Consider the following 56,167-nt stretch of genomic DNA (forward strand, 5'->3'; position numbering starts at 1 on the left):
CGACGGTCCCGAGGACGTCAAGGCCGCCTGGGACTACGCGATGGCCGGTGGCCGCGTGAGCCACGGGCGCATCATCGTCGAGGGCTTCATCGACTTCGACTACGAGATCACCTTGCTGACCGTGCGCGCACGCGGCGCCGACGCGCAAGTCGAGACGCATTTCTGCGCGCCGATCGGCCACAAGCAGGTGAGCGGCGATTACGTGGAGAGCTGGCAGCCGCACCCGATGTCGTCGGTCGCCCTCGAACGCGCGCGCGTGATCGCGCGCGAGGTCACGAACAACCTCGGCGGGCAGGGCATCTTCGGTGTGGAACTGTTCGTGAAGGGCGACGACGTGTGGTTCAGCGAAGTCAGCCCGCGTCCGCACGATACCGGCATGGTGACGATGATCACGCAATGGCAGAACGAGTTCGAGTTGCATGCGCGCGCCATCCTCGGTTTGCCGGTCAATACCACGCTCAAGACGCCGGGCGCGAGCGCGGTCATCTACGGTGGCGTGGACGCGAAGGGCATCGTCTTCGACGACGTCGAGCGCGCATTGCAGGTGCCGCGGACCGACCTCCGTCTGTTCGGCAAGCCGGAGAGCTTCGTCAAGCGCCGCATGGGCGTGGCGCTCGCGTATGACGACGATCTGGACGTGGCGCGCCGCAACGCGCTCGAAGCCGCCAGCCGCGTGAAGCCGCGCGCGGTCTGATCGGATCGGACAGGGCGTCGCGGGGGCAATCGCTCGCGACGCTTTTTTTTATTTTTTTAAGTTGTACATTGCAACCATTAAGTTGTAACGTACAACTATGTGAAGTGAGGAGCCTGCGCCCGTGAATATCGATTCGTCCTTGGTGGAAGCGATTCGCGCCGTCTCGCGCGAAATGGTGCGTGAGTTGGGGTTCATGGGCGGAGCGTTCGCCGGCACCGACCTGTCGCCGTCCGCGGTGCATGCGTTGATCGAGATCGAGAAGGGCGGCGAGCGAGAGGAGGGCGGCATGACCGCACGTGACCTGGGTACGTTGTTGCGGTTGGAGAAGTCGAGCGTGAGTCGCATGCTGCGCAAGCTCGTGGCGTCGGGCGACGTGAAGGAGACCGCCGCCGAGCACGACGGCCGCATCAAGCTCCTGTCGCTGACCGCGGCCGGCCGCAAGCGGGTGAGCGCCATCCATGCGTATGCGCGGGCGCAGGTGGTCGAGGCGCTGGGGCGTTTGAAGCGCGACCAAGGGCGGACGGTCCTCGAAGGCATGACGCTGTACACGCGTGCGCTGGCCGTCTCGCACGACGGGGAGGCGCCGGAGATGTCTGCCGCGCACATCGAACTCGTGCGCGGTTATTGCCCGGGCCTCATCGCTCGCATCACGGAAATGCACGCGCGCTATTACGCGCGGGAGGCGGGCTTCGGTCAACGTTTCGAGTCGGTCGTGGCGAGCGGCCTCGCGGAGTTCTGCAATCGGCTGGCGCATCCTGGGAACGCGATCTGGACGGCGCGGCGCGCGGGCGGGATCGTCGGCTCGGTGGCCATCGACGGCGAAGATCTCGGCAAGAACGTTGCACACTTGCGCTGGTTCATCCTCGACGACGGCGTGCGCGGTGGCGGCCTCGGACAGAAACTGCTCGACGCTGCGATGGCGTTCGTCGACGAGAGAGGATTTGCCGAAACGCACCTCTGGACGTTTTCCGGACTGCGTGCGGCGCGTCATCTCTACGAGACGCGGGGCTTCGTGCTCGCCGAAGAAAGGCGTGGCGAGCAATGGGGCAAGGAAGTGTTGGAGCAACGCTTTGTGAGGAGTCGGCCATGATCGATACGCCATCGCTTGCCGAGCTCGCCGGCCCGGTGCCCGTGCATGTCCCCGCGGAGCGGCTCGCGGGGCGCGTCTGCCTCGTCATGGGTGCGACGAGCGGCATCGGTCGCGCAACGGCGCTGCGCATGGCGCGTGAGGGGGCGCGCGCCGTCGTCGTCACCGGTAGACGGCAGGCACTCGGCGACGCGCTCGCGCACGAGATTCGGGCGCTGGGGGCGCAAAGCCTGTTCGTCGCGGCCGATGTGACGCGGGAGGTCGACGTCGCGAACGTGGTCGAGCAGACGATGGCGTGCTTCGGGCGGTTGGATGCCGTCTTCAACAACGCCGGCTATCAGGAGCCGCGTGCGCGACTGGCGGCGCAGACCGACGCGGTGTACGCGCAGGTGTTCGACACGAACGTGCGCGCCGTCTTCCATGCCATGCGTCACGAGATTCCCGCGCTGCTCGCGTCGGGGGGCGGCACGCTCGTCAACAACACGAGCGTGAGCGGTATCCGCAATCCCAATCCCGGTCTGTCGCTCTACGGCGCTTCGAAGGCAGCGCTCAACGCCATGACGCGCGCCGCCGCGATGGAGTATGCGTCGCAAGGGGTTCGCGTCAATGCCGTGGCGCCGGGGCGCGTGGTGACCGACATGATGCTCGGTTCGGGCATCGCGGACATGCGCAGCGTGGCGGCAGGACTGCCGCTCGGTCGCATGGGACATCCCGAGGAGGTGGCGGCTGCCATCGTGTGGCTGAGCGCTCCAGAGTCGGGTTACGTCGTCGGCCATATTCTCGCGGCTGACGGCGGCTTTCTCTCGGCATAGTGTGGTGCGTCGTGACGGCGCCCGCACGTCGGATGTGGCCCGCCGCGCGCGCCCGCGCAGGCCGGCCTACGGGCGCTCCATGGTGATCATCTGGGTACGGCCATGGGGGGCGTCGAAATCCTGTAGCGGTCCCATCGGCACGATGCCGGTCGGGTTGATCGCACGGTGGCTTTGGTAGTAGTGGCTCTTGATGTGCTGGAAGTTCACCGTGTCGGCGATGCCGGGTTGCTGATAGATGTCGCGCGTGTACGCCGATAGATTCGGATAGTCGCCGATCCGCCGCAAATTGCACTTGAAGTGGCCGACATAGACGGCGTCGAAACGGATCAGCGTGGTGAACAGCCGGATGTCCGCTTCGGTCATGCGCTCGCCAACGAGAAAGCGGCGTGTGGCGAGGTGCGCGTCGAGCCAGTCGAGCGTCTCGAACAGCGGCGTGACGGCCTCCTCGTAGGCGATTTGCGTCGTGGCGAAACCGGCCTTGTAGACGCCGTTGTTGACCGTGTCGTAGATGCGCGCGTTCAGACGATCGATCTCCTCGCGCAAGGCGAGCGGGTAGTAGTCGCCCGGGGTGGCGCCGAGACCGTCGAAGGCGCTGTTGAACATCCGCAGAATCTCGGACGACTCGTTGCTCACGATCGTGCCGCTTTGCGTGTCCCATAGCAGCGGAACTGTCACGCGCCCGGTGAACCGCGAATCGGCGGCGAGGTAGACGTCGCGCAGAAACGGGACCTGCTGCACCGGATCCCCGGTGACGCCGGGGCCGGGTTCGAACGTCCAGCCGTCGTCGAGCATCAGCCAGTTCACGACAGCGACCGGCACCATGTCCTGCAGCCCCTTGAGCGCGCGCATGATCAGGGTGCGATGCGCCCACGGGCACGCGTAGCTGACATAAAGCAGGTATCGGTTGCGTTCCGCGGGAAAGCCGACGTCGCCGTCGGGGCCAGGCGAGCCGTCCGCAGTGACCCAGCGCCGGAAGGTTGCCGGGCGGCGCTCGAAGCGTCCGCCTGTGCTGCGCGTATCGTACCCGTCGGTGTGCCACTGTCCGTCTACCAACAAACCCATTGCTTACCTCCGAATGGCTGCACGGGAAGGGAAAGGTCAGCATACCCGTAAACGAAAAAACCCCGCCTGAGCGGGGTTTTCAGTCCGGACATGCCAGAGGCGCTGTCCGAGGCGCGTCGGTCGCAAGCGCGACCGCTCAGCCGATCATCCGACGCTTACAGCGGCTGGATGTTGCCGGCTTGACGGCCCTTCGGTCCGTTCTTCACTTCGAAGCTGACCTTCTGGTTTTCCTGCAGCGTCTTGAAGCCCTTTGCCTGGATTTCCGAGAAGTGTGCGAAGAGATCTTCACCACCTTCGTCCGGCGTAATAAAACCAAAACCCTTGGCGTCGTTAAACCACTTGACGGTACCAGTTGCCATTTCTTAAATCCTTAAAGTTTTCAAATGAGCGAGCGAGAAGCTCAGCGAGCGCATGACATTAAAGCTGATCAGGTACAACCGAGGTGACGCAGAGGGCGACATTAGATGAACACAAGACTCGCCATACAACGTTCATGCACACCCATTTTTTACGGGAAAGGTGGGAAGGTGTCAAGCAGGGAAACTTTTGGATTGTTGATCCACGCCAGTTTCCAGCCATTTTTCGCTGCGATGCGACATTCGTATGGCATGGCCGGACGACCGGTCTTGTGGACATCGAAATGTCATGCATGACCTTCAAGCGGCGCGCGTCCTCTCGCGTCGTCCCGAACGTTGCGGGCCTTGCGAATCGCTGTCCGTTGCGTTGCATCCCGGCGCTCAGGCCGCCAGACATAGCGAAGCGCGGGGACTTCGATGCCCGGCGATATGGCGATGGGGTGCACCGTCCCCGCCACGCCGCCCAGCCGCTCGTAAAAGCGCCGTGCCTTGACGTTCTGCGCGAGCGTCCACAGGTAAAGCGCCGCATTCGAATCGAGCACCCTGGCCCAGTCCCTGGCGCGTGCAAACAACGCGCGCCCAATGCCTCGACCTTGCCACGCCGGCGCCACGTGCAGGTTATCGAGCAGGATGCCGTCGGCTCCCGAGAGCGCGCACACGAACCCGGCCAGTGGCCCATCGGTCGCGTCGGGGCATGCTTTCCATATACGCAGTGCGGGATCGTCGGCGCGCATGAGGCGATCTCGCCACAGCTTCACGTGGGCTTCGACGAGGTGGCTGCGCACATCGCCGATGGGCAGCACGTGTGCGTAGATCGCTTGCCAACTGTGGTCGTGAAGCGCGGCGATCTGCGCGGCGTCTTGCAACGTGGCAGGTTGCACGACGAGGGGGCGATTCATGATGCGTTTCCCATAGATCGGGAAGCGTACCTGGCTCGATGAGAAACTGCACCGCCGCAAGGCGGCACCGGAGACATGGCGTCGTGTCGCGCACGCACAACGCGAACGCCGACTTGCCGGATTTTCATGGATGTGTCACCGCGTTATGCGGTCGGTAGCAAATAAGAGGGCGGCGTCGCCACGCGGCGAATCGCCACCCTGTGTTCACTATAGCGCGGCCGCGGATTTCATGCGTGCGGACGAGCGTGCCGCTGGTTGGCGACGGTTGACCGCGATCGATGTGGGGTCTTCTGCGGCAGCGTATGGCGGGTTTTCCGGACAGATTCGTGGTGACGTTTGCCGCTTGCTCGCGCCATCTTGGGCGCACCGGCGGCATGCGAAGCACGCGTCGGCTTCGCGGGACGATGCGCGAGCGCCTTCGAACGGTGGCTTTGGGTTGCATTTACCCGTTTCGCCGCCTTTGTCGTCTTCGGGGCCGGGGCATGCTTTGCATGGACAGCGCGGCGCTTCGTGGCCGAAGACGCCTTTGTCCCGGCGCTCGGACGATGGTGCTTCGGGGATGCTGCGCCGTGCGCAGAATGCGTCTGTGCTGAGTGGGACGGGCGAGCGTGTCAGGGATGAGCGGCGAATGCCGATACTGCAAACGCACCGAGCAGGAGGGTGGCGCACATGGCGCGCACGGCGCGCGGGTAGAGCTTGGACAACAGTGTCTCCGTGGGAATGAAGTTTGACGATGCCGGGCACCGGTTCATGCCGGCGAATTGCACTGGCCCGCATCGGCCCGCACCGTAGGACGTCGCTGTCAGCGTGCGAGGGCGGCCGCGATTGTAGGGCGAAGCCATCGCCATGTCGAGGCGGTCGGCCGACCGTCCGGAACGCGGTGCGCGTCCTGCGGCCCGACGGCGAAACAATTTGTGCGCTGCGTCAAGTCATTCATGAGGCATACACGCAACGTAAGTATTTTCCCTAGGAACGTAGAAAAACCGCGCCACGATTTGATTTCGGGGCGGCAAAATTCTCACTTGCGACCCTTAAATTCGGTGAGCCGGTGCCGTTAACGGCCTCATGGCTTCATCTCGGGCGGGAGCGCACGCATCGCGTGTCTTCCGGCCCGGTGCATGCGATCCGGCGCATTGCCGGGCGTAAAGGCACGATGCCGGGCAAGCACGCGATGCGGCCGCGAAGTGCCGCGCGTCTTCCGAGACCTTCCGTGGCAACCAACCAGGCACCGACGCTCGACTCTCTGCAATCGCTGCTGGCGACGGTCCAGCGCAACGAGCGTTCGCTGAAACGTTTTCAGGACATCGAGCTGGCGCTGATGGGGGCGCCGGATTTTGGCCAGTTCCTGGAAGTGGTGCTCAATCGCTTGCGTCACGACTTCGATCTTCTGGGGGTACGGCTGATGCTGGCCGAAGTCGACGACACGCTACGGGACCTCATCGACACCGCCGAAGGCATTCGCGCACTCGAAGCCGGTCTTTGCATTGCCCAGGATCCCGGCACGTTCCTCGCCGTCTGCGGCGATGGGCAACTGTGGATCGGCGCGCCCCGCGAGCGCCACGCGGCCTTGTTCGGGCCTCGTCCGCCGGCCAGCGCGGTGGTCATGCCGCTCACCCGCAACGGTCGATGCATCGGCGTGATCGCCCTGGGCAGTCGCGACGCAGGCCGCTTCGCTCCCGATATGGCGACCGACTTTCTCGAGCGCTTCGGAGCGGTCGTGGCGGTGTGCCTGGAGAACATGTGGAATCGAGAACGCCTGAAGCGCATCGGGCTGACGGACCCGCTCACCGGCCTGTCGAACCGCCGCTATTTCGACCAGCGATTGCGTGAGGAGGTGGTGCGCGGTGCGCGCTACGGGGCGCCGCTGGCGTGCCTGCTCATCGACATCGACCACTTCAAGCGCGTCAACGACAGCCACGGCCACGCGACGGGCGACCGCGCGTTGCGCGCGGCGAGTGTCTGCATGCGGGCGCAACTGCGCGTGACCGACACGCTCGCCCGTTACGGCGGCGAAGAGTTCGCCGCGCTACTCGTGCAGACGGAGCAGAACTGGGCGGGGACGGTGGCCGAGCGCGTGCGTCGGGCGGTGAAGCGTCTCGAAGTGCCGGGCGACGATGGCACGCTCGTGCCGCTCACGATTTCCATCGGTCTGGCGAGTGTCGACCCGCGCGACACCGCCGATCCCGAGACACTCCCCGTGCGCCTGCTCGGCGCTGCCGACGCGGCCCTTTACGCGGCCAAACGTGCGGGCCGCGACCGGGTTGTCGTCGCATCGGCGGCGAGCTTGCATTGAGCGCGTCGTTCACGTCGCCCGTTCCCGGGGGGGGCATGGCGCGACATGTGTCGTCGCCTTATCGACACTTTCCCCATCTTCAGCATCACCCCGGCGCATCGCTATCGGGTGCTGAACCATCCGATCAGCAACGACACCGTCACGACTGAGAGCACTGTCGAGACCAGGATGGCACGCGAAGCCACGGCCGCCTCGCGTCCGTACAGTTGCGCAAGCATGAAAGGCCCCGTGCCGATAGGCAGCGCGGCGAGCAGCAGTGCGCTGTGCGCCCATACGGCCGGGAGATCGAACACTCGAAACGCGAGGAAGGCCGTAATCGCGGGCTGGAAAAGGAGCTTCAGACCCACGAGCCGCCCGACGGCGCGCGCGATGCGCGGCTGCCGGGCCGCGCCGCTGCTTTGCGCCAGAAACATGCCGATCGCCACGAGGGCGCAGGGACTGGCCGCGCCGCCGAGTAGCGTCGTGAAGTGGGCGACCGAGTCCGGCAGCGTAATGCCGACGGCCGCCACCGCCATGCCGACGAACGGCGACACCACGAGCGGATTGCGGATCAACGCGCGCGCGACGAAACCGGCCGTGCGACGCCAGCTCGGCGTGGCCTGCAGATCCGTTTCGATGATCGCAATGGAAATGGCGAAGAGCACTGTCGCGGTGAGCAGCATGGCGACCACGACCGCCGGGACACTGGCCGGACCGAATGCCACGAGACACAGCGGCAGCCCCATGAAGCCGGCATTCGGATAGGCGGCGCCCATGCCCTCGATGCTGGCGTCCGTCAGCCGTCCGCGCACGGTGCGGTCGAGCAGGAACGAGAGTGCGAAGGTCGCCGCCATGCCGCCGCCGAACGCGCCGAGAAAGCCCGGGTTCACGAGTTCGGCCCACGTGATCCGCGCCATCGACTGAAACAGCACGGCGGGCAGGGCGAGGTAGACGACGAAACGGTTGAGGGCGTCCAGGGCAGTGTCGCCGAGCCAAGCGCGCTTTGCGCACAGAAAGCCCAGGAAGATGAGCCCGAAGACGGGAAGGGCGGCGGAGACGACGGCTTGCATGTCAGCGTGTCTCCGCCAGACGAACGAGCCATTCGCGGCGCGCGTTGCCACCGTCGGCCTCGGTGTGTTCGCGTGCGGCGGTCTCGGCGCCTGGTGCGTCGCCTGCCGCGATGCGCGCGACGATCTCGCCGTGCTCATGCCAGACGACCTCCTGCATCGGCATGGCGTCGAGCGTGGCGGCCATGGCACGCATGATGTGCGGCCATTGCGGCGCGAGCGTCTGGGCGATCAACGGATTGCCCGAGGCGTCGTGCAGCGCGGTGTGGAACGCGACTTCCACGCGGACCTGGTTGGCGATCGGCGTGCCTCGTGTCATGGCCATGCCAGCAGCGACGGCCTCACGCAAGCGAGCGAGTTCGGCCTCGCCGAGCGTGCCGTTCGCCATGCGTGTGGCGGCCAGCCGTGCGGCCAGCCCGTCGAGCGCCGTGCGAACCTGGTAGAGCGAGCGCAGATGATCGGTGTCGATGGGCGCTACCTCCAGACCCTGGCGGCCGCTGTCGCAGACCAGACCGTCGCGCTTGAGCAGTTGCAGCGCATGACTCACCGGCTGGCGCGAGACGCCCAGCGAATCGGCCAGCTCGGCCTGCCGAATGCGTTCACCTGGGGGCAGGGTGAGATCGGCAATGGCGTCTCGCAAACGCGAGTAGACCTGATCGATCAGGACCGGCGTGCTCGCCAGCGGCGCGAGGGGCGCCAAAGGCTCGGAAGCCACCGGCGACGCGGTGGAAAGGTCGGGGGACGCGGCGCTCGACATGGTTAGCCGGCGGGGCGCCGGTTTTCGTGATATCTGGAATTCCGAATTCTACGCCGACGGGTGGATGCCAGGGAGGTTTTTCCTGGAAGGCAATGAAATAGCGGGGGCGGGATTACTCGCTCGGGTCGAGCTCTGGTGGCGAAACCGAGGCGGCGCGTGCTGGCATTTGGAGCAGGGCCTGCACGGTCGTGCGAGTGCGTTGCAGGCGGCGCGCGAGCGCCCAGGCGTCGGCCTCGCGCTCGAACAGGCCGACGAGCAGATGACCCTCGCCGGCGAAGCCGTCGGAGAACAGGCCGATATTCTTGGCGATCATCTCGCTCGCGCGCTCGACCGACACGGTGTACTGGCGCGGTGAGCGGTACTGATTGATGACGACGGCGAAGGCGCGGGAGAACGCGTCGGACATGCGGGAGCCTCCTCTGACGGCATTTACATGGCGTTGCACTTCCGGTGATTGTAGGCGATGCACAAGCGCATGTCGGGACAAAACGATGACGGTCCGCGCGCGGCCCGCACGTGCATAAAAAAGCCGCCGAGCGGGTCGGCGGCGCAACAGAGAGGGTGACAGCGCAACCGGAGTTGCCGTAAATCAGCTTAGGCCCAGGCGATGACAGTGGCATGACCGTCGTGCGCAGCGATGGCGTCATCTGCCAGCGTTTTTCGGGATGGTTCAGACAATCGTCGGCGACCGAAACGATCGATCGTGTCGGTCCGCAGGTATTTCGCAGGAATTTTTCGGAAAAGCCACCCATGGCGCGCAACGCGCGCCGGCGGCCATTCCGTTGTTCGACGTGCTCTGGAGCGCGTGCCGGCTATACGAGCACGGGCAACGCCTCCACGACAAGCAGCGCGACGAGCGCTCCGACCATCGCCCCGACGGCACGCAGGCTGTAGCGCGTGGCGCGGGTGGTGACCGGGATACCGCCGACCAGTAGCGCACCGGCCACCGCCATCGGCAGGAACAACGTCAGGTCGTAAAGATTGAAGTGGAATGTGGGCATCTTTCTTGTCTCCTCGCCTGAATTGCCCTTCCACTATAGGACGGCGGCGAAGGATGCCCAAATTTGGTGCTCTGCAGCATGTTGCGGCACGACCAACCGTGCGTCAGTCCTCCTGCCGCACGGCGTGCATCTTGCGCCGGGCATTCCACATGGCCATGTCCTTGCGCGTTGGTGTGCGACTGTTCGCGCTGATGCCTGCAGGCTGCGCATGGACCGACGTGGCGGCGGTGCCGGTGGCTTCGCTGCGCGCCTGCACCATCATGACGAGCGTAAACAGCGAGGCGGCAAGCGCCAGCAGAATCAGCTTCATAAAAAGGCCCCCGGGTGAATCTCTGGTATCTGATCGATGTTATGCGTCGTCATCGTCCTGGCCGGTCTCGAAACGTCGACCGTGTCGGCGATGGCGCGATGCTTGTGTATTGCACTGCCGTTGGGACTGCACTACGTGTTGCGGGACTGTCTGGCCGGGCGGAGGTTCGCGCAGGCCCTCATGCGCGACGCATCATAGCCAGCGATTGTGACAACGCTGGGGTAAAAAGCACACGATGCGATGGCCGCAACCCGTCCTGTAACGTATAGCGACGCGCTGCGCGAAAAGTTTAGAAATCGTGACAATTTTTTTGCATTTTGGCCGGCGGGGCGGCGCTGATACGCCTTCGCATCAGGCGGTCACGAGATCGGTGGGCCGCGGGCCGCCTGCCCGAAGCATCGGAAAGGCGGCCTGTCCCTGGGGCAGGGCCGGATCAAGGCTGAGTCAGGGCTGAGGGGAGGCGTCGTCGGCGCTGGCGTTGGTGACGCGCCGCCGGGCGTTCTCCGGCAGCGCGATGGCCGCCAGCGAGGCCAGTGCCGCACCGATCTGCGCGATCTCGTGCATCATGTCCGGCGCCGTGCCGAGCGCGACGGCCAGTCCGGTGATGCCCGCCCACGTCGACGGCTCGAGCAGGCGCGAGAGGAGAAAGCTCATGATGCATCCCCCGGCGCCGTGTCGAGCGTGGTGCTGCCGCTGAAATAGAAGCCCGACATATCGATGTTGGAGACGCTCGCGCGTTGTCCCAGTCCTTCGTGCGCCGCGTTGGCGAGCATCCCGTTGTCCTGGTCGATCGTCCAGGTGAACAGGCCGCCCAGGCCGTTGCGACGGACGTACTCCCCCTTCGCGCGCACGGTGCGCGGTGTGTCCAGCGACATGAACAGGCCGCTCGACGGCTGGTACAGGAAGTCGGCGTCCGCGATCGGGTCAGTGTACAGAACGAAGCCGTTGCGCGTCGCACCGCCTTCCAGGTCGAGGTAGTTGCACAGGACGTCGTAGTACTCCGTGCAGCCCGACTCGAAGGTGCCGGCCGTGATGCCGTCCCCCGGGGCGTACGTGCCGGCGAGCGGCGACACCCGCGCGATCTGCGCCTGGCAGGCGTTGCGCGAGTACGCCGCATATCCGATATGCACCTTGGCGAGCGGCACGCCAGCCTGGCGCAGCCAGTTGACTGCACGATCGATGGAGAAGCCGCCCGCCGCGGTCGGATCAGTGTCGTGCAGATTGGTGTGATGGCCGAGCGCCGGCGCCCACGGTGTGCCGAAGAAGTCGTAGGTCATCAGATTGATGCGCGAAACGCCTGCCGCAAGCAGTCCCGGCAAGTTCGCTTTCTCCATGGCGGCGACACTTGCCGGCGCCGCAATCGAGATCTCGACGTCCTTGCGGCCAGCCGCAGCGAGCGCCTTCTTCAGATTGCCCACGAGCGCCGCGTAGTTCGGACCGTCCGAGTCGTCGTAGACGTTCCCGGTGTCGCCGGGCGAACCCGGGTATTCCCAGTCGAGGTTGACTTCGCGGAACATGGGGAAGCGCTTGAACAGGTCGACGACGCTCGCACAGAATGTCCTGCGCCGCGAGGCGCTTGCCGCCATGTCGTGGAACGCTTGACTCATCGTCCATCCGCCAATGGAGAGCGCGAGCTTGAGCGCCGGATTCTTCGCGTGCAGCAGCCGCAGCCCGCCGAGCACGCCTTGCGCACGCGACTGCTGGAACATCGGCAGCACGTCGTTGCTGACCCAGCCGGAAAAGCCGCAGTTGCGATACGAGAGCACATCCCCCCAACTGTCGACGAAGGTCGCCTGATCGGCATGGCGGGAAAAATCGGCGGCGGCGCGCGCGATCGTCTGCGCCTTCTCGCCCTGATCGCCGACGATGCCCGCAAAGCCGACGATCAGCCGGTCGTACGCGAACGGGTCGAGCAACATGAGATCGACGCCGCGTCCTGCGTCGTCGTTGTTGAAGTCACCGTCGAGCCGTCCGTCGTATTGCGACCAGTCGGTGTAATAGCCGGAGACCTCGAAGGCGTTCTTTGCGTAGCGGTTATAGACACGGCGCGCCATGCGGGCGGATGTGTACGAGAGTTGCGTCGTGCTAGTGGCGGGATCGAAGCCGTTTTGCGCGTATGTCGTCTGGGTGGCGCCGTCTTGGGGATCGACGGAATAAACGAGCTCGCTCTGCGCGGTGGTGTCGGTGAGGGTAGCCGCGTTCGGGCGGCCGGACATCGTGGTGTCGGACATGGCATGACTCCTGAAAGTGAGTGGATCGTCGCCGTTGCGGCATCGGGACGGATGCGGCTTCGGCACGATCAGCGTCGCGGCCCTTCAACGCGCCCACCAGCGCAAACGACGTGTCAGGGACGTCAGCCACGCCATCGGTGCGAACCGGCGAGCGCGCAGCCAGACGACGGTGGATGGCATGCGCGTGGCAGCGGCGGGCGCGTCGTCACAGGGTGCGAAGCGGTAGCCGCGGCGAGGCGCCGTGACGATGTGGCGGTGCAGGCCGAGCGGGATCAGCTTGCGGCGCAGGCGCGACACGACCTGCATGAGGTTCGTATCGTCCTGGTCGGGGCGATCGGGCCACAGCAGGGCGATAAGCGTACGTTTGTCATGCACCACACCCGGCGGCGAGTGCAGCGCACACCACAATCGATACTCGATCTGCGGGATATGCACGGTAATGCCGTGACGGCGCACCTCGCCGTGACCGTCGCGCGCCACGCGATGCTGCAACGCGTGGTCGTGCGAAGCGGTTGCGATGGCGCTGCCGTCGCTCAAGTCGTCGTGCGAGCCTTTGCGCAAGCCGTCGCCCGACGGTGCGGCCCACGGGGAGCGTCCTGCGGAGGGCGCCGAAGGTGACGAGTCTGGCAAAGGTGTCGATGACGCCGGCGGTCGTTCATCGTCCGTCGGTGCGTCGAAGCGGTAGCCGACGCGCGCGACGGTCACGATGGCGCGCTGCAAGCCAAGCGGCGCAAGCGAGCGGCGCAGGCGCGAAACGAGTTGCACGAGCGCGGCGTCCTCCATCCATTGCGCGCGGCGTCCCCAGAGCGCCTCCATCAGCGCGCGCTTGTCGAGTGCGGTGCCGGCGCGCGCCCAGAGCAGCATCAGCAGACGCTTTTCCTGTTCCGACAGCCGTGCGGCGACGCCGTCGCGTTGCACGAGATTGGTGACTTCGTCGAGATCGAACGGTGACATCGGCATGACGCGCTCCTTGTAGCGAATGCGGGACGCCCACCGTAGCCACGCGTGTTGGCCTGTCACAAGGCGACAAGCGCGCCAAAGGTGCCTGCGTGCCGTGGCGCCTTCGCCGGGCGCCGTGGACGTCCGGATGGCATGCGTCAGTGCGTTGTGTGCATCGAGTGCCTAGGCGATGTCACGCGCCGTCGTGCGAGGTAAGATAGGCGCCATATACCGCCATCTGCCGCCAACGTAGGTTGCGGCAAGGCACTGACGCCTGACCTCTCGAACCCTCCCGGATTTCGTCATGCTCGAACTCATTTCCGAACACCGCTGTTTCGGCGGTGCGCAACGTTTCTATCGTCACGATTCGACGGCCATCGGCCTGCCGATGCGCTTCTCGGTGTTCCTTCCCCCGCAGGCGCGCGACGGACGTGCGGTGCCCGCGCTGTTCTATCTCGCCGGGCTCACGTGTACGGAAGAGACGTTCATGATCAAGGGCGGCGCGCAGTGGCTGGCCGCCGAACATGGCGTGGCGCTGATCACGCCGGACACCAGCCCGCGAGGGGCCGGTGTGCCCGGCGAGAGCGACGCATGGGATTTCGGTGTGGGGGCGGGCTTCTACCTCGATGCCACGCAGGCACCGTGGTCGACGCATTACCGCATGTACAGCTACATCGTCGACGAACTCTACGCGCTCGTGACGCAGACGCTACCGATCGACGCGCAACGCATCGGCATCTTTGGCCACTCGATGGGCGGTCATGGCGCGCTGACGCTGGCCCTGCGCAATCCTGACAAATTCCGATCGGTGTCGGCGTTCGCGCCGATCGCGGCGCCGATGCAGTGCCCGTGGGGCGAGAAGGCGTTCACGGGATATCTCGGCGCCGATCGCGAGACGTGGCGCCAGTACGATGCGAGCGAGCTGATCGCGCGGGCGGGGCAGGTCGTGTTTCCGGGCGGCATCCTGATCGATCAGGGGTTGAACGACGCGTTCCTCGAGGCGCAACTGCACCCGCACATCTTCGAGCACGCCTGCCGGGAAGCGGGGCAACCGCTCAACCTGCGCCGTCATGACGGTTACGACCACGGCTACTACTTCATCCAGACGTTCATGGCGGACCATCTGTCGCATCACGCCGAACATCTGCGCGCGTACTGACCCGCCCGACCTTTGCGCTGCGGGACGACGTCAGACCGCACGCGCGTCGTAGCGGCGCGACGGCGTGACGATCTCATCCTGTGCGCGCACGATTTCCAGCTCGTATCGACCTGCCAGGTGCGTGATGCGCAATACGGCGTCGACGGCTGCGAGCGTGTGTTCGAACGCGGCGCGGATCGTATCGCCCTTGAGCAGCCGCGCGAGAAATACGCCTGACGTCAGGTCGCCCACGCCCACGGGCTGGCGTGCGAACGGGTAGAGCGGACGCGAGCCGTGCCACGCCTCGTCGTTCGTCACCACGAGCATGTCGAAGCGATCCGCCGGCTTGCCCGAAAACTCCAGATGCTTGACGAGCACCACCTTGGGACCGCGCGCGAGCAGGGCGCGGCAGGCGACGAGGGCGTCGTCGAACGTATGGATCGGATGCTGCGCGAGCTTCTCGAGTTCGAGGTGATTCGGCGCCATGATGTCGGCGACCTCGGGCATGTGGTCGACGAGGTATTGCTCGATGCCCGGCTTCACCTGGCATCCTTTCTCGGGATGTCCCATCACCGGATCGCAAAGATAGAGGGCGGCGGGGTTGGCCTGCTTGACGCGCTGCACGGCCGCGAGCACGAAGCCCGCCTGCTCGGGCGCGCCGAGATAGCCTGAGAGCACGGCGTCGCAATGACCGAGCTCGCCGATGTCGGCAATGCCGTCCACGAGACGCAGGATTTCGTCGCTGGGCAACGCCTGCCCGGTCCACTTGCCGTATTGCGTATGGTTCGAGAACTGTACGGTGTTGATCGGCCAGACGTTGACGCCGAGACGGCGCATCGGGAATTCGGCGGCGCTGTTGCCCGCATGGCCGAATACCACATGCGACTGGATGCTGAGGATGTTCTTCATCATGACGAGAGGGGGGCAAAGGTCGACGCCCGCGAGCGGCGCGTCCCTGTCCGAAGACGAGGTCGCGCCGTGCGCGGGCGTCGCGTGACGGTCCGGCGGGAACGCTCGGTGCCGGAGCCGGGGGGCGATCTGGATCGCGCCACCGCCTCCGACGCCCGTAGCGCTCCCGAGGTCCGTCGGTTACTTCTTGGCCGAGATGATCGCGTCGGCCACGTTCCTCGGGGCTTCGGCGTACTGCTTGAATTCCATGGTGTACGTGGCGCGGCCCTGGGTGAGCGAGCGCAGCGACGTCGAGTAGCCGAACATTTCCGAGAGCGGCACTTCGGCGCGCACGATCTTGCCGCCGCCGACGATGTCGTCCATGCCCTGCATGATGCCGCGCCGCCCCGAGAGATCGCCCATCACGTTGCCCATGAACTCTTCGGGCGTCTCGACTTCCACGGCCATCATCGGCTCGAGCAGCACCGGCTCGGCGCGGCGCATGGCTTCCTTGAACGCCATCGAGCCGGCCATGCGGAACGCGTTTTCGTTCGAGTCCACGTCGTGGTACGAACCGAACGTGAGCGTGACCTTCACGTTGACGACCGGGTAGCCCGCGACCACGCCGCTATTGAGCGTCTCGCGAATGCCCTTGTCCACGGCCGGGATGTATTCGCGCGGCACCACGCCGCCCTTGATCGCATCGACGAATTCGTACGGTTTTTCCGAGTCCGGTTCTAGCGTGATCACCACGTCGCCGTACTGACCGCGTCCGCCCGATTGCTTGACGAACTTGCCCTGCACGTCCTCGACTTTCTTGCGCACCGTCTCGCGATAGGCCACTTGCGGCTTGCCGACGGTCGCCTCCACGCCGAACTCGCGGCGCATGCGATCGACGAGAATTTCCAGGTGCAGCTCGCCCATGCCGGAGATGATGGTCTGGCCGGACTCTTCATCGGTCTGCACGCGGAACGACGGGTCTTCCTGCGCCAGCCGATTGAGCGCGAGGCCCATCTTTTCCTGATCGCCCTTCGTCTTCGGTTCGACCGCCTGCGAGATCACCGGCTCCGGAAACTCCATCTTTTCCAGGACGATGACGTTGGCCGGATCGCACAGCGTGTCGCCGGTGGTGGCTTCTTTCAGGCCGACGGCCGCCGCGATGTCGCCCGCGCGCACTTCCTTGATTTCCTGACGCGTGTTCGCATGCATCTGCAGAATGCGACCGAGGCGTTCCTTCTTGCCCTTGAGCGGGTTGAGCACGGTGCCCCCCGACTCGATCACGCCGGAGTAGACGCGGAAGAAGATCAGTTGACCGACGAACGGGTCGGTCATGATCTTGAAGGCGAGGGCGGAGAACGGTTCGTCGTCGGACGGATGACGCTCGATTTCCTTGTCGTCCTCGTCGTGACCGGCAATGGCGGGCACGTCCACCGGCGAGGGCAGGTAATCGATCACGGCGTCGAGCATGGCCTGCACGCCCTTGTTCTTGAACGCGGTACCACACAGCATGGGCACGATCTCGCCCGCCACGGTGCGCTTGCGCAGGCCTTCCTTGATCTCCTCTTCGGTGAGCGTGTCGCCGCCGAGATACTTCTCGAGCAGCGCTTCGTCGGCCTCGGCCGCCGCCTCGATCATCTTCTCGTGCCACTCCTGCGCCGTGTCCTTGAGGTTGGCCGGAATGTCGACGTACTCGAACTTCACGCCCTTGGACTCCTCGTCCCAGACGATGCCCTTCATCTTCACGAGGTCGACCACGCCCTGGAAGTTATCCTCGGCGCCGATGGGAATCTGGATCGGCACGGCGTTGCCGCGCAGCCGTTCGTGAATCTGCTTGTGCACGCGGAAGAAGTCGGCGCCCACGCGGTCCATCTTGTTGACGAACGCGATGCGCGGCACCTTGTACTTGTTGGCCTGCCGCCAGACGGTCTCCGACTGCGGCTGCACACCGCCCACCGAGTCGTAGACCATGCACGCGCCGTCGAGCACGCGCATCGAACGCTCGACTTCGATCGTGAAGTCGACGTGACCCGGCGTGTCGATGATGTTGATGCGATGTTCGGGATAGTTGCCGGCCATGCCGCGCCAGAAGCAGGTGGTCGCGGCCGACGTGATCGTGATGCCGCGCTCTTGTTCCTGCTCCATCCAGTCCATGGTGGCAGCGCCTTCATGAACTTCGCCCAGCTTGTGGTTGACGCCGGTGTAGAACAGGATCCGTTCGGTCGTCGTCGTTTTGCCAGCGTCGATGTGAGCACTGATGCCAATGTTTCGGTAGCGCTCGATAGGGGTCTTTCGGGCCACAGTACACCTCTTTTCCAGACGGTGGGGAAAAAGCATAGCAGCAGCCATGATACTCCAATGTTGCAATGCCGCGCTGACCGCGACATTGCCTGAAGGCCAGCAGCCACGGGGTTTTCGGCGGAGGGCGGCGGCATCGTGCGGGCCGCCGGCGCGCGGGCGCCGACGTACGGGGGCCCGTGCCGATGCCCGCGCCGGCCCGCAAGGCAGCCATGCGGCCGGCGCGGGGCGGGCACCTGGCCCGGCCCGACTCAACTTCAGGCGGCGTTGCGCTGCCGAGCGAAGTTCAGCACGGCCCCACGCTGGCCATTGGCAGCCGTCTGTGCATCACCCCCGTTCGAGGACAGGGCATCGTCGTTGCCGGCCAGCCGGAACACCGCAACGGCCTCGCGCAGATGACGCGCCTGATCTTCGAGCGAGCCGGCTGCGGCGGTGGCCTCCTCGACGAGCGCCGCGTTCTGCTGCGTGACCTGATCCATCTGCATGACCGCGGTGTTGACCTGCTCGATGCCGCCGGTCTGCTCGGCCGACGCCGCCGAAATCTCACCCATGATGTCGGTCACGCGTTGCACGGCCTGCACGATGTCGGTCATCGTGCGGCCCGCATCGCGCACTTGCGACGACCCGTCGTCGACCTTGCTCACGGATGTCTCGATGAGCGCCTTGATTTCCTTGGCCGCGGCGGCGCTGCGCTGGGCGAGCGTACGGACTTCGCCGGCCACGACCGCGAAGCCGCGACCCTGTTCGCCGGCGCGTGCCGCTTCCACGGCGGCATTGAGCGCGAGGATGTTCGTCTGGAAGGCGATGCCGTCGATCACGCCGATGATGTCGTTGATCTTCGCGGAGCTCGCAGCGATTTCCTGCATCGAGCTCACCGCACGCTCGACCACGCGTCCCCCGTCGCCCGCAATCTCCGACGCGTTTACCGCCAACTGACTCGCCTGGCGCGCGTTCTCGGCGTTCTGGCGCACGGTCGCCGTGAGCTCTTCCATGGAAGACGCCGTCTCTTCGAGCGATGCCGCCTGCTCCTCGGTGCGTGCCGACAGATCGGTGTTGCCCGCCAGCAATTGCCCCGACGCCGACGCGATCGCCGCCGTGCCGCTGCGCACGCGTCGCACGATTTGATCGAGGCTTTCATTCATATGTTTGAGCGCAGCCATCAGTTGGCCGGTCTCGTCGCGACTCGTCACCTCGATACGGCTCGTGAGATCCCCTTGCGCGACGCGCTCGGCAACTTGCACGGCGCGCGCGAGCGGACGCGTGATGCTGCGCGTGACCGACCACGCCGCGCCGATGCCGACCACGGCGGCCACGCCGCCGATCGCCGCGAGCAGCCATTTGGCGAACGCGATATCGGCGCTCGTCGACGCGCCGGTCGCATCGACGATCTTCTGCTGCAGCGTCACGAGCTCGATCGATTCGGATTGCATGGCGTCGAGCGCGGGCAGGGCGTCTTTCTCGACGACGCTCAGCGCGGCGTCGCGCTGATCGGCACTCAACTGCGAGAACACGGTGCTGCGCGCCTTCAGGAACGACTCGTTGTGACGCCGCACGGCGGCGAGCAATTGCTTGCCCTGTTCCGAGCTCACGTACTTGTCGAGCACGCCCTGGGCGCGTCCGATTTCGGCCTGGTTGTCGTCGATGTATCGATTGAGCGTGCTGCGTTGTGCCGCATCTGTCGCGGCGACGGCTTCGAGCAGGCGTCGGCCGTTGCTGCGCACCATCGCGTTGATGGTGTGGGCGGCGTCGGCTTTGGCCCAGGCGCTCGTGATGAGCATTTCGTTGGCGCGCTCGATCGCGACGAAGCGCACCAGCGTGATGATCAGCATGGTGAGGAGGAGGATCAGCAATGTGCCGAATCCGATGGCCAGCCGGGTCCGGATTTTCAGGTCGGCGATTCGCATAAGCAGTGACTCCATTGAGTAGTTGGAAGCCGGGACGGCACCTGTGACGTGACGTCGCCGGCATTGCGGAGTGGTCGCCGGCTGCCGCTGAGCGCGTCGATACGAGAGATGAGGCGTGACGCGACATTGGCTCACGCGCCGAGTTCGGCACGTGTGACATGCCCGGCGACGCGTGACGGGAGAATTCGATGAAGCCTGTCCGTCTATCTTCGTATACGACTTGGAATACGATATCTGAAGGTTTCCGACAACAGCGGAACGAGACGAATGGCTACGGCGGAGAAGCGCTGAATTCCTACACGAGGGTCAGACGAAACGTACTGCGTAGATGGGAGGCAGATGGGCGGACACGCATTGCCAGCGCTCGCCGGCGCTCTCGCTGATCCACAATGCGCCGGTCGTCGACCCCATGGCGAGCCTGCGGTCCGTGGCATCGATGTCGAGTCCATGGCGGTAGATGAGATCGTAGGAGGGCATCTCCGGCAGTCCCTGCGAGAGCGACGTGAACGATTCGCCGCCGTCGCGCGTGCGCGTGACGACCAGGCGCGCGTCGACCGGAATGCGGCACGCGTCGCGCTGTGCGGGCACGAACCAGGCGACATCGGGGTCGTGCGGATCCACGGCAACGGCAAAGCCGAAGCTCGACGGCGACGCGTGAATCCGTCGCCATGACGCGCCGTAATCGAGGGTGCGGAAGATACCGTTGTGGTGCTGCGCCCACAAGGCGTTGGGCGCATCGTGGCATTGCACGAGGCGGTGAACGTCCTGCGCGTTCGGATCGAGCCGGCGCTCCGGCGGCATGTAGTCGGCCTCCATGCCGGTGGCCGCGAGTGCCCACGTCCGGCCGTCATCGCGCGTGCGCCATACGCCGCCGGTCGACACCGCGACCATCACCTGCCGGCTGTCGCGCGGATCGATGCAGATCGAGTGGATCCCCGCATGGTCGTAGCCGCCGCCCATCCATTCGGCGCGCTCCGGACGCTCCCACAAACTCCGCACCAGTTGCCAACTGCGGCCGTGGTCGCCGGAGCGAAAGAGTCCGCCGGGGATCGTGCCGGCCCAAAGCACGCCGGGCGCGTCGGGCCCGGCGGCTTCGAGCGACCAGAGCAGGTCGACCGACGGAGCGGGCGTGTCCGGTGGTGCGGGCGTCTGCGGATCGAACGCGGGCGGCGCAAGCTCCGTCCAGGTGTCGGCCTCGCGCTCGCGGCACCATAGCTTCACGCCGAAGTGACCGAGATTGAGCGCCGCATAGTCGGTGCCGTCGCGCGCGTCGTGCAGCACCATGCTCACCGGTTCGCCCGGGAAATCGGGGGTGCTCGACGCCATGCGCCATTCGTCACCTTCGCGCTGCCAGGTGAACAATCCCTTGCGAGTGGCGACCAGCAGGGTCGCGCCGGTGACATGCTCCACGGTCTTCTCCTTGGCTCGCTCGCGTCTTCTCCGGGACGTGCGCGATCATCCTCCCGACAGCGCCTGCGCCACGTACACGTGGCTCGCATCGCCGAGCGCGTCGCTCAACGCGCGGCGATCGCGAATCAGCCGACCGTCGACGAAGACGGCGACGTGTGGACGCAGACGTCCCTGATCGTTGAACAGATAGCCGCGCAACGCCGGGGCATGCGAGAGGCAACGGGCAAGCGCGTCATGCACCGTGGCGCCGTCGACGTGTTGTTCGTCGACAGGCACGTGTCGTTGGATCGCGGGTGCAAAAGTGACGGTAGCCATGCCCTTGCGTGACGAGTGCCGTACCGGCAATCGGGTCTGCGCATTCCGATGAGCGTAAGACTTTCAGTGTAGACAATGAGGACCATTCGCACACGGGGCATTGCACCACTGTTGCGCGCTCGCTGCGCTATGTAGTGCCGGAGATAACGCCCGGCGCGTCCGCCGTCTTGCGCTGCGTCGTGTCCTGCGGCGCACGTCATATTGCATGGTGCGGCGCATCGAAGTGTGCGAGGTGAGCGAGCGATCTACGTCGACCGCGGACTTCTGCATGCGCAGTGCGTGATTTGGTGTCCTTTGCATGACGACCTGCGAGTTTCGGTTCCCGTGAAGCGTCGTCGTGGGGTGTGGCATCGCATATCGGACACTCCCCAATCCCATTCACCCCGTTATTGTTCACCATTATCGGAGTGCCCGCGCGCGCAGTGCCGCAGGGGCGATCACTCGGAGGAAACCATGGCAAAAGGCAAGGGCAGGGACATTGGAATGGGACGTTGGTCGGACGCGGCAATCAAAAGGCAGATGCGTCTGCACAAGGCGGGCGATCCGTCGCAGAAAGAGGACCCGACGGTGCAGCGACCGCCGGAATTCGCGAAATGCGAAGGGCACTTCGTGTGGAGTGTGCGGCAGGCGGCGTTTCTTGGCCGGGACGACGGAACGCCGAAGGGCGGGTTGCGGCATTACGTCGTCTGCACGACGCAGGCGAAGCGTTACGAGAGCGTGGCGCACGCGAGGGCGGCGGGGGACACGATCACAGGCGACGTGCTGATCATGTACGGGTACGGTCCCAACTGCCCGCTGTACATCGTGGGGAGATGATGGCGCTGACGGCGCGAACAATGCGTTCGCGCCGCGCTGTGGGGTTGGGCTTACTTGCCCAGTTCGTGGCCGATCACACCGCCGACGACGGCACCTCCGATGGTGCCTGCGGTGCTGCCGCCGGTGGCTTCATGGCCGAGATAGCCGCCCGCCGCGGCGCCGCCAAGCGTGCAGCCGAAGATGGACGAACCCATGACGAGCGCGGTAATGACCGCGAGAATCGTCTTCGTCGCTTTCATGATGAGCCTCCTGTTGCGAGGGCCGGCTGTGGGGGCATGGGCCGGCATGAATCCAGCTTAGCGAGCGCCAGATAGTCGGACTATCGGTCGCGGCTGAATCGGCTGTAGGAATTGGACGACAGTGCGGCGGAGGCGGCATCGTGTCGGGGCGTGGCAGGCGGGGCGAGCGAAAGAACGAGCCGGACGGAAAGGCCGAGCACAAATGCCGAAGCGGAAATCGAGGAGGAAAATGAATCGGAAAATGCAGCGGAAACAACAAGGGCCGCACATCGTGCGGCCCTTGCTTTACCTCTGGTGGGGCGTGAGTGACTCGAACACTCGACCTACGGATTAAGAGTCCGCTGCTCTACCAACTGAGCTAACGCCCCGGTGCTACCGGGAACAAAAAAGGCTGCGCGGTGCAGCCTTTTCTGAGATTGCCTGGTGGGGCGTGAGTGACTCGAACACTCGACCTACGGATTAAGAGTCCGCTGCTCTACCAACTGAGCTAACGCCCCGATGCAACCGGGAATAAAAAAGGCTGCACGGCGCAGCAGCCTTTTTCAGAATTCGTTTGGTGGGGCGTGAGTGACTCGAACACTCGACCTACGGATTAAGAGTCCGCTGCTCTACCAACTGAGCTAACGCCCCAACGAGACCGAGATAATATCGGCTCTTACGCATGGGGTCAACCCTTGACGGTGAAAATCCGCAAAAAAGCCTTAGGCGAGCAGCGGAACGAGTTCGAACGCCAGCACGGCGAGTACCGCACCGACGACGACCAACAGCGAGCGCCAGCACATTCGAATCGCTCCCTTGCAGGGCATGGCGCCGACGACGATCGCACCGAACGCCGCTAGCGCGAACATGCTGACGAGTTGAGCGTTGGAAAGGTGGGGCATGATCATGGCCGATCTCCCTGCCGCTATCGCGCGAGTTTGAACGCGCTTCAAGTATAGAAAACGGCCCTTTCCAAGCAAAGCGGCGCGGCAACCGGGATTTCCCCAGTGGCCGCGCCGTGCGGTGCTGCTATGTGACGTGTCCGAATTCGCGCTGTTCAGGCCCGCGAAACGTCACGTACGACTCGCCATCATCGAGCCGTCGTCATTCAGGCAGATCGAGAATGAGGATGATCGTCCAGGCGTCTTCGCCTTCGTGATGGTACTGACGTTCCACCACGATGAACGGTTGCTTCTTGTCGCCCTGGCCGAGGAACAGCACATCGCCTTCGGCCGGCATGCATTCGATCGGCGGCAACGCGAGAGGGGTGCCCTTGGGGACGAGACGTTCGGCCTTCTTTGCTGCGCGCTCGGTCCACTCGATATCGAATTCGATCTGACTCACCGGATGATCCTGTCTATGCAAATTGAAACGGCTGCATGGTAGCACGCAGCCTGCGAGCCTCTACGAAAAATGCCTGTTGCCAAGCTCCAAGCGCATCGACTTGGCAACGGGAAAGGCCATGGCGCGCGCTGGCGAGCGAAACGCGATGCTGGCGTCGTCGTGAAATGAAAAGAGCCCGCTCCCTGGGCGAGGAGCGGGCGAAAGTCCCATGCGATGACGGGGAACGCATGGCGACAGGAGATGCGCCCGAGACAAACCGTTGTTGTCTGTCGGACCCGAGGGGAAGTGAACGGGGCCGGCGCACAGCACGGTTGTCCGATAAGGCGTGGGCGCGCGCCTGTCGGCGGGACGATACGAGGTGACGCAGCGCAGGCGGGCGATGCCTCCCCACCTGCGTGCGTCACGCCGCGCTGCCGGACTGCGGGCAACACGGCGAGGGGCGGTGCGATTCGCGTCAGGGACGCCGCGGGAAGCGACACGAATCGTTGGCAACGCGTGATCGATGCTGTCGACGCGCTGCGTGTCTCACGGTGCACGGCGCGACGGCCGCATGCGTGATGAGTCCTGCGTCATGCGGCGGCGCGATCTCACGGGTTAGAGTATTTCATCTCGCCGTTCCGACGCGCCTGCACGAGTTCTTCGTAGACCTGTGCGCGGGGCTTGCCCGGCGCGTTGTTCTTGAAGGTGACGAGGGCCGGATACTCATAGTCGTTCTGCGGGATCAATCCTTGCGCGCGGGCATCGGCGAGTTCCTGCTTCACTTGCTCGCGCGTGAGCTGCGAGGTTTGCGGAACCCAGGCGAATTGCGAACCGTCGGGATAGGCGTCGCTGGTGCGCCCGGCTTGCGCGAAAACGGACCCGGCGGCGGTGGCCAGCATGGCGGACATCAGGGCCGAAGCGATGAGCTTGCGATTCATGACGATAACTCCTGTTCTTCTGTGTTGCGGGGGCGGGCAATGCATCGGTGCCGAGGGCTCCCGGTATGCGTTGTGCGCGACCGTTGAAGGCAGTGTATGCGTCGGGCTATTGCGGAAAAACGGCAATTGAGCCAATAGATACTTACGCGAATCGCAACAATCGGTGAGGGAGTCCCATGCTGCGGCGAGGCGCGAGGAAAGACAGTGGGAGGGAGGAGAACGGCGCGTGATGCAGGTTGGCTATTGATCGTCGCGTTGCACGACTCTTGATCGCCGTGAACGAGTCACCAAGAAAAACGCCACTCGGAGGTGGCGTGGAGGTGATGTTCGCAGATTGCCGGCTGGCCCGGCAACAGCGTCGCCGAGTGGATGGTCAGCGCGTCGCGATCGCGACGGCGGCCCCTGCCATGACCGTGCCGGTGGCACGGTTGAGGCGTCGCACGGCGCGTGCCGAGCTCAATAGCCGTCGTGCCCGTGCGGCAAGCACGATATAGGTGCCGAACACGAGTGTGAGCACTGCGAGCGTGACGCCGACGACTTCGAGATAGCCAAGTGCGGTCACGCGCTGCAGGTCGAGCAAGTTGGGCAGCAGCGCGAAATAGAACACGACGACCTTCGGATTGCCCATCGTGACCGACAGGCCGCCGAGAAACAGACGCCACGATTGCTCGCGAGGCGCCGCGGTCATCGGCTCGGTCGGCGCAATCGCCGGCGCATGCCACATCTTCCACGCGAGATAGAGCAGATAGGCGGCCCCCGCATACTTGATGGCGAGGAACACGCCTGAGAACGTGTGTGCCAGCGCCGCGACCCCGAGCACCGCGAGCGTGAGCCACACGACGTCTCCGATGGCCACTCCCGCGGTGAAGGCGACGGCGCCCTGCGTTCCCCGGCCCAGCACGCGCGCGACGATCGCGGCGATACCCGGCCCCGGCGTACCCGCCCCCACGAGCAGGGCGAGGGCGAAAGTCAGCAAATGCGTCCAGTCCATCTCGGCGTCTCCTCGCTTTGACGACAATCCATCATGTATGGGAAGCGCAGCGGCATCGTGCGCTTATTAAGTCAACGATCCCGCTCAGGCGCCGATCCACGGCAGGCCGCGGAAGCACCAGCCGCTCACCTGCTTGCGATGCCCGGCGCTGTCCTTGTCTCCTTCGAAGCCTTCGAGAATATCGAACGACTGCGTGTAGCCGGCCTCGTAAGCGACCTTGGCGGCGGCTTTCGAGCGCGCGGCACTCCGGCAAAGGAACAGCAATGGCGTGTTCTTGTCCCTCGCCTGCGAGGCAAGTTGCTCGAGGAAATGTTCATTGGGCACGCCGCCGGGGTAGCGCACCCATTCCACGTTCGCGTACTGACCGTCTGGCACCTGCGGGCGACCGACCCAGTCGAGTTCCGCGCGCGTGCGCACGTCGATCAGGCGCACGCTGGTGTCGGCATTGAGCAGGGCGAGCGCCTCGTCCGGCGTCACGGCGCCCGCATAGGTGAGCTGCGCGCTGGCGCGGCGTTGGGCGGCTTGCTCGAGAATGGCTTTGGCGCTTGTCATATTGCTGTGATCTCGTTGGTCGATGGTTGTCCTGCATTCTAGCGTGCCCTCGGTGCGAGATGCGCGTTGCGTGACATCCGGTCATTTCCCGATACGGCGGACTCCGGACGAACGGGACGGATCCGACTTTGGCAACGAATGGCGTCAGGACGGTGCGCGACGGTGCACAATCCCGGTTCACGAACTGCGACTCAAAGCACTCAAAAGGTGCATAATCACGAAATGCACCAAAATAGTGATATTCGTGTGAAGAATGCACCGAAATGGAGAATTGCGGCCAGTGAACCGGGAATTCGAGCGAGTCTGCACCCGAACGACTATTTCCTTAGAAATCAGAGGGTGGGGGCGCGGCGAATTCGATATTCAATAGCAGGTGGGGCGCTGGCATGCTTCCTGCTTATTACTGACGAATCCGAACACGGAGTTCGTTAAAGAGGGTGCGGCGATGCGGGCGACGAGCGCCAGCAGCGCCAGATTGAATCTTTCGGGAGATAGCATGAGCAAATCTGTGGCAGATGTGATGAATCTGGTTAAGGAAGAAGACGTCAAGTTCGTCGACTTCCGCTTTACCGATACGCGCGGCAAGGAACAACACGTCTCGGTGCCGGTGTCGCACTTCGACGCCGACAAGTTCGAGAGCGGCCACGCGTTCGACGGTTCGTCGATCGCCGGCTGGAAGGGCATCGAAGCCTCGGACATGCTGCTGGTGCCGGACGCCAACACTGCCTATATCGACCCGTTCTACGAAGAAAGCACGCTCGTGCTGACCTGTGACGTGATCGAACCGGCCGACGGCAAGGGCTACGATCGCGATCCGCGCTCGATCGCCAAGCGCGCCGAAGCCTATCTGAAGAGCACGGGCCTGGGCGACACCGCCTTCTTCGGCCCGGAGCCGGAATTCTTCATTTTCGACTCGGTCCAGTGGAACACGGACATGTCGGGCACGTTCGTGAAGATCAACTCGGAAGAGGCACCGTGGTCGTCGTCGAAGGACTTCGACGGCGGCAACACCGGCCACCGTCCGGGCACGAAGGGCGGCTACTTCCCGGTCGCGCCGGTCGACACGTTCCAGGACATGCGCTCGGAAATGTGTCTGTTGCTCGAGCAACTGGGCGTGCCGGTCGAAGTGCACCATCACGAAGTGGCGGGGCAAGGCCAGAACGAAATCGGCACGAAGTTCTCGACACTGGTCGAGCGCGCCGACTGGACGCAGATCCTGAAGTACGTCGTGCACAACGTGGCGCACAGCTATGGCAAGACGGCCACGTTCATGCCGAAGCCGGTCGTCGGCGACAACGGCTCGGGCATGCACATCCACCAGTCGGTCTGGAAGGACGGCCAGAACCTGTTCGCCGGTAACGGCTACGGCGGTCTGTCGGAGTTCGCCCTGTACTACATCGGCGGCATCATCAAGCACGCTCGTGCGCTTAACGCGATCACGAACCCGTCGACGAACTCGTACAAGCGCCTCGTGCCGCACTTCGAAGCCCCGGTGAAGCTGGCCTACTCGGCCCGCAACCGTTCGGCCTCGATCCGCATCCCGTACGTTGCCAACCCGAAGGGCCGCCGCATCGAAGCGCGCTTCCCGGACCCGATGGCCAACCCGTACCTGGCCTTCTCGGCCATGCTGATGGCTGGCCTGGACGGCGTGCAGAACAAGATCCACCCGGGCGAAGCTGCGGACAAGAACCTGTACGACCTGCCGCCGGAAGAGGACGCAAAGATCCCGACCGTGTGCTCGAGTCTCGAACAGGCGCTGGGATACCTGAACGAAGACCGCGAGTTCCTGACCCGTGGTGGCGTGTTCACCGATGGCATGCTCGATTCGTACATCGCGTTGAAGACGGACGAAGCGCGTCGTGTGGCCATGACCACGCACCCGCTCGAGTTCGAGCTGTACTACTCGCTGTAATCGAATCGCTGCGCAGGGAATGCGCCGGCATGACGGAACGCCAGCGGCCGACCGTCATGCTCGACAAGCACGGGGGGATGGCCGCGGCCGTCCCCCTTTTTTATCCGCGGCGCATCTTCACCTCGTAGCCCTTCATGAACCTATTGCCTGGATCCCTGATGAAAAGTGTTCGCGCGGGTGAGAAGGGGAATGCCGGGCACGGCGTGCCGGCGGCGTCCGGTGAGAGCGCGGCCGCCAGCGTGCCGGATGGCCCCGATGACGTCGATGCCACCGAATTGTGGGAAGCGCGCCTCGCCGCGACCGGCATTCTCCCGGGCCTTGAAGCCTTGCCGACCGTGTTGCTGGTGCTGGAGAAGCACACGCTGCGCGTCGTCTTCGCCAATCCGGCGGCCGAAGCGCTGCTTGCGCTCTCGCGCCGTTCGCTTTCGCAGATGACGTGGAACGACGTGTTCACGAACGGCGAAGTGCTCGCGTCGACAATGTCCGAGCTCCTCGGTAATCACTTCCAGTCCACACGCCTCGATCTGGTGCTCGAGCGCACCGCGCAGGAGCCATTGCACACGCACGCGATCGTGGCTGCGCCGGAAGCGGTGCCGGACTTCGTGATCGTGGAGCTTATCGAGAACGAGCAGAAGCTCAAGAACGAGCGCGAAGAACGCATCATCGATCAGGCGTTGATGAACAAGCAGCTCATTCGCAACCTGGCGCACGAGATCAAGAACCCGCTAGGCGGGATTCGCGGCGCGGCCCAGTTGCTCGAGTTCGAGCTCGATCAGCGCGAGTTGCGTGAATACACGCAGGTGATCATCAAGGAGTCCGACAGGCTGCAGACCCTTGTCGACCGCCTGCTCGAGCCGCACCGGCATCCGTACATCGCCACGGACGTCAATATCCATGAAGTGTGCGAGCGCGTGCGTTCCGTGGTGCTCGCGGAGTTTCCGCAGGGACTGTCGATCGAGCGCGACTACGACGTGAGCCTGCCGGACTTCCGGGGCGACAAGGAGCAACTCATACAGGCGCTGCTCAACATCGTGCGCAACGGTGCCGAGGCGCTGCGCGAGCAGATCGCGCGTGGCGACGCGCGCATCGTGCTGCGCACGCGAGTGGCGCGAAAGATCACGATTGCCAAACGTCTGCACAAGCTGGCATTGGAATTGCATGTGATCGACAACGGGCCCGGCATTCCCGCTGACATTCGTGACCGCATCTTCTATCCGCTCGTCTCCGGGCGCGACGGGGGAAGCGGTCTGGGACTCACACTGGCGCAGTCTTTCGTGCAGCGCCACGACGGTTTGATCGAATGTGAAAGCCGGCCTGGACGGACGGATTTCCGAATCCTGCTGCCCTTGGGCTGATGCGGCCACGGCCGCTATGCCCTTACGCCCTTACGCCGTCGGCCGTAACCCCTGCGACCTGCGGCCGGGCATAGACGTTACACGGTGAACAATGAAGCCGATCTGGATAGTAGACGACGACCAATCGATTCGATGGGTGCTGGAGAAGGCGCTTTCGCGCGCCAATCTGCCGGTGCGCAGTTTTACGGGGCCGCGTGAAGCGAGTGCCGCGCTCGAACACGACTCGCCGCAAGTGCTGGTCTCGGACATCCGCATGGCGGGCGGCTCCGGCCTCGAACTGCTGCAGGCGGCCAAGCAGCGACACCCGGGGCTGCCGGTCATCATCATGACGGCCTTTTCGGATCTCGACAGTGCGGTGGCGGCCTTTCAGGGCGGCGCCTTCGAGTACCTGGCCAAGCCGTTCGACGTGGATCGCGCGGTCGAACTGATTCTGCGCGCCGTCGAGGAAAGCCTGCGTGAAGCGACCGACGACGAGCGCATCACCGAGGAGCCCGAGATCCTGGGGCAGGCCAGCGCGATGCAGGACGTGTTCCGGGCGATCGGCCGCTTGTCCCATTCGAGTGCGACCGTGCTCATTACCGGGGAATCGGGCTCGGGCAAGGAATTGGTTGCGCGTGCGTTGCATCGCCATTCGCCGCGGGCATCGGGGCCGTTCATCGCGCTGAACACGGCGGCGATTCCGAAAGATCTGCTGGAATCCGAATTATTCGGCCACGAGCGCGGTGCGTTTACCGGCGCCCAGGCCACGCGGCGCGGACGTTTCGAGCAAGCCGAGAGCGGCACGCTGTTCCTCGACGAAATCGGCGACATGCCGCTCGATCTGCAGACGCGTCTGTTGCGCGTGCTCTCGGACGGGAATTACTACCGCGTCGGTGGTCACAGCCCGATCAAGGCGAACGTACGCGTGATCGCCGCCACGCACCAGAATCTGGAAGACCGGGTGCGTCAGGGGCTTTTCCGCGAGGATCTGTATCACCGTCTGAACGTGATTCGCCTGCGCCTGCCGTCGCTGCGCGAGCGCAGCGAGGACATTCCGCTGCTCGTGCGGCACTTCCTCCAGAAGAGTGCACGCGAGCTGGGCGTGGAGACGAAACGCATCAGCGAGGCGGCGTTGGCGCATCTCACGCGCTTTCCGTTCCCGGGCAACGTGCGGCAACTGGAGAACCTGAGCAACTGGCTTACGGTGATGGCGCCGGCGCAGACCGTCGAAATCAAGGACCTTCCGCCGGAGTTTCAGTCGCCGGCGACTACGCAGGCCACTGGCGGAGCCAGCCCGGTGCCAGTCTATGCCGCGGGGACGTCGCCAGCGCCCCCCGCACCGGGCGCGCCGTCGCCGGGCTACGGAACGGTGGTGCCGACCTCGTCTTCGTTTGCTGCGCCATCGTCCAGCGGCATGGTGCCGGGCGGGAGCAACGTCGCGGCAACGGGCGAGATGGTGGGCGCCGAGAGCTGGGAGCCGATTCTGCGTCGCGAGGTGGCGCGATTGCTGCGCTCGGCGTCGCCTGACGTCATGGATCAGCTCACGCGCCGCTTCGAGACCGCGCTGATCAACGAAGCGCTCGACTTCACGCGCGGACGCAAGGTCGAGGCGGCGAGCCGCCTGGGGATCGGTCGCAACACCATCACGCGCAAGATCCAGGAACTGGGGCTGGAAACCTGAGGGCAATCACGGTACGCTCCTTCGTTTCACCACTCAACGACGAGGGAGTCGGATCATGGCAAGACGCATCCTGTTGACGGGCGCCACCGGGCAGGTCGGCTGGGAGCTGGCACGTTGCCTGCAGGGCATGGGCGATGTGCACGCCCCCAGCCGAAACGAGATGGACCTGCTCGACACCGATAGCGTGGTGCGTACCGTGCGTGACTTCGCACCGGACCTGATCATCAATCCGGCCGCCTATACGGCCGTCGATCGCGCGGAAACGGACGAGTCCGCCGCGTACCAGGTCAATGCCGTCGTGCCGGGGATCATGGCGGAAGAGGCCAAGCGTCTTGGCGCGCTGGTCGTGCATTATTCCACCGACTACGTTTTCGACGGCACCTCGCAGACGCCGTATCGCGAAGACGAACCCACCAATCCGCAAAACGCCTACGGCCGCACGAAGCTCGCCGGCGAGGCGGCGATCGCGGCGAGCGGCGCGAACCATCTGGTGCTGCGCACGAGCTGGGTGTACGGCTCGCGTGGAGCGAATTTCCTGCTGACGGTGCAGCGGCTCGCCCGCGAGCGCGACGAGTTGCGCATCGTGGCCGATCAGTACGGCGCACCGACGTGGTGCCGTACGATTGCGGAGCTCACGTCGCAAGTGCTGGTGCAAGGGCTGAGCGAGCAGGGTGTGGACGCCGACTTCTGGCGCGAGCGCGGCGGCCTTTACCATCTGAGCGCTGCCGGACAGACGACGTGGCACGGCTTCACGGAGGCGATCCTCGATCGGAGTGCAACGCAGAAGCGACCGAACGTTGTGGCGATTCCGACTTCTGCCTATCCGTTGCCGGCCAAGCGCCCGGCCTATTCGGTTCTCGACAACGACAAACTCGCCCGTATCTTCGGCGTGCGCGCGCCCGATTGGCGTGAGGCGCTCGCACTCTGTCTCGCATAAGGCGACGACTGCCCATCGAGGCTGCCCGCTGATTCGGAAATTGCTCAGCGCGCGGCCTCGGTTCTTTTCTGCACCATGATGGCTTTTTGCGCGCGGGCATGAGCGCGCGACGAGGAGCTATGCATGATGCGATTTCTGAATGCGAATCCCGACGCACGGCATCCGATGGCGTTGTCGGCACCGTTCGCCGAGACTCGGGCGGGTGAGTCCGCCAGCCACGACCACGAACCGACGCCGCCTCCGGGAGCGCTGCAATTCGCGATGCTCCGCGCGAGCGTGGGCGAGCGGCGCGAGATTGCGCAGCAGGTCGCCTGGATCGAGCACATGATGGCGGACCGCTCGCGCGACGAACGACGCGGCTCGCCAGCCGATGCCGATGCTCAGATGTTGCCTCTCGCCAAGTCGGCTCTCGCGCGGGTATGGCGCGTCCGCTTCGCCCATCTGAGCGAGGGCGGCAAAGCCGGAGATATCGCGCGCGATCTGGTGACGTGGTGCAAGGCGGCGCGTCGCCAGTCCGTGCCGGCGTGGCTCTGGTTTGCCATTCCCGGCGAGCGAATGCCCGATCCGATCGCGTACCGGCAACTGCCCTTGCGCGAGTGGCCAGCTCCTGTGCTCGCCATGGTGTTGTCCCTCTCTCGGCTGCGTGGCGCGAACCTGTCCGATCTGTCGATTCCGGGAGGCGACCTTCGCGGTGTCGTGGCGGACGGCGCCAGATTCGCCGGCGCCAATTGCAACGGTGCGTGCTGGAGCGGCGCGTCGCTGCGCGCGGCGGAATTCGATCATTCGCATCAGGTCGACGCCGACTTCGAATCGGCCGACTTGCGGGGGACGCGCTTTCGCGCGGCAGACCTGAGCCGAGCGCGGCTCGTCCGGGCGGACCTGCGAGGCTCGACGTTCCAGTACACCGTGATGCGCGGTGCAAATGTCGGCGAGGCGAAATGCCAGGGCGTCGTGTTCAGTCGTGTCCGGCTCGAAGCGGCGCTGTTTCAACGCGCGCATCTTGACGGCGCATGCTTCGACGATGGCACCGCGCGGCGCATGCAGCTCACGGCCGCGCATGCGAAGCGGTCTCGCTGGACGGCAATGACGATGCCGCAGTGCAACGCGCTCGGCGCCGATTTGCGCGGTGCGGAATTTCGCGATTGCGATCTCACCGAGTGGGATGCCAGTGGGGCGAAGCTCAATGGGGCGTCGTGGGTGTCCTGCGACCTGCGCGGCGCTCGATTCTGCGGTGCGAGTCTGAAGGACGTGCGGCTCGGCGCCGACTGCAATCTTGGCGGCACGCAATGGCGGAATGCACGGCTGCGTCTCGACGCGAAATGGTTGCGCAGTCTGCCACCCACGCAGCTGGCCGGGGTCGTTCGATCATGGGAGACGTTTCCTGTCGATGCCCCCGCGTTGCGAGCGGATGTCTTTCTGCAATTACTGAGGGCATTGAGCGGGGATTCCGTCGGCATGATGGCGAGCACCGCGAACGCACCCGTATTGCAGCGGCTCCCGGCGCATGTGCGGAGCAGCGAATGGCTCGGCCGTATCCTGACGACCGGCGGCGAGGTGGGCGGCATTGGCGACCACGATGCGTTCGCCGAACTACGTCGGCAATGGATGACGCGAATGCTCGATCGTCTGACGGATGCGAAGCTCACGCCAAGTCAGGCGGAGTCGTTTACGCTGGCGTTGGTGACGGTGCTGGAGACGCGGTGCCTGGACGCGTCGCCGGCCGATGTCCGGGCGCTGGCCGGGCCGATATGCCAGGTACTTTTCTGGGCCGGAGAGGGGGCCGGGGGTGCCAGTGCCATGTGGGCACAGCGCCTTCGCGCGGCGTGGTTCAAGGCGTTGCCTACGGCTCTGCATACCGCGCTCTCGGCGGATGGCGTCGACGCCTTCGATCCGTCGTTCGTGCTGTTGACGAACGGCGACGTCGCGTTGCGACTGCCGATACGCTGCTTGGCGTTGGCTCTGGACCCCGAGCGCGCGTCGACCACGCCGATGGCGGCGCCTGACTGGCGATGGCTCGGCGCGCGCGTCGTGGTGCGTGACGCCGCCTCGGACGACTTTCTGCCGGGCACCACTTCGCAGTTGCAGGCGTTGTTGCGGGAGTTCGGATGTCTCGCAGACCTATGGCCGACGGAGCGCTCGCTGGATGCCTTTGTCCGGCTCCTTGGCCGCTGGGTTGGCGCCGTGGAAGCGAGCGACGCGGACGCGGTACTTCGGAGCAGGGCGGGCTGCGTCGTTCCTGTGCTTCCCGATGGGATGGGCGGGGTGCCGCCTGCGCGTCCGCTGGGCACTACCGACAGGTTTGACGCGACGGTATGCGCGGGGCGCCCGCCCACGAGGCTATTGCTGCGCCGTGACGCGCACCTCGATATCAATGAAGTGTTGAGCCAATCACTGCGAATCACGGACGGCGACGGTGTGTTTCCAGATACGCGAATGTCGCGGCGAGTCTGGTTGACGGCAATCGCGGCCGGCTTTGTATGGCTCGCGACGCAATGCCATCGACCGGGAATCGTCCGAGATTCGAGCGCGGCGCCCATGCTCGCACCCGCTTCTCAAGCGCTTTACCTGAGCTACGCACGTGCTGCACTCGATGAGTCGATGGTGGGGGCGACGGCAAGCCAACGAATTGCAGAGGTCGAGGTGCTTCGGGAAAGTCTTGTGGACGCCTCGTCCGAGGCGCTTGGCAGACACTTCCTGGAGTGGCTGATGTGTCCCGGCATCCGGGCGCTGCCGGGGTTGGAGCAGGCGTGTCGCCAAACACTGCCGTGGGACTGGGCCATGCGTCTGCCGCTGCATCCCGAAACCTTGCAAAATGTCATGAATACACGGTGATTACCGCCGAGTGAGAGGTCGATGGATTGACGCCCTTTTTGGTCGATATTTGAAGCTCAGCGCGTGTCGGCTTTCGTGGTAAAAATATGGACGCGCATTACGTTTCCTTTCTGCGGGATACGCGTTGATACCATGTCCGGCCGGCCGGGCATGTTCAGTTTGTGTGGATTGGCGACATTTGTGGGGTGTTGGCCACGGATGACGGCATGAAGAGGGGTGCCGAAGATGTGCTCCCGCATGCTGGAATGCGGGGGAGGCCGGCGCTTCGTTCCCAGGCTCTCAAGGGTTTCGCACCCTCAGGCATCATGCACTCGACTAGTACTGCGTCAGGCTATCCGGGGTTCGTGGCGGTCAACCGCCGCGAGCTTGACGCGCACGCTCCGCTTTCCTGGCCGTTGTTCGACGCTGACGGTACGCCGTTGCTGGCAGCGGGCGAGCGGTTGCCGTCCGAAGCCGATCTCGACTGGCTTTTCACGATGTTCGCGCCGCACAGGCCGCTGCCGGAAGCCGCGACCTCGGGCGAGGCCGCCGGTCGTACCGAGGCGGCGAATTCGGCCTCACCGTTGGGCACCGCCGCGTCGACCGTCTATCTGCAAGGTCTGCCGGTGCCATTGCCGATTGGCGCCTGGCTCCAGGTGCGCGTCGCACCGGAGGCCGAAACGGTGCGTGTGCGGGCGCGCCTGATCGGACGTGCCCCGAACGGCATGCTGATCATCACACCGCCGTCGTCGGGGGATACGCGACTGCCTGTGGTGGCGGGCGACACGTTGGCTTTGTGGACTTTCCCGGGCGACAACCTGTACGAGTTCATGTGCGACGTGCACAGCGTGCACTACGGTCCGTTCGACTATGTGGTGCTGTCCCGGCCCGCGCAGGTGCGCGAGACGCCGGTGCGGCGCACGCCGCGCGTCGACACGCGATTGGTGGCGCGTCTGTCGCCGCTGGACGAGACGTCGCGCGCGTCGTTCACGCGCATGCTGGCCGATCCGCAGGACGTGCCGGAGTGGCTGGTGCTGGTGCGCGATATCAGTGCCGATGGAGCGGGCATCGTTGCGAAGGCGCCGTTGCCCGAAGGTTGTCATCTGGTGGCGCTGCAATTTCGTGTGTCGGTCGGCGCGGACGTGGTGCCGATCCTCGGCATGGCGGCCGTGCGCAGCGTGGACGGTCCGCGCGCCGACGGGACATGGACGTACGGGCTTGAATTCATGCAGATGGATACGCGCAACAAGGCGGCCATCCGATGTTTCGTCTACGAGTCCCGTTTGACGGATCCGCGTACGGGACAGTGACGCGCGGTTCGCGCCAACGAAAACGGCACCCGATTCAGGTGCCGTTTTCGTTGGCGTCATGGGCGATACCGACGCAACTGCCGCTGGCTGTGCGAATCAGTCCTTGAACGTTGCGACGACCGGCGCGTGATCGGAGGGTTGTTCCCACGTGCGCGGCACGCGATCGATTTCGCATGCCGTGCATCGTTCGGCCAGCGCTGACGACACGAGGATGTGATCGATGCGAAGTCCCGCATTGCGGCGGAACGCCCCCATCCGATAGTCCCACCAACTGAAGGTCTTCTCGGGCTGGTCGAACATGCGGAACGTGTCGCGCAGCCCGAGTCCCTGCAGACGGGCGAACGCCTGGCGTTCCTGCGGCGAGACCAGGTTCTCGCCTTCCCATTTCGCCGGATCGTGGACATCACGATCTTCGGGGGCGATGTTGTAGTCGCCGAGCAGCGCGAGTTGCGGGTGGCGCTCCATTTCGTCGGAGATCCAGTGGGTGAGGGCGTCGAGCCAGTTCAGCTTGTACGCGAACTTTTCGGAGCCGACGGCCTGTCCGTTCGGAAAGTACCCGCATACCACGCGCACGCCGCCGATGGTGGCGGCGATCAGACGGCGCTGTTCGTCGACGAAGTTCGGCAGGTTCTTCACGAGGTCCGTGGCCTCGCCGACCTTGGCGTGATTGATCAGCAGTGCAACGCCGTTGTACGTCTTCTGCCCGGTGAAATGCGACGTGTAACCGAGTGCGGCGAGTTCCGTGAGCGGAAAGCTCTCGTCGGTGAGCTTGAGCTCCTGAAGACACAGAACGTCGACCGGGTTGCTGCGCAGCCAGTCCTGCACGTGAGCGAGGCGAACTTTGAGCGAGTTGACGTTCCAGGTGGCGAGTTGCATAAAATTCCAATGTCCTTTCTGGATAAGGGTTTGCGGGGTTTTTCCTTCGCTTTGGCTCCTCTGGCTACCCGTGTGGCTACCGATCGAGGGCGTCGTGGAAACCGACCCAATGTGGCACGCATCGTATCGCAGAACGCGTCAGACCGCTGCTATCCGACACGCCTCGCAACGCCGAGCGATGCGCGCCGGGACGGTCTTGCTGGCGTCGATCGCATGGGGCGCAACGATTGTAGGCGAGTATCCGGCGTGTCGCGATTGGCGGGTCGGCACCTTGAATCTATTCCGATCTTGCTGGCGTGGCGTCGCGCCGATGGCTGTCATAGGTTCGGTTCGCGTCGGCCTGGCATCGGCTGCGCGCGTCAAAGGGCTGCTGGTCGCAAAGGCTTCTGTGCCACGCCTGTCCCGTGGCGTACGTCTGTTGAGGCGAGCAGCCGCCAAGGCCGGCGAGGACCGAGAGGACGATGGCGGCGAAACCTGCAGGCCGTCCCATGCGGCGGCGAATCGGAACGGCGTTGCGCATCATGTGTCGGCGTCTTCCGTGTCGGATGTTAATTCGTAGCGCAGCAGATCGCCGGGCTGGCATTGCAGATACGTGCAGATCCGCTCCAGCGTTTCAAACCGGATACCTTTGACCTTCCCTTGCTTGAGCAGCGAGAGATTGGCTTCGGTGATGCCGACGAACTCTGCGAGCTCCTTTGACTTGACGTTGCGCTCGGCGAGCATCACGCCGAGCGTCACTCGTATTGGCATTGCGATTTCCTCAGACGAACTGCCGATGCTCGTCGGCGATTTCGGTCGCTTCGACGAGTACCCACGCGATGACGACGACGACGCCCGAGAACAGCAGTTGCAGCAAGGTATCCGATCCCAGATTCACACCGATGCTCCACGCCCGCTCGGGGCTCAACGCGCTTAGCAGCACGCTGAGCGCCACGCCGGCGACCGGCTGCAAGATGGCCGACACCGCCATGGCGATGGCAAAGGTCCGCAGCCCGCGCGCGGCCGCCGACGTGAGCGCTTCGTCCCGCGCGAACAGCAGGAAGCATCGACGCGCAGCCAGCAAGCCGTAGATCAACGCGGCAAGCGGCACCATCGAAATGGCAAATCCACCAAAGCGGGCGAGCGCATCGATCGATGCGGGCGGCGCAATGTTCAGGCCCGCCTGCCGGAAGATGCCGGTGGCGGGGGGGCGGCTCCAGTAGTGGAGCGTTGCCAGGGCAAGCAGGACGGGAACGGCGAGACAGGCCCACGACATCAGCTTGCTCAGGCGATGGAGGCGGGCGACTCGCTGCGAGTGTTCCGGCGGATTCGAGGAAGGGGGTGGACGAAGTGAGCGGTTCATGATCGTGAGAGAACGCATGACGTGGTTGTGATGAAAATTATTGTTGCACGATAATTTATTTCTGTTAATCGAAATTTTCGTGGCGTTCGAGAACAGGGCTGCGGCGGGCATGCGCGTGCGCATCCGCCCGTCCGTTTGCGGCGGGCCGCTCGGGCAAATGAATTCGACACCCAATGAAAAAACCCGGGCCAACCGGCGCCCGGGCTTGCTTGTGATGTTCGATGCGATGAAACGCTAATGACCTCTCTCGGCAGCAGGCCCAAGCCTGCGCTGCATCGTACAGCGCCAGCTCAGACTTTCCTGGCCGGCGTTGCCGCGGCGCCGGCCTTCTCGTCGCTCGTCGGCAACCGCGGCACGGCGACGAAGTCGTCGAACGAAAGGCCTTTCTCCTTGAGCAGCGCTTCGAGCACCGGCTGCAGACGGCCCAGGCTTTCCTGCACGGCTTCGCGCACCGTGTCGACAACAACCTGTGTGCTGCGTTCGATTTCGATGTTGACGCGGGCGCCCGCCGCCTTGTCCTCGAAAGTCGTCATGCGGCGCGTTTCCGGAATCAGCCATACCTCGAACCAGCCTTCCTGACGGTTGACTTCGGAAACGGTGAGGCTCGCGCCATTGATCGCGATGTATCCCTTGGCGAACACGTATTTGCGGAATGCCTCGGGAATCGCGATGCGCAGCAAACGATTCGTGTCGGACGTGCGAACGCTCAGGATCTCGGTCGAGAAATCGATATGGCCCGAGAGCGGATGGCCGCCAATCTCGGCGCCGTCCTTCGCGGCCCGCTCGACGTTGACCTTCGCTCCCACGCCGAAACTGCCGAGCGTGGTCACGTTCAGGCTCTGGAGGATGACGTCGAACGACGCCGCCGTGGGCGAGATCAACTGTGTGACCGTGAGGCACACGCCGTCGACCGAGACGCTGGCGCCGAGCGTGAGGTCGTCGCAGAAACCTTCGAGAAAGGCCAGCTCCAGGGTGCGCATGCCGTCGCGATCTTCGATGGACGACAGCGTGGCGGTGCCTTGAACAATTCCAGTGAACATGGTGGTGTCGGTAAGGTGGGTCTGCAGAGTCTGCGGAGACCGGGTTGCCATACCGCAGCATTCTACTGCCTTGTGGCGATATGCCGCTCGTCGCGCGACGTGCTACGATGCCGCCTTTTCACGAGATCGACATGGGTTTCGAGGGCTGCCTGCTGGCGGACGATTTCTACTATTGGGCGGAAACGGCGCCCGCGCCGGACGGGCAATTCCATGGTGTCGTGCACTTCACCGGTTGGCGCGACGTGGACGACGTGATCGAAACGCTCGATCCGCCGCTCACGCATGTCACGCCCGAGGCGTTTCGCTGGGCGGCCGATGCATTGGAAGCCGCTCACACCCTGGCCCGCACCTTGGCGGCCGACGGCAGCCTCGGCATCGATCTCTGAACGCGGGAACTTTACACGGCGCGCCCGACGGGCAGCCACCATGGAAGGCATCATGACCCAGACGAAATTTGAACTCCAGAAGCGCCGCGGCCTGAAGATCGACGCCGGCGTGCGTCGCGGCCCGCCCATGGGCAAACAGGTCGGCGCGCAAGGCAAGCGCGGCGCCAGCGGAAGCAAGCTGCTTGGCGCATTGCTCGGCAATCCGGCCGACGAGCCAGCGAAGCCGGAAGACGCCGGCCAAGGCGCGGCGGCGGACAAGCAAGACGGCAAGCAAGGCTAAGCGCCTTTTTCGCGAACCATCCCGTACTCGCGCAGCGCGCCACCCCACTCAGGGGACGATGGCGAGGAACAGGAACGTTGCGAACAGCACCAGGTGGACGGCGCCTTGCAGCACCGTGGTGCGCCCGGTGCCCAGCGTGATCACCCCCACGATCAGCGTGACCGCCAGCAGCACCATCTCCTTCGGCGCCAGGCCGAGTTCGATTTGCTGGTCGAGCAACAGCGACACGGCGGCCACCGTCGGAATCGTCAAGCCGATACTCGCCAGCGCTGAGCCGAGCGCCAGATTCAGACTCGTCTGAAGCTTGTTGGCGCGCGCCGCGCGCAGCGCCGCGAGCCCTTCCGGCAGCAACACCAGCGCGGCAATCACGATCCCCACCACGGCTTTCGGCGCACCCGCCTCGGCGACGGCGCTCTCCACCGCGGGCGAGAGCTTTTTCGCGAGGCCGACGACGGCCAGCAGCGCGACGATCAGCAGCCCAAGGCTCAACACCGCCGTGCGGCGCGAAGGCGGCGGGACATGCACCTCCTCGCCCGCCGCCTTCGCAAGAAAGTAGTCGCGGTGGCTCACCGTCTGCACGAATACGAACACCATGTACAGCACGAGCGAAATCATACCCTCGAAGGCCAGTTGCGAGGCCGTGAGACCCGGGCCGAGCACCGAGCTCGTGTAGTTCGGCAGCACCAGCGTGAGGACCGACAACGCACACAGCACGGCGAGCGCGGCACTGGCGCCTTCGACCGTGAAACCCTGTGTGTGATGCCGCACGCCGCCGAAGAGCAGGCACAGGCCGACGATGCCCGTCGAGACGATCATGATGGCCGCGAAGACCGTGTCGCGCGCCAGCCCGGCCTTGTCGGGCCCCCCCGAGAGCATGACCGATACGATCAGCGCCACTTCGATAATGGTCACGGCCACGGCCAGCACGAGCGTGCCGAACGGCTCCCCGACCTTGTGCGCGACGGTTTCCGCATGGTGCACGGCGGAGAACACGGCGCCGGCGAGTGCGGCGGCACACAGCGCGAGGGCCGCACCGTATGGCAGGAGCCCGGCGATGCCGAGCACGATGAGCGCCACGATCGGCATGTACATGGTCCAGTGGCCCAGCTTGGCGGTCTTTGAGGAGGACATCGTCGGAGACTCCAGAATCGGGAAAGGGCGTACGGCTCGCGACACGAGGAGCTGTGCGGTACGGCTGAAAAGGGGTACGGCGGGAACGTTGCCCCGGTGAGAACGCCGGAGCGGCGCGAATCATGGTCGCAGAAAAGCGGCACCCCGACAACAGAAAGGCGCGCTTTCGGACGCGTCTGTGCGCGCTGCCCGCATCGTCCGCTGCCTTCATGGACTCACGACTCGATATGTCCCCAACATTTGACTCCGAGTGCGGACGCCTTCAGAAATTCCATGGAGTGAACGCCGATAACCTCCGAAGGTGTGGCGTTGACAGCCTATGAGTGAAACGCGTAAGGTTCGTTTATTGGTCTTACCATTGAACGACGCCCTTTAGGTCGCGTTGTTTTCCACCCCCCGTCTCGCTTTGGTGCCATGTCCTTCGAACCCATCGTGCAGGTTTCCGTCTCCGAGCAGGTCGCGCAGCGTCTGCTCACGATGATTCGTACCGGGCTGCTCAAGCCGGGTCAGCAGTTGCTGCCGGAGCGCGATCTCGCGAGCATGCTCGGCGTTGGTCGTCCGGCGGTGCGCGAGGCGATCCGGGGGCTGGCGCTGCTCGGCCTACTGCGCATCCGGCAGGGGGAGGGCACGTTCGTCGGCTCGCTCGAAACGCGCGAACTGCTCGAGCCGCTCGAAATGGTCATCGAACTCAATGCGGGCACGCTCGAAGCCCTGTTCGACGCGCGTCTCGTGATCGAGCCCGGCGTGACGGCGCTGGCGGCGACCCGCTTGAGCGAGGCGGACATTGCGCGCCTGCGTTCCCTCGTCGACGACGAGCAGGCATTGCTTGGCGATCCGGACACGTTTGCCACCGTCGACATGGCCTTTCACGAAACGATCGTCGACGCCTGCGAGAACCCGTTTCTGCAGAGCATCGCGAACAGTCTCTATCTGCTCGGCAAAAAGAGCCGCGGTGTGACGTCCCGCGTCGACGGCGTGCTCGAGCGCAGCCTGGAAGACCATCGCCGCATCGTGGCGGCGCTGGAGGCGCGCGACCCGGAACGCGCGGCGCAGGCCATGCATCGACACCTTTGCCGCGTGCGCGACGCCTATGCGGCATCGGCCGGTGCCGAGGCCGATCGCAATGCCGTGGCGTGAGACGCACGCAGGTGTCCATCCAGACATTCAGACACTCACACGGATCCGGGAGGAGACACGCATGACTGGCCGGCTGGCAGGCAAGACCGCCGTCATTACTGCGGCGGCGCAGGGCATCGGGCGCGCGAGCGCCGAAGCCTATCTGCGCGAAGGGGCGCGCGTCGTCGCGACCGACCTCAATGCGCGGACACTCGCGCAACTCGACGAGCATCCCAATCTGCTGCGGCGTCCGCTCGACGTGACCGACGGGGCGGCCGTGATCGCGCTGGCCGACGAACTCGGCGCCGTCGACGTGCTGTTCAACTGTGCGGGGTTCGTGCATCACGGCTCGATTCTCGAGTGCGACGAAGCCGCCTGGGACTTTTCGTTCGATCTGAACGTGAAGAGCATGTATCGCGTTACACGCGCATTTCTTCCCGCCATGCTCGCGGCCGGAGGCGGCGCGATCATCAACATGTCGTCGGCGGCGTCCAGCGTGAAAGGTGTGGCCAATCGCTGCGCCTACGGCGCCAGCAAAGCAGCGGTGATTGGATTGACGAAATCCATCGCGGCCGACTTCGTGGCGCGGGGCATTCGCTGCAATGCGATTTGCCCGGGCACTGTGGAATCGCCGTCGCTGCGCGAGCGCATCGCCACGCAAGCCGATGCCGCGGGGAGCAGTCTGGCCGCCGTGCGCGAACAATTCGTCGCGCGTCAGCCGATGGGGCGCGTGGGAACGCCCGGCGAAATTGCCGCGTTGGCCGTCTATCTGGGGTCGGACGAATCCGCCTTCACGACCGGCGCCATTCATGTGATCGATGGCGGCTGGTCCAACTGACTCCGTCGCCGCGAACCGTTTTTTCGATTCACGAGGAGAACCGTTTTGAAACTGCTGCGTTACGGCCCGAAGGGCCAGGAAAAGCCGGGACTGCTGGATGCCGCCGGTCAGGTGCGCGATCTGTCCAACGTACTCGTCGACATCACACCGGAGACACTAAGCCCGCAGGGGCTGGCGGCGCTCGGTGCGCTCGACGTGAACGCACTGCCACGGGTGGCGTCGCCGGGACGTCTGGGCGTGCCGTTCTCGGGCCTGGGCAAGTTTCTCGCCGTCGGCCTGAACTACAGCGATCATGCTGCCGAGGCCGGCCTGGCCGTGCCCACGGAACCGGTGCTGTTCACCAAGTGGGAAAACTGCCTGACCGGCCCGAATGACCCGGTGGTGCTGCCCAAGGATTCCGTCAAAGGGGATTGGGAAGTGGAACTGGGTTTCGTCATCGGTACCACGGCTCGCTATGTGTCGCTCGATCGGGCGCTCGACCACGTCGCGGGCTATTGCATCGTGAACGACGTGTCCGAGCGCGAATACCAGATCGAGCGTGGCGGCACCTGGGACAAGGGCAAGGGGTTCGATACGTTCGGTCCCGTGGGGCCGTGGCTCGTCACGACCGACGAGATCCGCGATCCGCAGAAGCTCGGCATGTGGCTCGACGTGAACGGAACGCGCCGTCAGACGGGCAACACGTCGACGATGATTTTCAGCGTCGCCTATCTTGTGCACTACCTGAGTCAGTTCACCACGCTCAAGCCGGGGGATCTTGTGACGACCGGCACGCCGCCGGGCGTGGGCATGGGCCACAAGCCGCCGGTCTTCCTCAAGCCGGGAGACGTCATGCGCCTCGGTATCGACGGTCTGGGCGAACAGACGCAGACCGTGCACGCCTACGACGCACGCTGGCTCGACTGACCGATTCTCTTCACATCCATCCTGTACGGTGACGACGATGCGGGGGCACGGTGCGCCGCCGCATCATTCATCGACAGCACAGGGAGCTACTCACCATGCAAGACCTGAAAGGCAAGTTCGTTCTGATCACTGGCGCGAGTACCGGCATTGGCGCGGCCGCGGCGAAAGCCTTCGCGGCGCAGGGAGCGAACGTCGCCATTCATTACAACCGCTCGGCGCGGCAGGCCGAAACGGTGGCCGAAGCCGTGCGCGCACATGGCGTGCAGGCGATGACGGTGGCTGCCGACGCCGCGGATTCGGACGCTGTGAATACCGCCGTCGCCCAGGTGCTCGACGGGTTCGGGCGCATCGACGTGTTGATCAACAATGCGGGTAGCCTCGTCAAACGCACGCCGTTTGCCGAGGTGACGGACGCATACTTCGACGAGGTGCTCAACGTCAATGCGCGTTCGGTCGTCGCGTTCTCGCGTGCGGTCGTACCGGCCATGCGCAAGCAGGGCGGCGGCGCGATCGTCAATGTCACGTCGATTGCCGCGCGTCATGGCGGCGGACCGGGGGCGCTGATCTACGCGGCGGCGAAGGGTTTCGTCAGCACGCTCACGCGCGGCATGGCCAAGGAACTGATGCCGGACCGCATCCGTGTGAATGCCGTGTCGCCGGGCGTGATCATGACGCCGTTTCATGAGCAGTTCAGCACGCAGGCACAGATCGACGCGTTCCGTCAGAGCATTCCGATGGGGCGTCTGGGCGAGCCCGACGAATGTTCGGGCGCGTTCCTGTACCTTGCCTCGGAGACGCTTGCGAGCTATGTGACGGGCCAGATCATCGAGGTCAACGGCGGCCAGTTGATGGTCTGATTTGGCGGATGCGGCGGGGCTTCCGACGACTCGGCGGAGCTCGCGCATGCAAGGCGGCACGAGTTGCAGGCGCTGCATAAGTGGCAGGCGGCATGGGCTGATGCCGCAAAACCCCCGGAAAATTCCGTGTACCCAGTGCCTGGTGACTGAAAGTCGTGCCACACGCACGCACACGGGCTTCGCTTCATACGCGAATACTGGCACACTTGCCTCATTCGTCTGCATGGCGCCGCATCGATGCGCGGCGTGAGCGGATGCAACCATCGAGGGGCAAATGGAACGGTGTCCGTGGAGTGAAGGTTTCGAGCAGTACCGTCTGTATCACGATGACGAGTGGGGCGTGCCGCTGCGCGATTCGCGCGCATTGTTCGAGTTGCTGATGCTTGAAGGGGCGCAGGCGGGGTTGTCCTGGGCGACGATCCTCAAGAAGCGAGAGAACTACCGCAAGGCGTTCCACAACTTCGATCCGGCGCGCATCGCGGCATACGGGCCGGAGGACGAAGCGCGCCTGATGGCGGATGTCGGTATCGTGCGCAATCGTCTGAAGGTCAACGGCGTGATCAAGGGCGCGCGGGCTTACCTGGCGATGGAGGCGGCGGGCACGCGCTTTAGCGACTTCGTCTGGCAATTCGTCGGCGGCGAGCCGTTGCAGAACCGCTGGGCGTCGCTCGCCGAGGTGCCGGCAAGCACGGCGGTCTCCGACGCGATGAGCCGTGCCCTGAAGAAGGCGGGCTTCACGTTCGTGGGGTCGACGATCTGCTACTCGTTCATGCAGGCGGCGGGGCTGGTGAACGACCATCTTACGGCGTGTCCGCGTCACAAGGCGGTGAAACGCCTGGCCGAAGCACCGCCCATGGCGCGGACGCCGAAACGCCGTGCGGGTGCGGCGTCGGCTACAATCGCGCCTGACGAATCAGGATCTGCCTAATGTTCAGCTACCGCCACGCCTTTCACGCCGGCAACCATGCCGACGTACTGAAACACTTCATCGCCGTCGAATGCATCGATTACATGCGCCAGAAAGATACGGCGTTCTGGTATATCGACACGCATGCGGGCGCAGGCGGCTACGCGCTCGATGGCAAATGGGCCGACAAGACGGGCGAGTACGAGACCGGCATCGGCCGGCTGTGGACGCGCAACGACCTGCCGCCCGCGCTCGCCGACTATGTCGCGCTCGTGCGCGAGTTCAACCCCGACGGCAAACTGAGCTACTACCCCGGCTCGCCTTACTTCGCCCTGCAGTTGCTCGGTGACCGTGACCGCTTGCGTTTGTTCGAGGCGCATCCGACGGAGCAGGAGGTGTTGCGCGAGAACTTCGAGGCCCAAGGTCGGGCCGTCGCACGGCGCACGATGATTTTCGGTGCCGACGGCTTCGCCGGACTCAAGACGATTCTGCCGCCCGCGTCGCGTCGCGCTTTCACGCTGATCGACCCGTCGTACGAAGACAAGCGCGACTACACGCGCACAACGCAGACCGTGCAGGAAGGGCTCGATCGCTTCCCGACCGGGATGTACGCCGTGTGGTATCCGCTGGTGCAGCGCCGTGAAGCGGCGCAACTGCCCGAGCGCATGAAGCGGCTCACGATCAACGGGCAGCCGATCAAGAACTGGGTCCACGCGGCGTTGACGGTATGCAATCCGGTGCCGGGAGGCATGGGGCTGCATGGGAGCGGCATGTTTATCGTGAACCCGCCGTATAGGCTGCAGGACACTCTCAAGACCACCTTGCCTTACCTCGTCGAGACACTGGGGCAGGACAAGGGCGCGCAATTCCTGCTCGAAGGCAAGCAGGCCTGACGCGACGTTCGGTGCCTGTCGATACTGGCGATATCGCCGGTATCGCCGGTATCGGCTGTATCAGCTGTATCGGTGCTACCGGCCGTATCGGCGGCTGGAGGCGCCACCGGGCGCCATCACACGTTATTGGCACTCCCGGGCGCCTCTCCCGGGCATTCGATCATTTCTGTGTCGCAGGTGCTTCGTACGGGAGCGACAGCAGTTCTTCCGGCGACAGGTAGCGCCACTCGCCCAATGCAAGATTGCCCATCGGCAGCCCGCCGATGGCGGTTCTGACCAACCCTTCCACCCGATTACCCGCGGCCGCGACCATGCGCTTGACCTGATGGTATTTGCCTTGGGTGATCGTCAATGCGATCTCATGCGACGACGGGCTCTCCACGTCGGTGGCAGCGAGCGGCTCGGTCTCGTCGCGCAGCATGACGCCGTCGCGCAGCGCTTGCAGCATCTCCGGCGTGACGGGATGCTTCGTCGTCGCCAGGTAGCGCTTGGGTACGTGCCGGCGCGGCGACATCATGGCGTGCAGAAACGGGCCGTCGTCGGAGAGCAGGAGCATGCCGGTAGTGTCCTGATCGAGACGGCCGGCCGGTTGCACACCGCGCACCGCCAGTGGCAGCGGCAGCAGGGAATGGACGCCCTCGTGATGGGTCGGGCTCGTGGAGCATTCATAGCCGGCAGGCTTGTTGAGCAGCACGTAGACGTGCTCGCGGTACTCCCACGGTTCGCCGTCGAGCGTGAATTGCAGCCCCGTGGGATCGATCGATTCGCGTGGATTGTCGTGCACCACGCCGTCGATGGCGAAAGCGCCGCTGGCAATGAGCTTGCGGCACATCTTGCGACTGCCGAAGCCCTGCGATTGCAGTAAACGTTCTAGCTCGATGATCCGTTCTCCGTCTGGCATCGTGAAATCAGGCCGCTATTGTAGCGGCCTGTCGCTCACCTCGCCCTCACGGCGACGGGGACTTCGGCCCGGCGCGTGCGAATCACTCGTCGTGCTGTGCGCCGCTGAAACGGCGGTAGATGAACCGGGCGGCCCAGTCGAGCACGAAGCCCAGGACACCGATCACGAGAATGACGGCCGTCAGTTCGGAATACGCCAGCCGGTCGCGCGTGTCGAGGATCAGATATCCCAGGCCGGCATTGACGCCGAGCATCTCCGCGGGCACCAGCACGATCCACAGGATGCCGATGGCCAGCCGCACACCGGTCAGCACATGGGCGGCGATGCCCGGCACGTACACATGCCAGAGCATTTCCCAACGGGTGGCAGCGAGGCTTTCGCCGAGTTGCACCCAGCGCCGGTCGATGTGCGTCACACCCGCGGCAGTGCTCATCACGAGCGGCCACAGCGCGGCGAACGCGAGCAGGAAATAGACGGCCGGGTCGCCGACGCCGAGCGACATCACGGCAATCGGCATCCAGGACAGCGGCGACACCATGCGCAGGAACTGCAGCGATGGCGTGAGCGCCTTGTCGAGCCAGCGAATGCGCCCGATCAGAAAGCCGAGCGGCACCCCGAGCACGACGGCCCACGCCAGCCCGACGCCGATCCGGCGCAGACTGGCCAGCACATGCAGGCTCAGTTGCTCGCTGCGGACGAGATCGGGCAGGGCATTGACCGCGGCCGACGGCGAGAACTGCGCCGCGAGCGAGCCGGGCGTCGTGAAAAGCGCGATGCCCAGCCACCAGATCGCAATGATCGTGGCGAGCCCCGCGAGGCCGAGCCATGCGCGACGGCCGGGACGCGCGGTCGCAATGCTCCCCGCCGTGCCTGCCGGCGGCGCGGCGTTCGCCGCAACCGCAGCGGCCGTGACGGTTTCGGACGCGATATCAGACAACGATCGTCTCCTGCCGGGTAAAGCCGTCAGGCAGACCGAACGCTTTCATGCCGCCCACGGCGGCAATGGCTTTTTTCACGAACCGATCGTCCACGAGATCGCGGGCAACGAAGGCCGGATCCAGTTTGGCAAGGAATTGCGCGCTGCCCTCGACTTGCGTCTTCTGCATGTGGCACACCAGCGCTTCGGTGTAGCTCGGATAGGGGTAGGGTTGGAAGTCGATGCGCTTTTCGTGCCAGTCGGCGTGCACGATCGCTTTGTCGGCCAGATAGCGCCCCTGTTCGGCCGCGGCCGGCGCGAGCACGCGCTGCAATACCTGGAACGGGTGCGGTGTGTAGCGATTCTCGCCTTCCTTCGATAGCAGACGGGCGGCGTCTTCCGGATGGGCGCGCGTCCATGCCTGCGCCTTGACGATGGCATCGACGACCTTCTGCGACCATGCCGGGCGCGACGTCAGATCGCGCTCGTGCATGGTGACGACGCAGCACGCATGGTTCTTCCACACGTCGCCGGTGAATCGCAGCACCTTGCCGACCTTCAGGTTCTCGGCCGCCGCGTTGAACGGCTCTGCCACGATGTAGCCCGCGATTTGCTTCGCGGCGAGCGCGGGCGGCATATCCGACGGCGCCATCACGATCAGGTTGACTTCGTTGGCCGCCGGTGCGCCGCTCTTCTTGAGCACCGGCGTAAGGCCATTGGCGGCCAGCAGCGCTTGCAGTACCACGTTATGGATCGAATACCAGAACGGCACGGCGACGGTCTTGCCACCGAGATCGCTCACCTTGTCGATGTCGTTCGCCACGGTGATGGCGCTGCCGTTGACGTGGTTCCACGCCACGACCTTGGCTTGCGCCTGACTGCCGTAGCGCGCCCAGACCGTCATCGGCGAGAGCAGGTGGACGACGTTGACCTGTCCCGAGAGGAACGCCTCGATCAACTGGGCCCAGCTTCGCAGGAGCGTCGGCTTTTCGGCCTTGATGCCGGCCTGCTCGAAATACCCGTTGTTATGTGCGACGAGCAACGGTGTCGCGTCGGTGATCGGCAGGTAGCCGATGCGCAGCGGCGCGTCCGGCTCGGCCGCGGCGCGTGCGGCGGCCGAGGCCAGCAGCGGCGCGGCGCCGGCAACCGTCATCATCGAAGCAAGCTTGAGCCATTCACGGCGGGAAATTTGGCACATGGTCTGGGAATCCCCGTAGGTCTGGTCGGTGTGGTGGATCGTGTGTATCGGGTGTGTCGGGCGCTCAGGCCGGCGCGGTGTCGCGCGACATCGCGCGCTGCAGCGCCTGCAGAATTTCGATGCGCAACCTGCCCATCGCTTCGACCTGCGTCTCGCGAGGCGAGGGCACGTCGACTCGCCATTGGGCCAGCGTGCGTCCCTGGTTGCCCAACAGCACAATGCGGTCTGAGACAAGCAACGCCTCGTCGATGTCGTGCGTGACGAGCACGGTCGCAGCGCCGGTGTCGCGCACGACCGTGACGAGCAACCGCTGCATGTCGGCGCGCGTCACTTCGTCGAGTGCACCGAACGGCTCGTCGAGCAGGAGGGCGCGCGGCTGGCGTGCGAGGCAGCGGGCGAGTGCCACGCGCTGCGCCATGCCGCCCGAGAGCTGACGGGGATGCAAGGCATGGGCGTGTGCCAGGCCCACTTCGGCGAGCGCGGCATCGATGCGAGCTCGGCGCGTCTCGCGCGATAGCGCGGGCTGACGCGCAAATGTCAGACCGAACGCCACGTTGCGCTCGACCGACAGCCACGGTAGCAGGCACGGATCCTGAAACGCCAGCGCCACGTCGGGACGCGGCCCCGTCAGCGGTGCGCCGTCGATGGCGACGGCGCCCTGGCCCGGCCGCAGCAAGCCGGCGGCAATGCGGAGCAGCGTCGACTTGCCCGAGCCGCTCGGTCCAAGCACGGCGACGAGCTCGCCCGGTGCGACAGAAAGATCCACGCCCCGCAGGATCGCGCGTTCGCCATACGACAAACCGATATCGCGCAGGGTCAGGAAGGGTGGGACCCATGACGATGCGCGCGAGGCATCCTCGCGCGCGGTGGCAATGAACGTGTCGGTGTGCGCGCGCTGCGTCGCCGAGGGTTGCGTCATGAGGCCGTTCCGGTCTTGTGTTGCGCACGTTGTGCGGCAAGCTGGTTCTTCAACTGCACGAGGCTCGGCGTCACGATAGGGACGAATGCCGCCTCGCGCTGGCGCCGGGCCACGCCCGACAGGCCACGCAGATATCCGCGTCCGCCGCCAGCTTGCACTTCGAGCGTGGCTGCCTCGTGAACCACATCCGCCAGCGCAATGCGCAGCTCGAACAGACGCGCCGGCGACGCCACGAACTCGCCCTGCATGACGCCGGACTTCAGACGTTCCGCGAGGGTATCGAGTTGCTCTCGCAGCGCCGCGGTTTCGTCGGCAAGCGCGGCGCTTGCCCCCGGGCCGCCTTCGCCGGCGCCGGCGAGACTGCGGCGCGCAAGCCCCAGCGACATGCCGCATTGCAGGCCGAGGAATGCCGGGCGCACGCGTACGAGCCATGCCGGGGCGTTGTCGGTGATCCGGTCATCTTCGGTGAGCGGTGTGTCCTTCATCTGCAAGGCGGCAGTGTTGGTGCCGCGCAGGCCGATCAGATCCAGGTCGTCGCTACGCGTTACGCCGGGGGCATGGTGCGAGATCGCGAAGATCGATGGCGGGCCGCCTGCCTCGTGGTCGACGGCCGCCGCCGCGACGAAGCCCTGCTTGCGCAGATTGGTGATCCACGGCAGTGCACCGGTCACCCGCCATGCGCGCACCTCTTCGCCTGTGTTGCCCGTGCTGCCTGTATCGGACGCCGGCGCATCCACGGCGCGAATCTGCAGCGGCTCGATGGCCGACAGATACTTCATCGCGTTCGACAATCCCGTGGCACCCGCGAGCTCACCGGAGAGCAGCGCCGGCAGAAGCCGCTCGCCCAGGCCCCGATTCGGGCTTTGCAGCAGGTATTCGATGAAGGTGCGCTGCCCCCACAGGACAAAGGCAGCGGCGAACGAGTGCTCGGCCGCGTCGGCCACGCTGTCGATCGCGTCGCCGATAGTGCCGCCAGCCCCGCCCAGTTCGGTGGGCACCCCGATGCGCAGCAGCCCGGCATCGGCCAATTGCGGCACGACCGCGCCACAGAGCGTGGCGTCGGTGTCGAGCGTTTCCGCATGGGCGTCGAGCCACGAGGCGAGCGCCGGCGCGCGCGCCGCTAACCCGCGCTGGCTGGCGGTCGTGTTCATGCCGCCCGTTCCTTCGGTTCCCAGCGGTACGCCGCCAGTTGCGAATTCAATTCGTTCTGCGACAGGTTGTTCGCGAAGTTGCACAGCGTCGCAAGCGATACGCCGAGCACGACCTCGAGCGCGGCCGCATCGCTGTAGCCGGCGGCCTTGAACGCGGCGAGTTCGGCATCGGACACCGCACCGCGCGTGGCGATCACCGCGCGAGTGAAGACCGCGACCGCGTCGAGCTTCGCATCGGAAAGCGAACGCTGATCGCGAATTTCATTGACGAGCGCTTCGGGCAATTGCGCCTTCTTCAATGCAACCGCCGTGTGGCCCGCCACGCAGAAGCCGCAGCCATGGATGCCCGCCGCAGTGATCTGCACGACTTCGCGCTCGGCGAGCGTCAGGCTCGCACGGCCGTTGATCGCACCCACCGTCAGATAGGTCTCGAGCGCGGTCGGGGCGTTGGCGAGCGACGCCACCAGGTTCGGCAGGAACCCGTTCGCGGCAAGCGATTTTTCCAGGAACGGACGACTCGCCTCCGGGGCGGTCTCAAGGGTGTGCAATGGCAGTCGGCTCATATCGGGCTCCTCACAATCGAGCCCTCATTGTGCGCAAACCCGGACGCGGACTCAATGCGCGCGCGTCTGTAAATTATGCGGATTTGTCTCATTGGGTGACGGCGACGGCTTGGAAAGGCATGGCCAGGCGTCTGAAAAGCCGCCCCGGGGCGGCCGCGGTGCTCGGATCGGTTGCGAGGTCGCCGGACGGCGTCAGTGCAGGGGATACGGTTGCGCTGCGCCACCAGCGACGGCGCCCGACGAACGAAGTGCGTGAGCGGCGGAGCGCCCATCCGCCGCTTGATTCTGGCGTCGCCACGCGCCCGGCTGTATACCGGTAACGCGCTTGAACGCTTGCGCAAACGCGGACTCGGACTGGTACCCGACCTGCTCGGCAGCTTCCGGCACGGCAATGCCCGCGCGCAGCAACGCGGCCGCCGTCTTCATGCGCACCAGCGTCACGAACTGCGCAGGCGGCTGCCCGCCAACCTCGGCAAACTGCTTGCAGAATCGCGCTCGCGACATATGAACGAACGCCGCCATGGCATCCGTCGTCCAACGCTCACCAGGCGACTCGATAATCGCCGCCGCCAACCGGCCGAACGCATCGCGACGCATCAGCCGCCACATGCCCGGCGCGACGTCCTCCGCATGAACGGCTTCGCGCAACGCGTAGTAAAACAGCAGATCGGTCAGCCGCGCGAGCAAGGGGGAGGGCGTGTCGCCAGGACGCCGCGCCTCCGCTTGAATCAACGCGAAAATCTGTGTCATCCCGTCAAGCCGGCCACTGTCACGCCGCGCCACGATCGGGTTCGGCAACATGCCCAGGACCAACGCGTCGAGATCGGTTCGGAATTCGAAGAATCCGCAGGCGAGGGAGACGGCGTTGGTATCAGTGTCAGCGTCAGGGGATGCCGACGCAGCGGGAAGGGGCCCCATTTTGCCGATGCGAGCCGTGAGGTCGGCAGGCGGCTCGGCATCCGGCGATAGGCAATGCGCGATGTCGGACAGCAGGAATACCGCGTCGCCAGCACCCAGACGGAAGGTGCGGGCCGGTTGGCCGGCATCGGCACCAACGTGCAGATAGCAACCGCCCCCCAACACCACATGGAAACTCGCCCGCTGATGGCCCGCCGTGCTCGCCTGGTATAACCCGCAATACTCCCCAACGTGAAAGAGCGTGCTCTTCAATTCAAGCCCGGCCAACAACCAGTCGGCAACACGGTCAGGGTCCGTTGAGTCCACAAAGGATGCCCTGTCCGCGGGTGCAGCCTGGTTTGGATGGTCCGCCGGGGCCGGCTGGAGGCGTTTTTCGCCTTTGTTGTTTCGGTTAATCTGATCGCTTCGATTGCTTCGATCCGCCTTGTCCGCCCGATCCACCATCGCACAGCTCCTCTTCCAACAGGTCCGCCTTACCACCGCACCACTCGTCATCGTCCGCGTCATGCCGGTTTCCTGGTATCCATGACCAATGGCACTCCGTGCGTGGTATCCGATACCCAACGCTCGATAACGGCAACGACAACGACACAACAGCGAAAGCGGAAGCGAAAGCAAAACACCCATGCTCCCCATACACATCCAACCAAGCAACTATTTTTTTGTTGATTACTTATTACAGATTGAATGGTTCCAGGCGAGATTCGGAGAGGGGAAGAACGTCAATTTGGAAGCGTTTAGGGGAGGTTTGGAACCCAGCAGCACCCCACACCCCCCATACGACGCCTCCGGCGCCGCGAGGACTCGGTCACGTTCCGCGACCCCGGCATCGCTTGCAAGCGATGCCTTTCGAGTCCCCACGCAATGTGCGCAGGCACATTGCTTTCTGGGCAAGAATGAAAAAAGCCGATGATCTATGATCATCGGCTTTTTTGAATATTTTTTTGGTGCCCAGAAGAGGACTCGAACCTCCACGGTGTTACCCGCTAGTACCTGAAACTAGTGCGTCTACCAATTCCGCCATCTGGGCCCCGCCAACTCACACACCCTCACTTCTTTTTGTGTGCTCGCTGCGAAGAAGTGAGATTATGCCTAGGACCGGCGGGGCTGTCAACAACTTCATGACTTCATGCAGAAAACACGCCACCCTCACGCAGCCCGCCCCATATGCTCAGCCCGAATCATCTCTATCAAATGTCGCAACCCCGGCAACGTCTGCCGACGACTCGGGTAATACATCGACAATGGCGGTCCATCGACCGCCCAGTCCATCAACACCACCTCCAACTCACCCCGCATCAATTGCCCCGACACATTGCGCTCTAATACATATCCCAGCCCCAACCCGCCTACCGCCGCCGCAATCACCCCATCACTCTCATTGATGCTCAACGCCCCCGGCACATCCAACTCGAGTGCCGTCGGACCATTGCCCAATTCCCACTTGTATAACGTGTTATCCCCCAATCGCATCCGAATGCAGTTGTGAGACATCAAATCCTGCGGTACCTTCGGGCGCCCATGCCGCGCTAAGTACGCCGGCGATCCCACCACAATCCACTTCAACTTCGGCGTCAACGGCGTCGCAATCATGTCGCCCGGCACCGTATCCCCATACCGCATGCCCGCGTCAAACCCCTCTGCCACAATGTCCAACATCCGATCATCCACCGTCACATCCAACTCGATGTCCGGATACGACGCCACAAACCTCGGCAAAATCGGATCCAGCAACAAACGCGCCGCATCCCGCGGCACGTTCAGCCGCAATCGCCCCGCCGGCGACGCCCGGTACCTGTCCAACGCACCTATCGCCGACGCAATCTGCTCTAAACCCTGCTCCAACTCCTTCGCCAACGCCGCTCCCGCCGCCGTCGGCGACACGGAACGACTCGTGCGATTCAATAACTTCACCCCCAGACGCGCCTCCAGATTGCGCATCGCATGACTCAAGGCCGACGTCGTCACGCCCAACTCCGCCGCGGCCTCCCGGAAACTCTGACGACGACAAATCGTGACAAAAACGTTCAGATCGGCAAGCTCGCCGCGTGTAAAGGCTGGCATGTATTTCCCAACAAGTAACCGAATTAAGTGCTCGTTGAACAATATTCATTTTTTTATGAGCAAAATTCTACAGATTTCCGCTGGGTTCCGGATTACCCCACGCGCCACGTGACCGAAACACGACACATCACGAGGCCCAGCCCAGCCACGCCGTCGTTCCGAAGACTTCGGCCAGGGCAGGGCCGTCGAGCGCATGACCGAGCCGGCATGAAGCACAACGAGGCGAATCCCGTTTTGGGATTCGCCTCGTTTCTCTGTCGATTTGTGCGCAACGTATCAGGCGTCGACGAAAATGACCTGTCCGCTGATGAAGCTATCGACGCTGCGCTCGAATGCCTTACCCACGAGCGCACCCGGCACCGGCTGGTATCCCGGCATCATCTCGCCATAAACGTCCCACGCTTCTTCGATCACCGTGGGATTCACCGCGTTGATGCGGATGCCGCGCGGCAGTTCATGCGCCACGCACTTCACGAACGTGTCGATACCACCGCTCGTCGTCGCGTCCGCAATGCCCTGAGGCATCGGCTTGATGTTCAGAATCCCCGAGATCAGCGTGAACGAACCACCATCGTTGATGTAGTCGAGACCCGCCTTCACCACGTTCATCTGGCCCACCAGCTTGCCCTGAATCGTGGCATCCCATTGCTCGTCGGTCATCGACGTGAACGGCGCATATTCGCAATGGCCCGCCGCGCTCACCAC

General features: G+C 64.7%; 57 protein-coding genes and 4 tRNA genes (2 of these 61 running past the window's edge). 21 read left to right on the plus strand and 40 right to left on the minus strand.

The genetic code is table 11. The features are described 5' to 3' along the window. The 3 genes from purT to RO07_RS10615 all read left to right on the plus strand — a co-directional run. On the plus strand, positions 1–694 hold the 3' portion of the coding sequence (gene purT / locus RO07_RS10605; protein WP_039410541.1) for a formate-dependent phosphoribosylglycinamide formyltransferase. Its footprint begins 509 nt before the window's first position; only the last 694 of its 1,203 coding nucleotides appear in the window; the start codon falls outside the window, past its left edge; the stop codon is at positions 692–694. A 121-nt stretch (positions 695–815) separates the two neighbouring features. Next, a complete protein-coding gene (locus RO07_RS10610) occupies positions 816–1,784 on the plus strand; it encodes a bifunctional helix-turn-helix transcriptional regulator/GNAT family N-acetyltransferase (RefSeq protein WP_039410543.1) in 969 nt (322 codons plus the stop codon). Continuing rightward, positions 1,781–2,593 carry an SDR family NAD(P)-dependent oxidoreductase gene (locus RO07_RS10615; protein ID WP_084072554.1) on the plus strand — a complete coding sequence of 271 codons (813 nt, stop codon included), beginning with the start codon at positions 1,781–1,783 and terminating at the stop codon, positions 2,591–2,593. Before RO07_RS10610 ends, RO07_RS10615 begins: the two co-directional genes overlap by 4 nt. Positions 2,594–2,659: 66 nt before the next feature. Here RO07_RS10615 and RO07_RS10620 read toward each other — a convergent pair whose 3' ends face one another. The 3 genes from RO07_RS10620 to RO07_RS10630 form a co-directional block, all read right to left on the minus strand. Continuing rightward, positions 2,660–3,655, minus strand: coding sequence for a glutathione S-transferase family protein (locus tag RO07_RS10620; RefSeq protein WP_039410544.1), 996 nt, complete (start codon positions 3,653–3,655; stop codon positions 2,660–2,662). Positions 3,656–3,810: 155 nt separating this feature from the next. After that, positions 3,811–4,014 (minus strand): cold-shock protein, encoded by a 204-nt coding sequence (locus tag RO07_RS10625; RefSeq protein ID WP_039410546.1) that lies wholly within the window; start codon positions 4,012–4,014, stop codon positions 3,811–3,813. Between the two features lie 284 nt (positions 4,015–4,298). Continuing rightward, positions 4,299–4,910 (minus strand): GNAT family N-acetyltransferase, encoded by a 612-nt coding sequence (locus RO07_RS10630; protein WP_052267193.1) that lies wholly within the window; start codon positions 4,908–4,910, stop codon positions 4,299–4,301. A 1,210-nt stretch (positions 4,911–6,120) separates the two neighbouring features. Here RO07_RS10630 and RO07_RS10640 point away from each other — a divergent pair. After that, a complete protein-coding gene (locus RO07_RS10640) occupies positions 6,121–7,203 on the plus strand; it encodes a GGDEF domain-containing protein (protein WP_039410549.1) in 1,083 nt (360 codons plus the stop codon). A 101-nt stretch (positions 7,204–7,304) separates the two neighbouring features. Here RO07_RS10640 and RO07_RS10645 read toward each other — a convergent pair whose 3' ends face one another. From RO07_RS10645 to RO07_RS10680, 8 genes are all read right to left on the minus strand, one after another. Next, entirely contained in the window at positions 7,305–8,252 is a 948-nt protein-coding gene (locus RO07_RS10645) for an AEC family transporter (RefSeq protein WP_039410552.1), read from the minus strand. A gap of 1 nt (position 8,253) precedes the next feature. Beyond that, the gene (locus RO07_RS10650; protein ID WP_237171419.1) at positions 8,254–8,964 is read right to left on the minus strand and encodes a GntR family transcriptional regulator; all 711 of its coding nucleotides are present in this window, start codon (positions 8,962–8,964) and stop codon (positions 8,254–8,256) included. A 154-nt stretch (positions 8,965–9,118) separates the two neighbouring features. Continuing rightward, complete coding sequence (locus RO07_RS10655; protein ID WP_039410555.1) at positions 9,119–9,412, minus strand: hypothetical protein; 294 nt, start codon at positions 9,410–9,412, stop codon at positions 9,119–9,121. A 406-nt stretch (positions 9,413–9,818) separates the two neighbouring features. Beyond that, positions 9,819–10,007 (minus strand): hypothetical protein, encoded by a 189-nt coding sequence (locus RO07_RS10660; protein ID WP_039410557.1) that lies wholly within the window; start codon positions 10,005–10,007, stop codon positions 9,819–9,821. Positions 10,008–10,110: 103 nt separating this feature from the next. Then, positions 10,111–10,317: a hypothetical protein gene (locus tag RO07_RS10665; RefSeq protein WP_039410559.1), complete on the minus strand. Its 207-nt coding sequence runs from the start codon at positions 10,315–10,317 to the stop codon at positions 10,111–10,113. Between the two features lie 444 nt (positions 10,318–10,761). Then, on the minus strand, positions 10,762–10,971 hold the full coding sequence (locus tag RO07_RS10670; protein WP_039410560.1) for a hypothetical protein: 210 nt from the start codon (positions 10,969–10,971) through the stop codon (positions 10,762–10,764). Beyond that, a complete protein-coding gene (locus RO07_RS10675) occupies positions 10,968–12,548 on the minus strand; it encodes a glycoside hydrolase family 18 protein (protein WP_084072556.1) in 1,581 nt (526 codons plus the stop codon). Before RO07_RS10675 ends, RO07_RS10670 begins: the two co-directional genes overlap by 4 nt. Before the next feature lie 84 nt (positions 12,549–12,632). After that, positions 12,633–13,508, minus strand: coding sequence for a winged helix-turn-helix domain-containing protein (locus tag RO07_RS10680; protein WP_052267194.1), 876 nt, complete (start codon positions 13,506–13,508; stop codon positions 12,633–12,635). 283 nt (positions 13,509–13,791) lie between these two features. On the opposite strand from RO07_RS10680, the gene fghA reads away from it, so the two are divergent. Then, positions 13,792–14,646: an S-formylglutathione hydrolase gene (gene fghA / locus RO07_RS10685; RefSeq protein ID WP_039410562.1), complete on the plus strand. Its 855-nt coding sequence runs from the start codon at positions 13,792–13,794 to the stop codon at positions 14,644–14,646. Positions 14,647–14,676: 30 nt separating this feature from the next. On the opposite strand, the gene pdxY is transcribed toward fghA, so the two are convergent. The 5 genes from pdxY to RO07_RS10710 all read right to left on the minus strand — a co-directional run bounded on the left by pdxY (position 14,677) and on the right by RO07_RS10710 (position 21,437). Then, entirely contained in the window at positions 14,677–15,534 is an 858-nt protein-coding gene (gene pdxY, locus RO07_RS10690; protein WP_167369449.1) for a pyridoxal kinase PdxY, read from the minus strand. Between the two features lie 180 nt (positions 15,535–15,714). Next, on the minus strand, positions 15,715–17,811 hold the full coding sequence (gene fusA, locus RO07_RS10695) for an elongation factor G (RefSeq protein WP_039410566.1): 2,097 nt from the start codon (positions 17,809–17,811) through the stop codon (positions 15,715–15,717). A gap of 254 nt (positions 17,812–18,065) precedes the next feature. Next, on the minus strand, positions 18,066–19,712 hold the full coding sequence (locus RO07_RS10700; protein WP_039410567.1) for a methyl-accepting chemotaxis protein: 1,647 nt from the start codon (positions 19,710–19,712) through the stop codon (positions 18,066–18,068). A gap of 306 nt (positions 19,713–20,018) precedes the next feature. Next, entirely contained in the window at positions 20,019–21,122 is a 1,104-nt protein-coding gene (locus RO07_RS10705) for a WD40/YVTN/BNR-like repeat-containing protein (RefSeq protein ID WP_084072557.1), read from the minus strand. Positions 21,123–21,167: 45 nt separating this feature from the next. Next, complete coding sequence (locus tag RO07_RS10710) at positions 21,168–21,437, minus strand: MoaD/ThiS family protein (RefSeq protein WP_039410568.1); 270 nt, start codon at positions 21,435–21,437, stop codon at positions 21,168–21,170. A 453-nt stretch (positions 21,438–21,890) separates the two neighbouring features. Here RO07_RS10710 and RO07_RS10715 point away from each other — a divergent pair, with 453 nt between their 5' ends. Further along, on the plus strand, positions 21,891–22,253 hold the full coding sequence (locus RO07_RS10715) for a hypothetical protein (protein ID WP_147284511.1): 363 nt from the start codon (positions 21,891–21,893) through the stop codon (positions 22,251–22,253). Positions 22,254–22,303: 50 nt separating this feature from the next. On the opposite strand, the gene RO07_RS10720 is transcribed toward RO07_RS10715, so the two are convergent. The 9 genes from RO07_RS10720 to RO07_RS10760 form a co-directional block, all read right to left on the minus strand. Continuing rightward, positions 22,304–22,492 (minus strand): glycine zipper 2TM domain-containing protein, encoded by a 189-nt coding sequence (locus RO07_RS10720; RefSeq protein ID WP_039410572.1) that lies wholly within the window; start codon positions 22,490–22,492, stop codon positions 22,304–22,306. Between the two features lie 292 nt (positions 22,493–22,784). After that, positions 22,785–22,860: transfer RNA gene (locus RO07_RS10725), tRNA-Lys, on the minus strand. A 53-nt stretch (positions 22,861–22,913) separates the two neighbouring features. Further along, positions 22,914–22,989: transfer RNA gene (locus tag RO07_RS10730), tRNA-Lys, on the minus strand. A gap of 57 nt (positions 22,990–23,046) precedes the next feature. Continuing rightward, positions 23,047–23,122: transfer RNA gene (locus RO07_RS10735), tRNA-Lys, on the minus strand. A 71-nt stretch (positions 23,123–23,193) separates the two neighbouring features. Further along, positions 23,194–23,379 carry a hypothetical protein gene (locus RO07_RS10740; protein ID WP_039410575.1) on the minus strand — a complete coding sequence of 62 codons (186 nt, stop codon included), beginning with the start codon at positions 23,377–23,379 and terminating at the stop codon, positions 23,194–23,196. Positions 23,380–23,575: 196 nt separating this feature from the next. Then, on the minus strand, positions 23,576–23,815 hold the full coding sequence (locus RO07_RS10745) for a hypothetical protein (RefSeq protein WP_039410578.1): 240 nt from the start codon (positions 23,813–23,815) through the stop codon (positions 23,576–23,578). 587 nt (positions 23,816–24,402) lie between these two features. Beyond that, positions 24,403–24,732, minus strand: coding sequence for a DUF4148 domain-containing protein (locus RO07_RS10750; RefSeq protein WP_039410580.1), 330 nt, complete (start codon positions 24,730–24,732; stop codon positions 24,403–24,405). Positions 24,733–25,105: 373 nt separating this feature from the next. Next, complete coding sequence (locus tag RO07_RS10755) at positions 25,106–25,723, minus strand: LysE family translocator (RefSeq protein ID WP_039410582.1); 618 nt, start codon at positions 25,721–25,723, stop codon at positions 25,106–25,108. A gap of 84 nt (positions 25,724–25,807) precedes the next feature. Then, entirely contained in the window at positions 25,808–26,275 is a 468-nt protein-coding gene (locus tag RO07_RS10760) for a rhodanese-like domain-containing protein (RefSeq protein ID WP_039410584.1), read from the minus strand. A gap of 496 nt (positions 26,276–26,771) precedes the next feature. On the opposite strand from RO07_RS10760, the gene glnA reads away from it, so the two are divergent. The 6 genes from glnA (at position 26,772) to RO07_RS10790 (ending at position 36,260) form a co-directional block, all read left to right on the plus strand. Beyond that, positions 26,772–28,187: a type I glutamate--ammonia ligase gene (glnA, locus tag RO07_RS10765; RefSeq protein WP_039410586.1), complete on the plus strand. Its 1,416-nt coding sequence runs from the start codon at positions 26,772–26,774 to the stop codon at positions 28,185–28,187. A gap of 239 nt (positions 28,188–28,426) precedes the next feature. Then, positions 28,427–29,542: a nitrogen regulation protein NR(II) gene (gene glnL / locus RO07_RS10770; protein ID WP_052267566.1), complete on the plus strand. Its 1,116-nt coding sequence runs from the start codon at positions 28,427–28,429 to the stop codon at positions 29,540–29,542. Between the two features lie 91 nt (positions 29,543–29,633). Next, entirely contained in the window at positions 29,634–31,202 is a 1,569-nt protein-coding gene (gene ntrC / locus RO07_RS10775; RefSeq protein ID WP_039410589.1) for a nitrogen regulation protein NR(I), read from the plus strand. A gap of 55 nt (positions 31,203–31,257) precedes the next feature. Beyond that, positions 31,258–32,139, plus strand: coding sequence for a dTDP-4-dehydrorhamnose reductase (rfbD, locus tag RO07_RS10780; protein ID WP_039410592.1), 882 nt, complete (start codon positions 31,258–31,260; stop codon positions 32,137–32,139). Between the two features lie 123 nt (positions 32,140–32,262). Beyond that, positions 32,263–34,971 (plus strand): pentapeptide repeat-containing protein, encoded by a 2,709-nt coding sequence (locus RO07_RS10785; protein WP_039410595.1) that lies wholly within the window; start codon positions 32,263–32,265, stop codon positions 34,969–34,971. A 305-nt stretch (positions 34,972–35,276) separates the two neighbouring features. Continuing rightward, positions 35,277–36,260, plus strand: coding sequence for a flagellar brake protein (locus tag RO07_RS10790; RefSeq protein ID WP_218919081.1), 984 nt, complete (start codon positions 35,277–35,279; stop codon positions 36,258–36,260). A gap of 96 nt (positions 36,261–36,356) precedes the next feature. Here RO07_RS10790 and xth read toward each other — a convergent pair whose 3' ends face one another. From xth to RO07_RS10805, 3 genes are all read right to left on the minus strand, one after another. Next, positions 36,357–37,136, minus strand: coding sequence for an exodeoxyribonuclease III (gene xth / locus RO07_RS10795; RefSeq protein WP_039410601.1), 780 nt, complete (start codon positions 37,134–37,136; stop codon positions 36,357–36,359). 519 nt (positions 37,137–37,655) lie between these two features. Further along, positions 37,656–37,886 carry a helix-turn-helix domain-containing protein gene (locus RO07_RS10800; RefSeq protein WP_039410604.1) on the minus strand — a complete coding sequence of 77 codons (231 nt, stop codon included), beginning with the start codon at positions 37,884–37,886 and terminating at the stop codon, positions 37,656–37,658. A gap of 10 nt (positions 37,887–37,896) precedes the next feature. Continuing rightward, positions 37,897–38,478 carry a DUF2975 domain-containing protein gene (locus RO07_RS10805; RefSeq protein ID WP_157118201.1) on the minus strand — a complete coding sequence of 194 codons (582 nt, stop codon included), beginning with the start codon at positions 38,476–38,478 and terminating at the stop codon, positions 37,897–37,899. Between the two features lie 40 nt (positions 38,479–38,518). Here RO07_RS10805 and RO07_RS10810 point away from each other — a divergent pair, with 40 nt between their 5' ends. Continuing rightward, the gene (locus RO07_RS10810) at positions 38,519–38,716 is read left to right on the plus strand and encodes a hypothetical protein (protein WP_115088836.1); all 198 of its coding nucleotides are present in this window, start codon (positions 38,519–38,521) and stop codon (positions 38,714–38,716) included. A 52-nt stretch (positions 38,717–38,768) separates the two neighbouring features. Here the strand turns inward: RO07_RS10810 and RO07_RS10815 are convergent, their stop codons facing one another. Continuing rightward, positions 38,769–39,518 (minus strand): riboflavin synthase, encoded by a 750-nt coding sequence (locus tag RO07_RS10815; protein WP_039410609.1) that lies wholly within the window; start codon positions 39,516–39,518, stop codon positions 38,769–38,771. A gap of 80 nt (positions 39,519–39,598) precedes the next feature. Between RO07_RS10815 and RO07_RS10820 the strand changes: the two genes are divergently transcribed. Both RO07_RS10820 and RO07_RS10825 read left to right on the plus strand, forming a co-directional pair. After that, the gene (locus tag RO07_RS10820) at positions 39,599–39,904 is read left to right on the plus strand and encodes a hypothetical protein (protein WP_039410612.1); all 306 of its coding nucleotides are present in this window, start codon (positions 39,599–39,601) and stop codon (positions 39,902–39,904) included. A gap of 52 nt (positions 39,905–39,956) precedes the next feature. Beyond that, complete coding sequence (locus RO07_RS10825) at positions 39,957–40,184, plus strand: hypothetical protein (RefSeq protein WP_147284509.1); 228 nt, start codon at positions 39,957–39,959, stop codon at positions 40,182–40,184. Positions 40,185–40,232: 48 nt separating this feature from the next. On the opposite strand, the gene RO07_RS10830 is transcribed toward RO07_RS10825, so the two are convergent. Continuing rightward, entirely contained in the window at positions 40,233–41,315 is a 1,083-nt protein-coding gene (locus RO07_RS10830; protein WP_039410616.1) for a calcium:cation antiporter, read from the minus strand. Between the two features lie 414 nt (positions 41,316–41,729). Here RO07_RS10830 and RO07_RS10835 point away from each other — a divergent pair, with 414 nt between their 5' ends. From RO07_RS10835 to RO07_RS10860, 6 genes are all read left to right on the plus strand, one after another. Further along, positions 41,730–42,452 (plus strand): FadR/GntR family transcriptional regulator, encoded by a 723-nt coding sequence (locus tag RO07_RS10835; protein ID WP_039410618.1) that lies wholly within the window; start codon positions 41,730–41,732, stop codon positions 42,450–42,452. A gap of 61 nt (positions 42,453–42,513) precedes the next feature. Further along, positions 42,514–43,269, plus strand: coding sequence for an SDR family oxidoreductase (locus tag RO07_RS10840; RefSeq protein WP_039410620.1), 756 nt, complete (start codon positions 42,514–42,516; stop codon positions 43,267–43,269). Positions 43,270–43,314: 45 nt separating this feature from the next. Beyond that, positions 43,315–44,175 (plus strand): fumarylacetoacetate hydrolase family protein, encoded by an 861-nt coding sequence (locus RO07_RS10845; protein WP_039410622.1) that lies wholly within the window; start codon positions 43,315–43,317, stop codon positions 44,173–44,175. A 95-nt stretch (positions 44,176–44,270) separates the two neighbouring features. Continuing rightward, the gene (locus tag RO07_RS10850; RefSeq protein WP_039410624.1) at positions 44,271–45,032 is read left to right on the plus strand and encodes an SDR family NAD(P)-dependent oxidoreductase; all 762 of its coding nucleotides are present in this window, start codon (positions 44,271–44,273) and stop codon (positions 45,030–45,032) included. Positions 45,033–45,306: 274 nt separating this feature from the next. Beyond that, complete coding sequence (locus tag RO07_RS10855) at positions 45,307–45,960, plus strand: DNA-3-methyladenine glycosylase I (protein WP_039410627.1); 654 nt, start codon at positions 45,307–45,309, stop codon at positions 45,958–45,960. Next, a complete protein-coding gene (locus RO07_RS10860) occupies positions 45,960–46,832 on the plus strand; it encodes a 23S rRNA (adenine(2030)-N(6))-methyltransferase RlmJ (protein ID WP_039410629.1) in 873 nt (290 codons plus the stop codon). The genes RO07_RS10855 and RO07_RS10860 overlap by 1 nt, the downstream gene beginning before the upstream one ends. A gap of 160 nt (positions 46,833–46,992) precedes the next feature. On the opposite strand, the gene RO07_RS10865 is transcribed toward RO07_RS10860, so the two are convergent. The 10 genes from RO07_RS10865 to RO07_RS10910 form a co-directional block, all read right to left on the minus strand. Next, positions 46,993–47,733: a pseudouridine synthase gene (locus tag RO07_RS10865; RefSeq protein WP_237171421.1), complete on the minus strand. Its 741-nt coding sequence runs from the start codon at positions 47,731–47,733 to the stop codon at positions 46,993–46,995. A gap of 82 nt (positions 47,734–47,815) precedes the next feature. Beyond that, positions 47,816–48,670: an ABC transporter permease gene (locus tag RO07_RS10870; protein ID WP_418303708.1), complete on the minus strand. Its 855-nt coding sequence runs from the start codon at positions 48,668–48,670 to the stop codon at positions 47,816–47,818. Beyond that, entirely contained in the window at positions 48,663–49,847 is a 1,185-nt protein-coding gene (locus RO07_RS10875) for an ABC transporter substrate-binding protein (protein WP_039410632.1), read from the minus strand. The genes RO07_RS10870 and RO07_RS10875 overlap by 8 nt, the downstream gene beginning before the upstream one ends. 64 nt (positions 49,848–49,911) lie before the next feature. Continuing rightward, the gene (locus tag RO07_RS10880) at positions 49,912–50,766 is read right to left on the minus strand and encodes an ABC transporter ATP-binding protein (protein WP_084072560.1); all 855 of its coding nucleotides are present in this window, start codon (positions 50,764–50,766) and stop codon (positions 49,912–49,914) included. Continuing rightward, positions 50,763–51,917, minus strand: coding sequence for an acyl-CoA dehydrogenase family protein (locus RO07_RS10885; protein WP_039410635.1), 1,155 nt, complete (start codon positions 51,915–51,917; stop codon positions 50,763–50,765). The genes RO07_RS10880 and RO07_RS10885 overlap by 4 nt, the downstream gene beginning before the upstream one ends. After that, positions 51,914–52,480, minus strand: a complete 567-nt coding sequence (locus tag RO07_RS10890; RefSeq protein ID WP_039410638.1) for a carboxymuconolactone decarboxylase family protein — start codon at positions 52,478–52,480, stop codon at positions 51,914–51,916. The genes RO07_RS10885 and RO07_RS10890 overlap by 4 nt, the downstream gene beginning before the upstream one ends. Positions 52,481–52,672: 192 nt before the next feature. Next, entirely contained in the window at positions 52,673–53,842 is a 1,170-nt protein-coding gene (locus RO07_RS10895; RefSeq protein ID WP_084072839.1) for an AraC family transcriptional regulator, read from the minus strand. Positions 53,843–54,343: 501 nt separating this feature from the next. After that, positions 54,344–54,428, minus strand: a tRNA-Leu gene (locus RO07_RS10900). 119 nt (positions 54,429–54,547) lie between these two features. Next, positions 54,548–55,504, minus strand: a complete 957-nt coding sequence (locus tag RO07_RS10905; RefSeq protein WP_335645814.1) for a LysR family transcriptional regulator — start codon at positions 55,502–55,504, stop codon at positions 54,548–54,550. Between the two features lie 234 nt (positions 55,505–55,738). After that, positions 55,739–56,167 carry the 3' portion of a short chain dehydrogenase gene (locus tag RO07_RS10910; RefSeq protein WP_237171422.1) on the minus strand. The gene runs 129 nt beyond the window's last position, so 429 of the gene's 558 nt are visible here — the last part of the coding sequence; its start codon lies beyond the right edge, outside the window; the stop codon is at positions 55,739–55,741.

Origin of the sequence: Pandoraea pulmonicola (genome assembly GCF_000815105.2) — a bacterium.
Classification (GTDB): Bacteria; Pseudomonadota; Gammaproteobacteria; order Burkholderiales; family Burkholderiaceae; genus Pandoraea; species Pandoraea pulmonicola.

What these genes read in the sequence shown, in the direction of transcription:
- RO07_RS10615 (WP_084072554.1), top strand. Translation starts at nt 1,781, where the DNA reads ATGATCGATACGCCATCGCTTGCCGAGCTCGCCGGCCCGGTGCCCGTG.
- RO07_RS10620 (WP_039410544.1), bottom strand. Translation starts at nt 3,655, where the DNA reads ATGGGTTTGTTGGTAGACGGACAGTGGCACACCGACGGGTACGATACG.
- RO07_RS10625 (WP_039410546.1), bottom strand. Translation starts at nt 4,014, where the DNA reads ATGGCAACTGGTACCGTCAAGTGGTTTAACGACGCCAAGGGTTTTGGT.
- RO07_RS10630 (WP_052267193.1), bottom strand. Translation starts at nt 4,910, where the DNA reads ATGAATCGCCCCCTCGTCGTGCAACCTGCCACGTTGCAAGACGCCGCG.
- RO07_RS10645 (WP_039410552.1), bottom strand. Translation starts at nt 8,252, where the DNA reads ATGCAAGCCGTCGTCTCCGCCGCCCTTCCCGTCTTCGGGCTCATCTTC.
- RO07_RS10655 (WP_039410555.1), bottom strand. Translation starts at nt 9,412, where the DNA reads ATGTCCGACGCGTTCTCCCGCGCCTTCGCCGTCGTCATCAATCAGTAC.
- RO07_RS10660 (WP_039410557.1), bottom strand. Translation starts at nt 10,007, where the DNA reads ATGCCCACATTCCACTTCAATCTTTACGACCTGACGTTGTTCCTGCCG.
- RO07_RS10665 (WP_039410559.1), bottom strand. Translation starts at nt 10,317, where the DNA reads ATGAAGCTGATTCTGCTGGCGCTTGCCGCCTCGCTGTTTACGCTCGTC.
- RO07_RS10670 (WP_039410560.1), bottom strand. Translation starts at nt 10,971, where the DNA reads ATGAGCTTTCTCCTCTCGCGCCTGCTCGAGCCGTCGACGTGGGCGGGC.
- RO07_RS10675 (WP_084072556.1), bottom strand. Translation starts at nt 12,548, where the DNA reads ATGTCCGACACCACGATGTCCGGCCGCCCGAACGCGGCTACCCTCACC.
- RO07_RS10680 (WP_052267194.1), bottom strand. Translation starts at nt 13,508, where the DNA reads ATGCCGATGTCACCGTTCGATCTCGACGAAGTCACCAATCTCGTGCAA.
- fghA (WP_039410562.1), top strand. Translation starts at nt 13,792, where the DNA reads ATGCTCGAACTCATTTCCGAACACCGCTGTTTCGGCGGTGCGCAACGT.
- pdxY (WP_167369449.1), bottom strand. Translation starts at nt 15,534, where the DNA reads ATGAAGAACATCCTCAGCATCCAGTCGCATGTGGTATTCGGCCATGCG.
- RO07_RS10700 (WP_039410567.1), bottom strand. Translation starts at nt 19,712, where the DNA reads ATGCGAATCGCCGACCTGAAAATCCGGACCCGGCTGGCCATCGGATTC.
- RO07_RS10710 (WP_039410568.1), bottom strand. Translation starts at nt 21,437, where the DNA reads ATGGCTACCGTCACTTTTGCACCCGCGATCCAACGACACGTGCCTGTC.
- RO07_RS10715 (WP_147284511.1), top strand. Translation starts at nt 21,891, where the DNA reads ATGGCAAAAGGCAAGGGCAGGGACATTGGAATGGGACGTTGGTCGGAC.
- RO07_RS10720 (WP_039410572.1), bottom strand. Translation starts at nt 22,492, where the DNA reads ATGAAAGCGACGAAGACGATTCTCGCGGTCATTACCGCGCTCGTCATG.
- RO07_RS10740 (WP_039410575.1), bottom strand. Translation starts at nt 23,379, where the DNA reads ATGATCATGCCCCACCTTTCCAACGCTCAACTCGTCAGCATGTTCGCG.
- RO07_RS10750 (WP_039410580.1), bottom strand. Translation starts at nt 24,732, where the DNA reads ATGAATCGCAAGCTCATCGCTTCGGCCCTGATGTCCGCCATGCTGGCC.
- RO07_RS10755 (WP_039410582.1), bottom strand. Translation starts at nt 25,723, where the DNA reads ATGGACTGGACGCATTTGCTGACTTTCGCCCTCGCCCTGCTCGTGGGG.
- RO07_RS10760 (WP_039410584.1), bottom strand. Translation starts at nt 26,275, where the DNA reads ATGACAAGCGCCAAAGCCATTCTCGAGCAAGCCGCCCAACGCCGCGCC.
- glnA (WP_039410586.1), top strand. Translation starts at nt 26,772, where the DNA reads ATGAGCAAATCTGTGGCAGATGTGATGAATCTGGTTAAGGAAGAAGAC.
- ntrC (WP_039410589.1), top strand. Translation starts at nt 29,634, where the DNA reads ATGAAGCCGATCTGGATAGTAGACGACGACCAATCGATTCGATGGGTG.
- rfbD (WP_039410592.1), top strand. Translation starts at nt 31,258, where the DNA reads ATGGCAAGACGCATCCTGTTGACGGGCGCCACCGGGCAGGTCGGCTGG.
- RO07_RS10785 (WP_039410595.1), top strand. Translation starts at nt 32,263, where the DNA reads ATGATGCGATTTCTGAATGCGAATCCCGACGCACGGCATCCGATGGCG.
- RO07_RS10790 (WP_218919081.1), top strand. Translation starts at nt 35,277, where the DNA reads ATGCACTCGACTAGTACTGCGTCAGGCTATCCGGGGTTCGTGGCGGTC.
- xth (WP_039410601.1), bottom strand. Translation starts at nt 37,136, where the DNA reads ATGCAACTCGCCACCTGGAACGTCAACTCGCTCAAAGTTCGCCTCGCT.
- RO07_RS10800 (WP_039410604.1), bottom strand. Translation starts at nt 37,886, where the DNA reads ATGCCAATACGAGTGACGCTCGGCGTGATGCTCGCCGAGCGCAACGTC.
- RO07_RS10805 (WP_157118201.1), bottom strand. Translation starts at nt 38,478, where the DNA reads ATGAACCGCTCACTTCGTCCACCCCCTTCCTCGAATCCGCCGGAACAC.
- RO07_RS10815 (WP_039410609.1), bottom strand. Translation starts at nt 39,518, where the DNA reads ATGTTCACTGGAATTGTTCAAGGCACCGCCACGCTGTCGTCCATCGAA.
- RO07_RS10820 (WP_039410612.1), top strand. Translation starts at nt 39,599, where the DNA reads ATGCCGCTCGTCGCGCGACGTGCTACGATGCCGCCTTTTCACGAGATC.
- RO07_RS10825 (WP_147284509.1), top strand. Translation starts at nt 39,957, where the DNA reads ATGACCCAGACGAAATTTGAACTCCAGAAGCGCCGCGGCCTGAAGATC.
- RO07_RS10830 (WP_039410616.1), bottom strand. Translation starts at nt 41,315, where the DNA reads ATGTCCTCCTCAAAGACCGCCAAGCTGGGCCACTGGACCATGTACATG.
- RO07_RS10835 (WP_039410618.1), top strand. Translation starts at nt 41,730, where the DNA reads ATGTCCTTCGAACCCATCGTGCAGGTTTCCGTCTCCGAGCAGGTCGCG.
- RO07_RS10840 (WP_039410620.1), top strand. Translation starts at nt 42,514, where the DNA reads ATGACTGGCCGGCTGGCAGGCAAGACCGCCGTCATTACTGCGGCGGCG.
- RO07_RS10850 (WP_039410624.1), top strand. Translation starts at nt 44,271, where the DNA reads ATGCAAGACCTGAAAGGCAAGTTCGTTCTGATCACTGGCGCGAGTACC.
- RO07_RS10855 (WP_039410627.1), top strand. Translation starts at nt 45,307, where the DNA reads ATGGAACGGTGTCCGTGGAGTGAAGGTTTCGAGCAGTACCGTCTGTAT.
- RO07_RS10860 (WP_039410629.1), top strand. Translation starts at nt 45,960, where the DNA reads ATGTTCAGCTACCGCCACGCCTTTCACGCCGGCAACCATGCCGACGTA.
- RO07_RS10865 (WP_237171421.1), bottom strand. Translation starts at nt 47,733, where the DNA reads ATGCCAGACGGAGAACGGATCATCGAGCTAGAACGTTTACTGCAATCG.
- RO07_RS10875 (WP_039410632.1), bottom strand. Translation starts at nt 49,847, where the DNA reads ATGTGCCAAATTTCCCGCCGTGAATGGCTCAAGCTTGCTTCGATGATG.
- RO07_RS10880 (WP_084072560.1), bottom strand. Translation starts at nt 50,766, where the DNA reads ATGACGCAACCCTCGGCGACGCAGCGCGCGCACACCGACACGTTCATT.
- RO07_RS10885 (WP_039410635.1), bottom strand. Translation starts at nt 51,917, where the DNA reads ATGAACACGACCGCCAGCCAGCGCGGGTTAGCGGCGCGCGCGCCGGCG.
- RO07_RS10890 (WP_039410638.1), bottom strand. Translation starts at nt 52,480, where the DNA reads ATGAGCCGACTGCCATTGCACACCCTTGAGACCGCCCCGGAGGCGAGT.
- RO07_RS10895 (WP_084072839.1), bottom strand. Translation starts at nt 53,842, where the DNA reads ATGGTGGATCGGGCGGACAAGGCGGATCGAAGCAATCGAAGCGATCAG.